General features: G+C 66.0%; 48 protein-coding genes (2 of these 48 cut by a window edge). 22 read left to right on the plus strand and 26 right to left on the minus strand.

Features of this window, described 5'->3' with window-relative positions:
* The 4 genes from DB459_RS26215 to DB459_RS26230 form a co-directional block, all read left to right on the plus strand.
* Nucleotides 1-743, plus strand: partial view of an SDR family oxidoreductase gene (locus tag DB459_RS26215; RefSeq protein WP_253710013.1) — the 3' portion only. Its footprint begins 37 nt before the window's first position; 743 of the gene's 780 nt are visible here — the last part of the coding sequence; the start codon falls outside the window, past its left edge; it ends in the stop codon at nucleotides 741-743.
* A gap of 32 nt (nucleotides 744-775) precedes the next feature.
* A complete protein-coding gene (locus tag DB459_RS26220; RefSeq protein ID WP_253710017.1) occupies nucleotides 776-1,744 on the plus strand; it encodes a zinc-binding dehydrogenase in 969 nt (322 codons plus the stop codon).
* Between the two features lie 119 nt (nucleotides 1,745-1,863).
* Nucleotides 1,864-3,240 (plus strand): cation-efflux pump, encoded by a 1,377-nt coding sequence (locus tag DB459_RS26225; RefSeq protein ID WP_253710023.1) that lies wholly within the window; start codon nucleotides 1,864-1,866, stop codon nucleotides 3,238-3,240.
* Nucleotides 3,241-3,479: 239 nt separating this feature from the next.
* Nucleotides 3,480-5,801 (plus strand): PAS domain-containing sensor histidine kinase, encoded by a 2,322-nt coding sequence (locus DB459_RS26230; RefSeq protein WP_253710027.1) that lies wholly within the window; start codon nucleotides 3,480-3,482, stop codon nucleotides 5,799-5,801.
* A gap of 259 nt (nucleotides 5,802-6,060) precedes the next feature.
* Here DB459_RS26230 and DB459_RS26235 read toward each other — a convergent pair whose 3' ends face one another.
* The 11 genes from DB459_RS26235 to DB459_RS26285 all read right to left on the minus strand — a co-directional run bounded on the left by DB459_RS26235 (nucleotide 6,061) and on the right by DB459_RS26285 (nucleotide 22,130).
* Entirely contained in the window at nucleotides 6,061-9,036 is a 2,976-nt protein-coding gene (locus DB459_RS26235) for a bifunctional [glutamine synthetase] adenylyltransferase/[glutamine synthetase]-adenylyl-L-tyrosine phosphorylase (RefSeq protein WP_253710035.1), read from the minus strand.
* Between the two features lie 98 nt (nucleotides 9,037-9,134).
* Nucleotides 9,135-10,616, minus strand: coding sequence for a HAMP domain-containing sensor histidine kinase (locus DB459_RS26240; protein ID WP_253710041.1), 1,482 nt, complete (start codon nucleotides 10,614-10,616; stop codon nucleotides 9,135-9,137).
* Complete coding sequence (locus DB459_RS26245) at nucleotides 10,600-11,280, minus strand: response regulator transcription factor (RefSeq protein ID WP_253710046.1); 681 nt, start codon at nucleotides 11,278-11,280, stop codon at nucleotides 10,600-10,602. The genes DB459_RS26240 and DB459_RS26245 overlap by 17 nt, the downstream gene beginning before the upstream one ends.
* Nucleotides 11,281-11,662: 382 nt before the next feature.
* The gene (locus tag DB459_RS26250) at nucleotides 11,663-13,237 is read right to left on the minus strand and encodes a Do family serine endopeptidase (protein ID WP_253710094.1); all 1,575 of its coding nucleotides are present in this window, start codon (nucleotides 13,235-13,237) and stop codon (nucleotides 11,663-11,665) included.
* 140 nt (nucleotides 13,238-13,377) lie between these two features.
* A complete protein-coding gene (locus DB459_RS26255) occupies nucleotides 13,378-13,911 on the minus strand; it encodes a cytochrome c-type biogenesis protein (RefSeq protein WP_253710096.1) in 534 nt (177 codons plus the stop codon).
* A gap of 2 nt (nucleotides 13,912-13,913) precedes the next feature.
* The gene (locus DB459_RS26260; protein WP_253710099.1) at nucleotides 13,914-15,899 is read right to left on the minus strand and encodes a heme lyase CcmF/NrfE family subunit; all 1,986 of its coding nucleotides are present in this window, start codon (nucleotides 15,897-15,899) and stop codon (nucleotides 13,914-13,916) included.
* A complete protein-coding gene (ccmE, locus tag DB459_RS26265) occupies nucleotides 15,896-16,426 on the minus strand; it encodes a cytochrome c maturation protein CcmE (protein ID WP_253710101.1) in 531 nt (176 codons plus the stop codon). The genes DB459_RS26260 and ccmE overlap by 4 nt, the downstream gene beginning before the upstream one ends.
* 101 nt (nucleotides 16,427-16,527) lie before the next feature.
* Entirely contained in the window at nucleotides 16,528-17,637 is a 1,110-nt protein-coding gene (gene ccmI, locus DB459_RS26270; protein ID WP_253710105.1) for a c-type cytochrome biogenesis protein CcmI, read from the minus strand.
* A 186-nt stretch (nucleotides 17,638-17,823) separates the two neighbouring features.
* Nucleotides 17,824-19,215, minus strand: a complete 1,392-nt coding sequence (locus DB459_RS26275) for a hypothetical protein (protein ID WP_253710108.1) — start codon at nucleotides 19,213-19,215, stop codon at nucleotides 17,824-17,826.
* 401 nt (nucleotides 19,216-19,616) lie between these two features.
* Nucleotides 19,617-21,035, minus strand: a complete 1,419-nt coding sequence (locus tag DB459_RS26280; RefSeq protein ID WP_253710110.1) for a sensor histidine kinase — start codon at nucleotides 21,033-21,035, stop codon at nucleotides 19,617-19,619.
* Nucleotides 21,036-21,458: 423 nt separating this feature from the next.
* A complete protein-coding gene (locus tag DB459_RS26285; protein WP_253710113.1) occupies nucleotides 21,459-22,130 on the minus strand; it encodes a response regulator transcription factor in 672 nt (223 codons plus the stop codon).
* 241 nt (nucleotides 22,131-22,371) lie between these two features.
* Between DB459_RS26285 and DB459_RS26290 the strand changes: the two genes are divergently transcribed.
* The gene (locus tag DB459_RS26290; RefSeq protein WP_253710115.1) at nucleotides 22,372-23,097 is read left to right on the plus strand and encodes a trypsin-like serine protease; all 726 of its coding nucleotides are present in this window, start codon (nucleotides 22,372-22,374) and stop codon (nucleotides 23,095-23,097) included.
* A gap of 18 nt (nucleotides 23,098-23,115) precedes the next feature.
* Here the strand turns inward: DB459_RS26290 and DB459_RS26295 are convergent, their stop codons facing one another.
* The 3 genes from DB459_RS26295 to DB459_RS26305 form a co-directional block, all read right to left on the minus strand.
* The gene (locus DB459_RS26295) at nucleotides 23,116-23,319 is read right to left on the minus strand and encodes a hypothetical protein (RefSeq protein WP_253710117.1); all 204 of its coding nucleotides are present in this window, start codon (nucleotides 23,317-23,319) and stop codon (nucleotides 23,116-23,118) included.
* 127 nt (nucleotides 23,320-23,446) lie between these two features.
* Nucleotides 23,447-25,009, minus strand: coding sequence for an MFS transporter (locus DB459_RS26300; RefSeq protein WP_253710119.1), 1,563 nt, complete (start codon nucleotides 25,007-25,009; stop codon nucleotides 23,447-23,449).
* Nucleotides 25,010-25,168: 159 nt separating this feature from the next.
* Entirely contained in the window at nucleotides 25,169-25,681 is a 513-nt protein-coding gene (locus tag DB459_RS26305) for a YcgN family cysteine cluster protein (RefSeq protein WP_253710121.1), read from the minus strand.
* 343 nt (nucleotides 25,682-26,024) lie between these two features.
* Between DB459_RS26305 and DB459_RS26310 the strand changes: the two genes are divergently transcribed.
* The 3 genes from DB459_RS26310 to DB459_RS26320 are packed head-to-tail and all read left to right on the plus strand — an operon-like array spanning nucleotide 26,025 to nucleotide 29,432.
* Nucleotides 26,025-28,277, plus strand: coding sequence for a PBP1A family penicillin-binding protein (locus DB459_RS26310; protein ID WP_371927014.1), 2,253 nt, complete (start codon nucleotides 26,025-26,027; stop codon nucleotides 28,275-28,277).
* Between the two features lie 13 nt (nucleotides 28,278-28,290).
* Entirely contained in the window at nucleotides 28,291-28,869 is a 579-nt protein-coding gene (locus DB459_RS26315; RefSeq protein ID WP_253710128.1) for a DUF1214 domain-containing protein, read from the plus strand.
* Nucleotides 28,866-29,432: a DUF1254 domain-containing protein gene (locus DB459_RS26320; protein ID WP_253710130.1), complete on the plus strand. Its 567-nt coding sequence runs from the start codon at nucleotides 28,866-28,868 to the stop codon at nucleotides 29,430-29,432. The genes DB459_RS26315 and DB459_RS26320 overlap by 4 nt, the downstream gene beginning before the upstream one ends.
* 163 nt (nucleotides 29,433-29,595) lie before the next feature.
* Here DB459_RS26320 and DB459_RS27445 read toward each other — a convergent pair whose 3' ends face one another.
* Genes DB459_RS27445 through DB459_RS26330 form a run of 3 tightly spaced genes read right to left on the minus strand, consistent with a single transcriptional unit; the run spans nucleotide 29,596 to nucleotide 30,997 of the window.
* Nucleotides 29,596-29,937, minus strand: a complete 342-nt coding sequence (locus DB459_RS27445) for an amidase family protein (RefSeq protein ID WP_256519236.1) — start codon at nucleotides 29,935-29,937, stop codon at nucleotides 29,596-29,598.
* Nucleotides 29,938-29,994: 57 nt separating this feature from the next.
* On the minus strand, nucleotides 29,995-30,759 hold the full coding sequence (locus tag DB459_RS26325; RefSeq protein ID WP_253710133.1) for a hypothetical protein: 765 nt from the start codon (nucleotides 30,757-30,759) through the stop codon (nucleotides 29,995-29,997).
* Between the two features lie 25 nt (nucleotides 30,760-30,784).
* Entirely contained in the window at nucleotides 30,785-30,997 is a 213-nt protein-coding gene (locus tag DB459_RS26330; RefSeq protein WP_253710136.1) for a hypothetical protein, read from the minus strand.
* Nucleotides 30,998-31,199: 202 nt separating this feature from the next.
* Between DB459_RS26330 and DB459_RS26335 the strand changes: the two genes are divergently transcribed.
* The gene (locus DB459_RS26335; protein WP_253710138.1) at nucleotides 31,200-32,141 is read left to right on the plus strand and encodes a DUF2336 domain-containing protein; all 942 of its coding nucleotides are present in this window, start codon (nucleotides 31,200-31,202) and stop codon (nucleotides 32,139-32,141) included.
* A gap of 195 nt (nucleotides 32,142-32,336) precedes the next feature.
* Here DB459_RS26335 and DB459_RS26340 read toward each other — a convergent pair whose 3' ends face one another.
* The 4 genes from DB459_RS26340 to DB459_RS26355 form a co-directional block, all read right to left on the minus strand.
* The gene (locus DB459_RS26340) at nucleotides 32,337-33,419 is read right to left on the minus strand and encodes an IS630 family transposase (protein WP_253706553.1); all 1,083 of its coding nucleotides are present in this window, start codon (nucleotides 33,417-33,419) and stop codon (nucleotides 32,337-32,339) included.
* 330 nt (nucleotides 33,420-33,749) lie between these two features.
* Nucleotides 33,750-34,091 (minus strand): DUF1491 family protein, encoded by a 342-nt coding sequence (locus DB459_RS26345; RefSeq protein ID WP_253710142.1) that lies wholly within the window; start codon nucleotides 34,089-34,091, stop codon nucleotides 33,750-33,752.
* A 407-nt stretch (nucleotides 34,092-34,498) separates the two neighbouring features.
* On the minus strand, nucleotides 34,499-35,143 hold the full coding sequence (locus tag DB459_RS26350) for a peptidoglycan-binding domain-containing protein (protein ID WP_253710145.1): 645 nt from the start codon (nucleotides 35,141-35,143) through the stop codon (nucleotides 34,499-34,501).
* Nucleotides 35,136-36,959: an ATP-binding protein gene (locus DB459_RS26355; RefSeq protein ID WP_253710149.1), complete on the minus strand. Its 1,824-nt coding sequence runs from the start codon at nucleotides 36,957-36,959 to the stop codon at nucleotides 35,136-35,138. The genes DB459_RS26350 and DB459_RS26355 overlap by 8 nt, the downstream gene beginning before the upstream one ends.
* Before the next feature lie 406 nt (nucleotides 36,960-37,365).
* Here DB459_RS26355 and DB459_RS26360 point away from each other — a divergent pair, with 406 nt between their 5' ends.
* Entirely contained in the window at nucleotides 37,366-37,758 is a 393-nt protein-coding gene (locus DB459_RS26360; RefSeq protein WP_253710152.1) for a DUF5330 domain-containing protein, read from the plus strand.
* A 430-nt stretch (nucleotides 37,759-38,188) separates the two neighbouring features.
* Complete coding sequence (locus DB459_RS26365; protein WP_253710155.1) at nucleotides 38,189-38,614, plus strand: SufE family protein; 426 nt, start codon at nucleotides 38,189-38,191, stop codon at nucleotides 38,612-38,614.
* A gap of 25 nt (nucleotides 38,615-38,639) precedes the next feature.
* On the opposite strand, the gene DB459_RS26370 is transcribed toward DB459_RS26365, so the two are convergent.
* Nucleotides 38,640-39,053 carry a MucR family transcriptional regulator gene (locus DB459_RS26370; protein WP_253710158.1) on the minus strand — a complete coding sequence of 138 codons (414 nt, stop codon included), beginning with the start codon at nucleotides 39,051-39,053 and terminating at the stop codon, nucleotides 38,640-38,642.
* A gap of 205 nt (nucleotides 39,054-39,258) precedes the next feature.
* On the minus strand, nucleotides 39,259-40,038 hold the full coding sequence (locus DB459_RS26375) for a DUF308 domain-containing protein (protein WP_253710161.1): 780 nt from the start codon (nucleotides 40,036-40,038) through the stop codon (nucleotides 39,259-39,261).
* A gap of 373 nt (nucleotides 40,039-40,411) precedes the next feature.
* On the opposite strand from DB459_RS26375, the gene DB459_RS26380 reads away from it, so the two are divergent.
* Complete coding sequence (locus DB459_RS26380) at nucleotides 40,412-42,061, plus strand: glycosyltransferase family 39 protein (protein ID WP_253710163.1); 1,650 nt, start codon at nucleotides 40,412-40,414, stop codon at nucleotides 42,059-42,061.
* A 125-nt stretch (nucleotides 42,062-42,186) separates the two neighbouring features.
* Nucleotides 42,187-42,966 carry a class II aldolase/adducin family protein gene (locus DB459_RS26385; protein ID WP_253710166.1) on the plus strand — a complete coding sequence of 260 codons (780 nt, stop codon included), beginning with the start codon at nucleotides 42,187-42,189 and terminating at the stop codon, nucleotides 42,964-42,966.
* 366 nt (nucleotides 42,967-43,332) lie between these two features.
* On the opposite strand, the gene DB459_RS26390 is transcribed toward DB459_RS26385, so the two are convergent.
* Entirely contained in the window at nucleotides 43,333-44,757 is a 1,425-nt protein-coding gene (locus DB459_RS26390; protein WP_253710168.1) for a M20/M25/M40 family metallo-hydrolase, read from the minus strand.
* A gap of 96 nt (nucleotides 44,758-44,853) precedes the next feature.
* Nucleotides 44,854-46,419, minus strand: coding sequence for a helicase HerA-like C-terminal domain-containing protein (locus tag DB459_RS26395; RefSeq protein ID WP_253710171.1), 1,566 nt, complete (start codon nucleotides 46,417-46,419; stop codon nucleotides 44,854-44,856).
* A gap of 353 nt (nucleotides 46,420-46,772) precedes the next feature.
* Here DB459_RS26395 and DB459_RS26400 point away from each other — a divergent pair, with 353 nt between their 5' ends.
* The 9 genes from DB459_RS26400 to DB459_RS26440 all read left to right on the plus strand — a co-directional run bounded on the left by DB459_RS26400 (nucleotide 46,773) and on the right by DB459_RS26440 (nucleotide 57,188).
* Entirely contained in the window at nucleotides 46,773-47,141 is a 369-nt protein-coding gene (locus tag DB459_RS26400) for a DUF2267 domain-containing protein (protein WP_253710174.1), read from the plus strand.
* 109 nt (nucleotides 47,142-47,250) lie between these two features.
* Nucleotides 47,251-47,658, plus strand: a complete 408-nt coding sequence (locus DB459_RS26405; protein WP_253710176.1) for a DUF4332 domain-containing protein — start codon at nucleotides 47,251-47,253, stop codon at nucleotides 47,656-47,658.
* Nucleotides 47,659-48,112: 454 nt separating this feature from the next.
* Nucleotides 48,113-48,973 carry a dihydropteroate synthase gene (folP, locus tag DB459_RS26410; RefSeq protein WP_253710179.1) on the plus strand — a complete coding sequence of 287 codons (861 nt, stop codon included), beginning with the start codon at nucleotides 48,113-48,115 and terminating at the stop codon, nucleotides 48,971-48,973.
* Entirely contained in the window at nucleotides 48,970-49,353 is a 384-nt protein-coding gene (gene folB, locus DB459_RS26415) for a dihydroneopterin aldolase (protein WP_253710183.1), read from the plus strand. Before folP ends, folB begins: the two co-directional genes overlap by 4 nt.
* 4 nt (nucleotides 49,354-49,357) lie before the next feature.
* Entirely contained in the window at nucleotides 49,358-49,849 is a 492-nt protein-coding gene (gene folK, locus DB459_RS26420) for a 2-amino-4-hydroxy-6-hydroxymethyldihydropteridine diphosphokinase (RefSeq protein WP_253710186.1), read from the plus strand.
* A gap of 92 nt (nucleotides 49,850-49,941) precedes the next feature.
* Nucleotides 49,942-51,804, plus strand: coding sequence for a methylmalonyl-CoA mutase subunit beta (locus tag DB459_RS26425; RefSeq protein ID WP_253710188.1), 1,863 nt, complete (start codon nucleotides 49,942-49,944; stop codon nucleotides 51,802-51,804).
* Between the two features lie 2 nt (nucleotides 51,805-51,806).
* Nucleotides 51,807-53,960 (plus strand): methylmalonyl-CoA mutase, encoded by a 2,154-nt coding sequence (scpA, locus tag DB459_RS26430; RefSeq protein WP_253710192.1) that lies wholly within the window; start codon nucleotides 51,807-51,809, stop codon nucleotides 53,958-53,960.
* Nucleotides 53,961-54,032: 72 nt separating this feature from the next.
* Nucleotides 54,033-54,812 (plus strand): DUF3298 domain-containing protein, encoded by a 780-nt coding sequence (locus tag DB459_RS26435; RefSeq protein ID WP_371926824.1) that lies wholly within the window; start codon nucleotides 54,033-54,035, stop codon nucleotides 54,810-54,812.
* A 405-nt stretch (nucleotides 54,813-55,217) separates the two neighbouring features.
* On the plus strand, nucleotides 55,218-57,188 hold the full coding sequence (locus DB459_RS26440) for a tetratricopeptide repeat protein (protein WP_253710195.1): 1,971 nt from the start codon (nucleotides 55,218-55,220) through the stop codon (nucleotides 57,186-57,188).
* Between the two features lie 155 nt (nucleotides 57,189-57,343).
* Here the strand turns inward: DB459_RS26440 and DB459_RS26445 are convergent, their stop codons facing one another.
* On the minus strand, nucleotides 57,344-57,671 hold the 3' end of the coding sequence (locus DB459_RS26445; protein ID WP_253710199.1) for a glycosyl transferase family protein. The gene runs 1,145 nt beyond the window's last position; the window shows 328 of its 1,473 coding nt (coding positions 1,146-1,473); its start codon lies beyond the right edge, outside the window; it ends in the stop codon at nucleotides 57,344-57,346.

The following is a 57,671-nucleotide window of genomic DNA, read 5'->3' on the forward strand; positions in this document are numbered from 1 at the left end:
CCGGCGCCTCCAAGGGAATCGGTGCCGCCGCCGCCGAGGCGTTCGCCGAGGAAGGCAGTCACCTGCACCTCGCGGCGCGCAACGCCGAAGCGCTGGAACTGCTGGCGCGGCGGCTGCGGGATGCGCATGAGGTCGAGGTCACGGTGCATGCCGTCGATCTTCGCCGGCCCGACGATCTCGCCGCCCTGGCGGAATCCGCCGGCAAGGTCGATATCCTGGTCAACAATGCCGGAGACATTCCAGGCGGCTCGCTCGAGACGGTCGACGAGGCGACCTGGCGTCACGCCTGGGATCTCAAGGTGTTCGGCTATATCAACCTGACGCGCCTCATCTATGCCCGGATGAAGCGGCGCGGCCACGGCGTCATCATCAACGACATCGGCTCGGCGGGCGAGCGCTTCGACGCCAATTACATCGTCGGCAGTGCCGGCAATGCCGCGCTGATGGCCTTCACCCGTGCCCTCGGCGGCAGCAGCCTGAACGACAACATTCGCGTCGTCGGCATCAATCCCGGCCCGGTTGCCACCGACCGGGTGCTGGCGCTGTCCAGGCGGCAGGCCCTGGCCCGCTTCGGCGACGAAAACCGCTATCGCGAAATCCTCGCCGGCCTTCCACTGGGCCGGCCGGCCAAGCCGCGCGAGATCGCCGACATGATGGCCTTTCTCGCCTCCGAGCGCTCCGGCTATACCAGCGGCGTCATCATCACCATCGATGGCGGTCTCTGCGCCGGCGGCGGACGATAATCGAACCGCAATCAAACGATCGAGGAAATGCCATGAAGGCCTTCGTCTTTGGCGCCGGCGGCGCCGTCATCGCCGAGGTGCCGCAGCCGGCTCCGACCGGGGTCCAGGTGCAGGTGCGGGTGAGAGCCTGCGGCCTGAACCGTGCCGATATCGGCATGTCCAAAGGCCATGCCCATGGTGCGGCCGGCGGCGTCGGCGCCGTACTCGGCATGGAATGGGCGGGTGAGGTCGCGGCGCTCGGCCCCGAGGCGCGCGGCGTCGGCATCGGCGACCGCGTCATGGGATCGGGCCAGGCGGCCTTTGCCGAATACACCCTGGCCGATCACGGCCGCCTGTTCAAAATTCCCGACGGCATGGACTTCGAGGAGGCGGCGAGCCTGCCGCTGGCCCTCACCACCATGCACAACGCGATCGTGACCAATGGCGCCTTGCAGAGCGGGCAATCGGTGCTGATCCAGGGCGCGAGCGCCGGTGTCGGGCTGATGGCCCAGCAGATCGCCAAGGCCAAGGGCGCCTCGCTCGTGATCGGCTCCTCGACCGATCCCGGCCGCCGCGGCCGGTTGACCGAGTTCGGCGCCGACCTCACCATCGATTCCAGCGACCCCGGCTGGGTCGACAAGGTGCTGGAGGCGACCGCAGGGCGCGGCGTCGATCTCGTCATCGACCAGATCTCGGGCAAGGTCGCGAGCCAGAACCTGCGCGCCACCCGCGTGCTCGGCCGCATCATCAATGTCGGCCGCCTCGGCGGAGCCCATGCGGATTTCGATTTCGACACCCATGCGGCGCGGCGCATCCATTACATCGGCGTGACTTTCCGCAGCCGCTCGATCGAGGAAATCCGGGACATCTTCACTGCGGTTCGCGCCGATCTCTGGCCCGCCGTGGAAGCGCGCCGGCTGCGGCTGCCGATCGATCGCGTTTTCGCCTTCGACGAGATCGCCGACGCCTTCGCCCGGATGGAAGCCAACCGGCATTTCGGCAAGATCGTGATCCGGTTCTGACGGCTTTTCTGAAACAATTTTAATCGCAACTAAGTCGCAACAAGGATAAGCGCCGGGCGGCCGACTGCGGTCCGATTTGCGGGTTTGACCGGCGCCGGCAGCCTGATAAACCCCGCGCCATGGAAGTCGCCAGCCCGTCAAAGACCAGAGTCGCCGCCATCTCCGTCGTCGCCAGCGCCAGCATGGCGGCGGCGAAATTCATCGTCGGCATTGCCATCGGCAGTCTCGCGCTGATTTCGGAAGCGGTTCACAGCTCGATCGACCTCGTCGCCACCATCATCACCTGGGCGGTGGTGCGTGTCTCGGACAAGCCGGCCGACGCGGAACACCATTACGGCCACGGCAAGCTGGAGAGCCTGTCGGCGCTCGGCGTTATCGCCATGCTCTATGTGCTGGCCGGCGGCATCGTCGTCGAGGCGTTCGGCCGGCTGCGCGAAGGTGTCGCGCCGGCCAGCGTATCGGCACTCCCCTTCGCCGTCCTGCTGCTCGACATTGCGGTCAACCTGTGGCGCGCCCGGGCGCTGCACAAGGCGGCGCGGGAGACCCAGAGCCAGGCGCTCGAGGCCGATGCGCTGCATTTCGCTTCCGACGTGCTCGGCTCGGTCGCAGTGATAATCGGCCTCGCCCTGTTCGCCTTCGGCTTCCCCTGGGGCGATGCGGCGGCGGCGATCGCCATCGCCGTCATGATCGCGCTGCTCGGCCTGCGGCTGGCACGATCGACCCTCGAGACGCTGCTCGACCGAGCCCCGGACGGCGTTCCGGAAGCCGCCGACGCCGCCATTCGCGCCGTCTCCGGCGTGCTCGACATCGAGCGGCTGCGCGTTCGCATGGTCGGTCCGACCTATTTCATCGACGCCATCGTCAAGGTGCCGCGCACCTATTCGATCGACCGGATCGAGACCATCAAGCAGAACGCCCATGCGGCTGTCAGCAAGGCGCTCGGCAGCGCTGATCTGATCTTCACTGCCGTTCCGGTCGCCCGCGACAACGAGAGCGTGCGCGAGCGCATCATGGTGATCGCACGCAATCGCGGCCTCGCCATTCATCACGTCACCGTCCACGATCTCGGCGAACGCCTCACCGTCAGCATCGACCTCGAAGTTGATGGCGCGATGGCGCTCGACGCGGCCCACGCCATCACCCAGCAGCTCGAACAGGCAATCCGCGACGATTTCGGTCCCGATGTGGAAGTCGATACCCATATCGAGCCGCTCGAGCCCGAACTGCCCCACGGCGTCGACGCAGCGGAGAGCCAGATTGCGCGGATCACCGCCGCCCTCGCCCGCCTCGCGGCGGACAATGGAGCCGTTCACGACGTCCACAATGTCCGCGTCCGCGACACCGCGGACGGACAGATCGTCAATTTTCATTGCCGGACGTCGCCGTCGATGAGCGTCAGCGACGCGCACAATCACGTCGACGAGGTCGAACGCAATCTGCGGCGCGAATTCCCCGAAGTGAAGCGCGTCATCAGTCACGCTGAACCGGCGCTTTGATAGCCATGGTTGCGCGAACGCGGCGCTTCGCGACCCGTTGAAGCCGCAGCACCGGCGTTCTTGTTTCGGACTCACGAGCGGGCTGTTCCATCCCCTTCGATTCTCCGAGAGCAAGTTTTTTCGACTTAACGAATCGTTGACTCTCGACAGAGTCGTAAAACTGGATTCAAATGCCCTCGATTCGAAGCGCGGCTGGCGTCGGTGTTCGCTTCGATCTTCGTCAAATCCGGGGGACTGGCATGGGGCACGCACACGCGACGAGCGCGTGCGTCCAATCCGATTCGATCAAGGGATTGGCGCAGTCGATCGCAAAGCCGGCCTATCACCGCCTGCTGATCGCCGAACCGGCGCTGCGGCGCGCGGTTCCGACCCTGATCATCGCCTTCCTCGTCACCATCTGCATCGGCGCCGTGGTTCAGGTCGTCGACCAGTCGAGGCAGAAGCGCAGCGCCATCAAGCATGATCTCGCCGCCCTCGCCGAGCTGTTGGCCGAGCGGCTCGACCGCCAGGCCGTCGCCCGCACCGATCGCGCCGCGCTCGATCAGCCCGCCGAACGCCTGAACAGCCTGTTGCCCGAACTGGTCCCGGCCTGGGGCATCGCCAGCGGCCGCCGCGTCATCGTCATCGGCGAGAACCGCCGCCTGCTTGCCGACCTGCCGATCAACGTCAGTGTCGAGGACGTCGCCGGCATCCTTCAGACCATGGCGGCGATCAAGCCGGCCGCGGCCGACGGCGACGCCGCGCCGATCACCGAACTGACGCTGTTCGGCGGCGCCAGCGCGCTCGCCGCCCGGCACCCGGTCCACAGCCTGGGCGGCGAGGTGCTGGTGCTGCAGGAGCAGAACGAGGCGCCGTGGCGCTCGGACGCGGCGCTCAGCATCACGCTGTCGGCGACCACCGGCTTCGTCGTCCTGATCCTCGGCTTCGCCTTCCACTGGCAGTCGACCCGCGCCCGCGAGGGCGACATCATCAACGACGCAGTCCGCAGCCGCATCGACACCGCCCTCAACCGCGGCCGCTGCGGCCTGTGGGACTGGGATCTCTCCCGCGGCCGGATCTTCTGGTCGCAGTCGATGTTCACCCTGCTCGGCCTCGACAGCCGCAGCGATCTGCTCGCCTTCGGCGAGGTCAACGCCCTGGTCAATGCCGACGACATCGACCTGTTCGCCACCGCCAAGGCGCTGGTCGCCGGCGAGACCGATCATATCGACCACGCCTTCCGCATGCGCCATGCCGACGGCCACTGGATCTGGCTGCGGGTGCGCTGCGAGGTCGCCAGCGGCGCCGACGGCGACCTCCATTTGATAGGCATCGCCGTCGACATCACCGAGCAGAAGAGCCTCGCCGAACGGACCATCGAGGCCGACCTGCGGCTGCGCAACGCCATCGAGACCATTCCGGAATCCTTCGTGCTGTGGGACGCCGACAACCGCCTGGTGCTGTGCAACAGCTACTTCCAGCGCCTGCACCAGCTGCCGGATTCGGCGGTGGTGCCGGGCACGCCGGTCGAGACGGTGAGCGAGGTCGGCCGCATGCCGCAGGTGCGCAGCCGGCTGCGCGACACCGACGGGCTGGCGCCGGGCGCCCGCACCTTCGAGGCCCAGCTCGACGATGGCCGCTGGTTCAACATCTCCGAGCGCCGCACCAAGGACGGCGGCACGGTCTCGATCGGCACCGACATCTCCCAGATCAAGCAGCACGAACAGAAGCTGGTGGAGAACGACCTGCGGCTGCGCGCCACCGTCGACGACCTCAAGCGCACCCAGTCGGCGCTGGAGCGCCAGGCCAGCGAGCTCGCCGAGCTCGCCCGCAACTATGCCGACGAAAAGACCCGGGCCGAGGAAGCGAGCCAGAGCAAGTCCAAGTTCCTCGCCAATATGAGCCACGAGCTGCGCACGCCGCTCAACGCCATCATCGGCTTCTCCGAGATCATGGGGTCCGGCATGTTCGGCACGCTGGGCTCGGACAAGTACCAGGAATACTGCCGCGACATCCTCACCAGCGGCCGCTACCTGCTCGACGTCATCAACGACATCCTCGACATGTCCAAGATCGAGGCCGGCCGCATGACCCTCGACCTCGAGCCGGTCGACCTCGGCCAGACCTTGACGGAATCGCTGCGGGTGGTGTCGGGCCGCGCCCAGGCCAAGCAGCTCGCCCTCACCTCAGAGATCGAAGGCGACATCACCGTCAGCGCCGACCGCCGCGCCATGAAGCAGATCGCCATCAACCTGTTGTCCAACGCGGTCAAGTTCACCCCCGACGGCGGCCGCGTCCATGTCCGCGGCCGCGCGCTCGATGACCGCGTCGTCCTGATGATCGCCGACACCGGCATCGGCATTCCGAGCCAGTCGCTGGCCCGCCTCGGCCGGCCGTTCGAGCAGGTCGAGAGCCAGCTCACCAGGATCTATCCGGGCTCCGGCCTCGGCCTTGCCATCGCCAAGTCGCTGGCCCGCCTGCACGGCGGCTCGATGCGGCTGAGGTCGTGCATCGACCGCGGCACCGTCGTCTATGTCTCGATCCCGCGCCACGCCGGAACACCGCTCCGGTCGGCCGCGTAAGCGAGGCTGGCAAAATCAAAAAGCAGGTGCGGCTTAAGTCTTGCAATTGCCTGCAGGGGCTTGCCGCAAAGGACGTAGGCAATTGCGAGACGCCGCACTAGTGTCCCGTCTCCGAATTACCGCTTCGTTTGCCTCACCCTCGCACGGTCATTCGGAGACATCGGGACACTAGCAAAATCAAAAAGCTAGTGTGGCATATGTCTCGCAATTGCCTACAGGGGCTTGCCGCAAAGGGCACAGGCAATTGCGAGACGCCACACTAGCGCCGCTCGGTCGCAATCCCCAGCACGTCGTTGAAGATGCCGCGGACATCCGCGGCGATCTCCACCACCTGCGCCTCCAGCGCCGAGAAGTCCGGCGCGTCGCCGGCGCGCGCCAGCATCCGCAGCAGCCCCTCGCCGGCGCTGGCCGGCGTGAATTTGGTGCTGACGCACAGCCGCAGCACCTGGATCAGATCGTGATAGAGCAGCGCCGCCGAGCGCAGCACGTCGGCGTCGGCCGGCCGCAGCAGTCCGAGCCGCGCGGCGTGATCGAGCACCTGCAGCGTCGAGACGCTGAGGATGTCGGGGTGTTCGGCGGCATGAACGAGCTGGAGGTACTGGGCGATGAACTCGATGTCGACCAGCCCGCCGGCGTAGTATTTCAGATCCCAGACGTCGCTCTCGCCCTTCTCCTCGGCGATGGCGTGACGCATCTCGACGACGTCGCGCGCGGTGATGCCTTGGTCGCGCGGGCGTGTCAGCACCTTGCGGATCACCGCCTCGACCTGCTGCTGCAGCGCCGGCGACGACGAGATGACGCGGGCGCGGGTCAGCGCCATGTGCTCCCAGGTCCAGGCCTCCTCGTCCTGGTAGACGGCGAAGGCATCGATGCGCGAGGCCACCGGCCCGGCGCGGCCGGAGGGCCGCAGCCGCATGTCGACTTCGTAGAGCACGCCGTAATTGGTGCGGGTGGTGAAGGCGCTGATCAGCCGCTGGGTCAGCCGCGCGAAATATTGCGCGCCTTGCAGCGAGCGCTCGCCGTCGGAATCGGGCGCGGCCTCGTCGAAGTCGTAGATCAGGATCAGGTCGAGGTCGGACGCCGCCGTCATCTCGCGGCTGCCGAGCTTGCCCATCGCCAGAATCGCCGTCTCCTGGTGCTTGATCCGGCCATACTGGGTGGCGAACTGCTCGCCGACGAGGCGATGAACCGTGCGGACGATGCCTTCCGCCACATCGGCGAAGGCGATGCTGGCCTGCTGCGCCGAGACGGTGCCGGAAAGGATGCGGGTGCCGATCAGGAACAGGCTCTCTTGGCCGTACAGGCGCAGGCGGTCGAGAAACTCCTCGTAGGAGCCGGCATCCGCCAGCGTCGCGGCGAGGCGCTCGGACACCTCGCGGCGGTCGGGCATGCCGCCGAAGAAGCGCGGATCGATCAGCCCGTCCATGATCTGCGGCTGGCGGGCCAGCATGTCGCCGAGCCGCGGCGCGACGCCGAGGATCATGGCGACGAGCCCGACCAGTTCGCTGTTCTGGCCGAGCAGCGTGATCAGGCGGCCGCCGCGCTGCAATGCCTGGAGAAAGCGATCGAAGGCGGCGACCGCGGCATCGGGATCCTCGGCCTGCGACAGCCCCTGGATCAGCCCCGGCAGAAACTCCCTGAAGGCGGCGAGCGTCGTCTCCACCCGCAGCGCGCGATAGCTGCCGGCGAGCCAGACGCGGGTGCATTCGGCGACCATGCGCGGCTGCTTGAAGCCGAGCTTGAGGAGATGGCCGAGCAGATGCATGTCATCGGGGCCGGCGGCGAAATCGATCGCCGGCTGCGCCGCGGCGGCGGCCGGCTCGCTCTCGAACAGCCGGCTGTAGTGCTCCTGGACGCGGCCGAGATGGCCGACGAGGTCGGCGGAAAAGGCGTCGCGGCTCTCATAGCCGAAGAAGCGGGCGAAGCGCTCCACCGCCTCGGGCTCCTCGGGCAGGCTGTGGGTCTGCTCGTCCGCGATCATCTGCAGCCGGTGTTCGACCTGGCGCAGGAACAGATAGGCGCTCTCCAGCTCGGCATGGGCGCCCTTGCCGATCCAGCCGGTCGCGGCCAGGATCTGCAGCGCCTCGAGGGTGGGCCGCACCCGCAATTCCGGATGGCGGCCGCCGGCGATCAGCTGCTGGGTCTGGGCGAAGAACTCGATCTCGCGGATGCCGCCGCGGCCGACCTTGACGTTGTGGCCTTCGACCGCAACCTCGCCGTGGCCCTTGAAGGCCTGCATCCGGCGCTTCATGTCGTGGACGTCGGTCAGCGCCGCGAAATCGAGATGCTTGCGCCAGACGAACGGCGCGATATCGCCGATCACCCGCTCGCCGGCGGCGGGGTCGCCGGCGCAGGGCCGCGCCTTGATCATCGCCGCGCGCTCCCAGGTGCGTCCCTCGCGCTCGTAGTAGTTGAGCGCGGCGTCGGTCGAGATCGCCACCGCCGTGGAGGCCGGATCGGGACGCAGCCGCAGGTCGACGCGGAAGACGTAGCCGTCGGCGGTGCGCTGGGTCAGCATGCGCGCCATGGCCTGGGTCAGGCGCACGAAGAACGGCTGCGGCTCGACGTCGGGATCGAGGTTGGTCGCCTCGGGATCGAAGAAGACGATGAGGTCGATGTCGCTGGAATAGTTCAGTTCGCCGGCCCCCATCTTGCCCATGGCGAGCACGACGAGACCGCTGTCCTGTTCCGGCCGCTCGGCGTCGCGCGGCCTGATCCTTCCGCGCGCCGCCTCCTGGGCGAACAGGAAGCGCAGCGCGCTTTGCACGGCGGTGATCGCGACCTCGGTCAGCGCCTTGGTGACCCGCATCACCGGCCACACCCCGCCGATGTCGCCGAGCGCGATCAGCAGCGCCGCCTCGGACTTCATCCGGCGCAGCGCCACCATCACCTCGGCCTCGCTGCCGGCGGCGGCGCAGGCGGCAACCGTGTCGCCGATCAGGCGCTCGAGGCGGCGATCGGGATCGGCGGTCAGCACGCGGCGGGCGCGGAGCGGATCTGCCCGCAACAGGTCGAACAGATAGGGCGAAGCTTCGGCGATGGCCTCGAGGATCGTCCGGGCGAGCGGCGAGCGTGCCAGCACATCCTCGATCGCCGCGGCCTCCACCGGAGCGATCTCCGTCAGCCACTCGGACAGCCGTCGCCGCGCCGCCTCGGCGTCACCGAGATACGGCGCGCCGACGAAACGCGCAGCCAGGGAGGAATCATCCGCGGCGCCCATCGCGGGACCAGTCATGGCCGAGTTGTCTTCCAGCCTGCCTGCAAATGCAAGCGTCGCCGTGACGCAGCGGCAGCCGTCACGCCGCTGTCACGCGTGATCTCCGATGACCTCCGTCACGCCGGACTGACCGCGGTTCCATCCTGCGGCCGCGGCTGAATTTCGCGTGGCGCCGCGACCGGCGCGGCCACTTCGCCGCGCCGGTGCGCCGGCAGCAGCAGCATCGCCTTCAGGCCCGGCCCGGCATCACCGAGACGCAACTCGCCGCCATGGAGGGTTGCGACCGCCGCGGCGAGGCTGAGCCCAAGGCCCGAGCCCGGCTGGGTGCGGCTCGCCTCGAGGCGCACGAAGCGCTCGACCGCGCGCTGGCGGTCGGCGGCCGGAATGCCCGGACCATGATCGGTGACGCCGATCACCACCTCCTCGCCGTCACGCCGCGCCTCGATCAGGATGTCCGGCGCCGCCGCGCCGGCGCCGGTCTCGGCGCGGTGGAGCGGCTGTCCGTATTTGATGGCATTCTCGACCAGATTGGCGAGCGCCTGGCTGATCAGTTCGCGATTGCCGCGCAGCACCGCGGGCTCGGTCTCGACCGCGAGGGTGAGGCCCTTGTCCTCGGCCAGCGGCTCGTAAAGCTCCTGGATGCCCTGGGCGACGTCGGCGGCGTCGAAATCGGCCATGTCGTCGCGCGCCTGTCCCGATTCGGCCCGCGCGATCATCAAGAGCGCATTGAAGGTGCGGATCAGGCCGTCGGATTCCTCGATGGTGCGCTCCAGCGCGGCACGGTAATCGGCCTCGCTCCGCCCGCCTGCCAGCGCCTCCTCGGCGCGGTTGCGCAACCGCGTCAGCGGCGTCTTGAGGTCGTGGGCGATGTTGTCGGACACTTCCTTGAGACCGGCCATCAGCGCCTCGATGCGCTCGAGCATGGCATTGAGGTTCTCGGCGAGACGATCGATCTCGTCGCCGCTGCGCCCGACCTGCAGCCTTTCGCTGAGATCGCCGGCCATGATGCGCTGGGTCGTTCCGGTCATGGCGTCGATGCGCCGCAGCACCCGCCGCGCCGCGAAGATGCCGCCGAGCAGGCCGAGCACCACGACGATCAGCAGCGACCATTGCGCGGCGGAAGCGACGATGCCGAACACCCGCCGCCGCTCCTCGAGATCGCGGCCGATCAGCACGCGGAAACCGCCGACCTGGCCGACGCGGACCAGCGCGCGGTGCTCGACCTTGTCCTGCTCGTCGAGGCGTCGATAGAAGGTCTCGGCCCAGCCGTCCTGGCCCATGACGCCGGGCGCGAGCGAACCGACATTGCCGGCGACCGCCTGGCCGGTCGAGGTGGTGAGCAGATAGAGATTGGCGCCGGGCCGCAGCGCCCGGCTCTCGATGGCGTAGACGAGGCCGCGCAGGCCGCCGCGCGCCAGTTCGTCGTTGAGCTCGATGAATTCGGAATTGATGGTCTGGGTGATCTGCTCGGTGACCATGCGCCGGGTGTTCCAGGCGAAATAGCCGAGCAGGAAGGCGGCGAACAGCGCGAACAGGAACAGATAGAACAGCGTCAGCCGGAACGCCGTCGTTCGGATCAGTTTACCGAAGGCCGTCACGGATCATGTACCCAGCACCGCGAATGGTGTGCAGCAGCGGCCGCTCGAAGCCCTTGTCGATCTTGGAGCGCAGCCGCGAGATGTGCACGTCGATGACGTTGGTCTGCGGATCGAAATGGTAATCCCAGACGTTCTCCAGCAGCATGGTGCGCGTCACCACCTGGCCGGCGTGCTTCATGAGGTATTCGAGCAGGCGGAATTCCCGCGGCTGCAGCGTCAGTTCGTCCTGGCCGCGGCTGACGCGATGGGACAGCCGGTCGAGTTCGAGATCGCCGACGCGGTAGACCGTCTCCTCGGCGGGGCCGCTGTTGCGCCGGGACAGCACCTCGACCCGCGCCAGCAGTTCGGAAAAGGAATAGGGCTTCGGCAGGTAATCGTCGCCGCCGGCGCGCAGGCCCTTGACGCGGTCGTCGACCTGGCCGAGCGCCGAGAGGATCAGCGCCGGCGTCCGGTTGCCCTTGCCGCGCAGGCTGCCGATGACGGACAGGCCGTCACGCTTGGGCAGCATGCGATCGACGATCAGCACGTCGTAATCGCCAGTCTCGGCCATGACGAGCCCCTCCTCGCCGTCGGCAGCATGATCGGCGACGTGTCCCGCCTCGCGAAATGCCTTGACGAGGTAGTCCGCCGATTCACGATCGTCTTCGATGATCAGGAGCCGCATCTGTGTGCCGGGCGTATGCGCATTCGATGATGGTTGATTGTCGGATGATGAAGGGGCGGAGGTCCGGATGGCGGCCCGGACAACGTCGGACGTCGGGACCGGGTCTGACGAAGTCACGATGTTAGGCTCCGGTCACCATGGCGCGCAGTTCGCGCCCATGCAAGCGCCCGTTGAGCGCCCGATGGGGCGCCCTCTTGAAAAGGGGACGGGCGGCGAAGTGGGGGAACGCTTCGCCGCCCGCGGGTCCTTCCGACAGAGGGGGGCTGTATCCACCGGAAGGTGATGGTGGGGACGGGCCGATGGCCCGTCCCCCGGAAAGGACCGTCGGCGGGGGCGACATTGCCGGCGATTCTTCCCTAACTCGATACTGACGCGTTTGCGGTCAGCTCCGGTCGAGCGGCAGCGCCACGAAACGCGAACCGTCACCCGAGCGCACCCGCATCAGCACACTGTTCTTGTTCTCCTTGCGCGCGTCGGCCAGTGCCTCGCGCACCGCGTTGGGGCTCTGCACCGCCTTGCCGGCGACTTCGAGAATGACGTCGCCTTCCTTGAGGCCCCGCTCCGCCGCGGGACCGCGCGGATCGACGCTGGTGACGACGACACCGTCCTTGCCGGCGCCGGCGACCGAGTTGGCGGGCGCGAGGTTGAGGCCGAGCTTCGGCAACTCGGTGCCCTTGCTCGCGCCGCTGTCGCTGTCGTCATCCGGCTTGGCCTTGGCCTCGATGGTGTTCGGCAGTTCGCCGAGGGTCAGGGTCACCGTCTTCTCCTGCCCCTTGTGCAGCAGCGACAGCTTGACGCTGTTGCCCGGGGCAAGGCCGCCGATGGTGCGGGCGAGTTCGCGCGCATCCTTGATCGATTTGCCGTCGACCCCGGTGATGACGTCGCCGGATTCGATGCCGGCCTTGGCCGCGGGCCCGCTGGCCTGCGGCTCGGCGACCAGCGCGCCTTCGGCCTTCTTCAGGCCGAGGCTGTCGGCGATCTCCGGCGTCACCGGCTGGATCTGGACGCCGATCCAGCCGCGACTGACCGAGCCCTTCTCCTTGAGCTGCTTGACCACCGACTGCACGGTGGCGGCCGGGATCGAGAAGGCGATGCCGACGCTGCCGCCCGACGGCGAATAGATCGCGGTGTTGACGCCGAGCACCTCGCCCGCGGTATTGAAGGCCGGGCCGCCGGAATTGCCCTTGTTCACGGGCGCGTCGATCTGGATGAAATCGTCATAGGGGCCGTTGCCGATGTCGCGGCCGCGCGCCGAGACGATGCCGGCGGTCACGGTGCCGCCGAGGCCAAACGGATTGCCGACCGCGAGCACCCAGTCGCCGATCCGCGGCTGGCTCTCCGACAACTTGGCAAAGGGGAAGTCGGTGCGGCCGTCGATCTTGATCAGCGCGAGGTCGGTGCGCTGGTCCTTGCCGATCACCTTGGCGGTGTAGGTCTTGCCGTCGTCGGTCGTGACCTCGACCTTGTCGGCGCCGTCGACCACGTGATTGTTGGTCACCGCGAAGCCGTCGGCGGAAATGAAGAAGCCCGAGCCCTGGCCGGTGACGGCGCCGCGGCCGTGCGGACCACGCAGGTTGGGAATTCCGTCGGGACCGCCGAAGCGCCGGAAGAATCGCTCCATCGGCGAGCCGGGCGGGAACGGATTGTCGTCACCGTCATTCGACGACAGCTTTTCGTTGATCTTGACCTTGACCGAGATCACCGACGGTTTCACCTGCTCGACGATGTCGGCGAAGCCCACCGGTTGCTGGACGTTGCGCACCGCCGTATTGACCTGGGCATGCGCCGCGGAACCGAGGATCGAATTGTTTGGCGACGCCGCATCGAGACCGTAGCCGGCGATGCCGAGCCCCGCGACCACCGACGCCATCAAGGCGAGCCGGCGAGCCGCAAGCAGGGGCCGCCGCGCCGACGGCACGGTCTTCGGGGAGGACAGGTCGGGCGAACGTTCGGTCATGCAAATCTCCAGCCTTCTCGAGGGCGCTGCGCCCTGCTGCATGACTGAAGATGGGGCTGCCGCCCTTACAGCGCCCTGTCGGCGGCATTAATCTTTCGTAATGGAGCGGTTGCGCCGAAGCCCTGTCCGGCCGTGGCGGCTCAGCCCTTCTGCGGCGGCTGTTCCGCCATCAATTCGCGCAGCTTGGCTTCTTCCTCGGGGGTCAGCCGGCTCGCGGCGACCGCAGCGGAATCGGCCTCTGGCGGGGCGCGGCGACGGCCGTGGCGCCACAGGAACACCCCGCCCGCCAGCAGCACCAGCGGCGGCAGCAACCACAGCAACAGGGTGTGGCTGTCGAAGCGCGGCTTGAGCAGCACGAATTCGCCATAGCGCGCCACCAGGAAATCGATCACCTTGGCGTCAGTGTCACCGGCGGCGATGCGCTCCCGCACCAGAAGGCGAAGATCGCGCGCCAGCGACGCATCGGAATCGTCGATCGACTGGTTCTGGCAGACCATGCAGCGCAATTCGCGCGACAGGGCTCGCGCCCGCGCTTCCTTGGCGGGGTCGGCCATCACCTCGTCGGGCTGGACCGCCCGCGCCGCGAACGGCGCGCCCAGCGCAACGACCAGCAGCACCGCGGCAAGGCCGCGGCGCAGACGGAACAGCGGGCGAAACAAGGCAGTGCGCCGCATCGTCATTCCGCCGGTTGCAGGGCGCGCGCCGCCTTGGCCGGCTTGGGCGCCCCCACCCGCAGGCGGCGGTCGGAGAGCGACAGGCCGCCGCCGATCGCCATCACCACCGCGCCGAGCCAGATCAGCAGAACGAGCGGCTTGTGATAGATGCGCACGGCGATGCCGCCGTCGGCGGTGGCCTCGCCCAGCGAAATGTAGAGCTGGCTGAAGCCTCGCGACATCAACGCCGCTTCCGTCGTCGCCGAGCCACGCGCGGCAAAACTGCGCTTGGACGGCGTCATCACGCCGATCGCGCGGCCCGCGCCCGTCGCCACCGTGAAGCGGCCGATCATCTCGCGGAAATTGGGTCCCTGGCGCTCGCCAAGATCGACCAGTTGCAGGTTGTAGCCGCTGATCGAGGCGACATCGCCCGGCTTCATGGTCGCGATGTACTCGCTGCTCCAGGTGGTCTCGCAGACAATGCCGATCAGGGTGAGACCGAGGCCGGCATGGGCGATCATGGTGCCCCAGGCCGAACGCGGCAGTCCGCCGGCGCGGCGCAGCGAGATGGAAAATGGCGCGCGGAACAGAGCGATGCGCTCGGCGAAGTCGGTGAGCGCGCCGAGGATGACGAAGACACCTAGTCCGATCGCCAGCGGCGCGAACACGGCGCCGCCGCGGCTGACGGCGAGTACGATCGCGGCCGTGAACAGGGCGATGCCGCCGGCCACCATCAGTCGCTGCGCCGCGCCGAGCAGATCGCCGCGCTTCCAGGCGAGCAGCGGCCCGAACGGCACCGCCGCCAGGAGCGGCAGGAACAGCGGCCCGAACGTGAGATTGAAGAACGGCGCTCCGACCGAGATCTTCTCGCCGGTCAGGACCTCGAGAATCAGCGGATAGAGCGTGCCGACGAATACGGTGGCGCAGGCGGTGGTCAGGAACAGATTGTTGAGGACCAGGGCCCCTTCCCGCGAGATCGGCGCAAACAGGCCGCCCTGCTTCAGGGCCGGCGCCCGCCAGGCATAGAGCGCGAGGCTGCCGCCGATGAAGAAACACAGGATCAGCAGGATGAAGACGCCGCGGCGCGGATCATTGGCGAAGGCATGCACCGAGGTCAGCACGCCCGAACGCACCAGGAAGGTGCCGAGCAGCGACAGCGAGAAGGTCAGGATCGCGAGCAGGATGGTCCAGACCTTGAGCGCTTCGCGCTTTTCCATCACCAGCGACGAGTGCAGCAGTGCGGTGCCGGCGAGCCAGGGCATCAGCGAGGCGTTCTCGACCGGATCCCAGAACCACCAGCCACCCCAGCCGAGTTCGTAATAGGCCCAGTACGATCCCATGGCGATGCCGAGGGTGAGGAATATCCAGGCCATCAGCGTCCAGGGCCGCACCCAGCGGGCCCAGGCGGCGTCGATCCGGCCGTCGATCAGCGCCGCGATGGCGAAGGCGAACGACACCGAAAAGCCGACATAGCCGAGATAGAGCAGCGGCGGATGGACGGCGAGGCCGATGTCCTGCAGCACCGGATTGAGGTCGCGGCCCTCGATCGGCGGATTGGCGAGACGCAGGAACGGATTCGATGTGATCAGGATGAAAAGATAGAACGCGGTCGCCACCCAGGCCTGCGCCGCCAGCACCAGCGCCTTCAGCGAGGCCGGCAGGTTGGTGCCGAAGCCCGCGACCAGGCCGCCGAACAGCGCCAGGATCAGCACCCACAGCAGCATCGAGCCCTCGTGGTTGCCCCAGACGCCGGTCACCTTGTAGAGCAGCGGCTTCATCGAGTGGGAATTCTCGTAGACGTTCGCCACCGAGAAATCCGAGGTGACGTGCAGCGTCACCAGCGCGGCGAAGGCCAAGCCGGCGAACAGCATCTGCGCCAGCGCTGTCGACGACGCGAGTTGCATCAGTGCCGGATCGCGCCAGCGGGCGCCGATGACGGGAATGCTCGCCTGGATCAGCGCCAGACCGAGCGCCAACACCAATGCATAATGGCCTGCCTCGGCGATCATTTCGCGGTGGCCTCCGCGGTCGGTCCGGCGCCCTTCGCGCCGCTGGTCGCCGATGCATTCGCGGCATCGCCCTCCGTCACGCCCTTCCTGGCGTAATCATTCATCCAGTGACCGTCCTTCTTGAGGGCATCGGCCACCTCCTTGGGCATGTAGTTCTCGTCATGCTTGGCGAGGACGGTGTCGGCGCGGAACACGCCGCCGGCATCGATCGCGCCCTCGGCGACGACGCCCTGGCCCTCGCGGAACAGGTCGGGAAGAATGCCCTTGTAGGCCACCGGCAGATCGGCCTTGCCGTCGGAGACCTCGAACTTCACCGCGAGGTTGTCGCCGCGCACCAGCGAGCCCGGCTGCACCAGGCCGCCGAGACGGAAACGCTTGCCGGGCGGAATGTGTTTTTCGGCGGCCATCGACGGGGTCGAGAAGAACACGATGGAATCCCGCAGCGCGTTGAGCACCAGCGCCGCTGCCACCGCGAGCACCGCGATCGCGCCGCCGATCATGGTCAAACGCCGCTGCTTCCGGGTCATCCGCCCACTCCTTCGCCTTGCGTCCTGCGCCTGCCGCCCTGGCGCCGATCGGATCGGAGCGAAGGCTCAGGCCTGTCGTTTTGCCGCGTCGTCGTCACGCGCTACCCATCGAGGCCGAGATCCTTCAAGCCGTCGTTGAGCTTCTGCAACCGCGCGGCGTCGCGGCCGAGCGCCTGACGCGCATCGGCCCGCGCCGCCTTCGCCTTGTCGGTCTCGCCGAGCACCATATAGGCACGAACCAGCCGCAGCCATCCCTCGGGGTCGTCGCCATTGTCCTTCAGGCGCGCGGCGAGACGATCGACCATGCCGCGAATCATGGTGTCGCGGTCGCCGGCCGGCATGTTCTTGGCGGCGGCGACGTCCGCCGCACTCGGCCCGGGCGCAGCATTTCCGCCGACACGGGCCAGCGCCGCCTGGACCAGCGGCCGCCACGGCGCGCTCGGCGGCGCGCCCGCCAGCAGCGCCTGCCAAGTCGCCGCGGCCTCGGCCGTGCGGCCGTCCTGCTCGGCGGCAAGGCCGAGAAAATAGCGCGCCTTGACGTCGCCGCCGTCGAGCGCGGCGGCGCGTTCGAATGCCGCCTTGGCATCGGCGGTGACGACGCCGCCGGCGGCGGCCACCATCGCCTCGCCGAGATCGGAATGCCGATCCGCCGTCTCGCCGCCGGAGGTGATCAGATTGCGGAACGCGCGCACCGCATCGTCATAGCGTCCCTGCCGCATCAGCACCGGGGCAAGCACCTGCCAGCCGCGGGCATCGCCCGGATTCTTTTCCAGGTGAGCCTGAACCTGCGCCACCAGGGCGTCGAGCGAGGCCGTCGTTGTCGCCTGCTGGCGCGTCCGCTCGGCGAGCGGCAGGTCCGGCAATTGCGGCGAGCCGAGGCTGAGATAGGTCGCGATGGTCAGAGACGGCAGCCCGATCAGCGCCACCAGCGCGACCGCACGCCGCAGGTTGCGCGACGTGGCCGCCGACGAAGCTCCGCTCTCGGCGGCGCTCGCCGCCAACAGCCGCCGCCCGATCTCGGCGCGCGCCGCCTCGGCCTCCGCCGCGCCGATCAGCCCCGCGGCCTGATCGCGCGCCACTTCGGCCAGCTGGTCCCGATAGACCACCGACTCGCTGCCGCCACCGACCTTGGCCGGCCTTCGCCCAAGCGGCCAGAGCACGGCGAAGACCGCGGCGACCGTCATCAAGGCAAGGATAAACCACAGTGACATGAAAGACTTACGCCGGGATTCGGCCCGGATCCGAAGGCACGACAGCCGCACACAATGGCCGGGTTACACCACGGCTGGTACCCCCCGCGCAATTGCGATTTGGCGCGGTCCCCTTCAGGTCTTTACCGGAGGTGGCGAGCACAATTGGGGCGCCTTGAAGGTTCCCGGCGACTGGCAGGCGGGCAACTAACCGGCGCGGGAGGCCTTGCGCTCGCCGGAGAGCGCCACATCGGCGGCCTTGCGCATCAGGGCGGCATAGTCGTGGCCGAACAGCACGTCGCAGAAACGGATGGCGGCATCGACCTGCATCTGGCGGAACGGCCGCGTCTTGGGGTCGCTGGCGCGTAGCGATTCGACCAGGGCCTGGGTCGCGGCCTCGGTGTATTGCTGCAGATCCGAGAAGGTTCGCAGCGTCACCTCGTTGATCGCCAGCTCGCTGGCGTAGGTACGGCAGACCGCGACGAAATCGATCAGCGCCGCAGTCTCCTCGATCTCGGTCGGATCGAGGCGAGAGGCCGCGGTGATGTCCTTGTCCGGACGCTGGCGCAACAGCCGCCGCACCCGTCCCGGCACGCCCTCGAGTTCGGCACGCAGGATGTTGGAGATCTCGGCGCGGATCGCGGAGAGCCGCTTGCCCCAGGCGGACTCGTTGCGGATGTCGAGTTCGGTGCGCAGGCCGCGCAGCCCGTCATGGATGATCTTGAGCCGGTGCGACAGGCTCTCGAGCCGCCCCTGCTTCATGTCGGTGCGCAGTTCCGACACCAGCTCCGACAGATCGTGGATGACCATGGCGACGGCAACGCCGTAATTGGTGGCGGCGACGCGGATCTCGTCGTCGGAACCGGCGACGGCGACCGCAAGGCGGATCACCTGCCACGGCGACGCCAGCTTCTGGATCAGGAGCGACAGCGAAAACGGCAGCGCCTCGGCCGTCTGCAGCGACGGCACGTTCATCGCCGCCTGCACCGCGGCAAGCTGGGACTCGGCGAGGTTGCGCACGTTGCCGGCAATGCGCGCCGAGAAACTCTCGAGCGGTTCGCGATTCTTGAGCACCACCGCGGTGGCCGCCAGGTCTTCGACCACGGCCGGCCCGCCGACCCGGCTCAACGCCCGCTGGTCGGCGCCACGCCCCGTCGAGGCGACCTGCTCGATCGCATTCGCCGCCGCGAGCTGGACCTTGCGCGTCGCCTGCTCCACCGTCGCGGCGGGGCCGCTGCGCAAGGCGGCATCGAGCTCGGCGACTTCGCCGACGATGGCCTCGCCCTTGAGCCAGTTCCAGATCTGGTTCAGCGACACGCGCCGGATCTGGCCCGGCCGCAACGCCGCCTTGGTGTCGACCAGGAAGGGCTCGAGCGGGCGAAATACCAGGCGCGCGGGGTCTTCGGAGCGTTGCCGCTCATTGCTGTCGGTGGCGCGCACGACCAGGCGCAGCTGCTCCAGCACCAGGCTCGCCACCGCCACGTCCTGGCCGCGCTCGACCGCACGCTCGAACTCGCGCATCAGCAGCGCCTGCGACTTCGGCGGAAGCTGTGCGAGAAAGTCCCTGAGGCGCTCGAGTGACTGCGCAGCTAGTGCCATAGTTCGAGGAATCCGGTCGTGCGTGCCGGGAACGCCCATGGGGTCCCGATCGGTTGATAGCAGCAGCGACGTTAAGGACGTGTTGAGGAAGAGCCCGGGCGGTGCGAATTGTGCCCCGCCCCCGGCGGCACCGGCGACCGCCTCTCCGGCCCGAGCCGCTCTCTGCCCAAACAGAGAAAGCCTTTCAGGCGAAGCCGATACCGGCTGACATTGAGAAAATACTTGGAGGTAAAAACCTCTAGTGCGATGGATCTGACGCTCGTATCAGCGTTGCAGCGAATTCTCCGTACGCGCGTCAGATCCAAAACCACACTAGAATCATAGCCATGCTAGTGTCCCTTTGGTTCTAACGTTCGTACGAGCGCTCGCTGCAAAGTGATACGAACGTTAGAACCGGGATACTAGGCCACCGCCGGCAGCACGAGCTCGGAACGCAGGCCGCCGGTCGGCGCGGCGCCCAGGGTCAGGCTGCCTTGGTAGAGCGCGGCGAGATCGACGACGATGGCAAGACCAAGGCCCGAGCCGGGCTTGGATTCGTCGAGCCGCTGGCCGCGGCGCGCGACCTGGGCCCGCTCGGCCGGCGACAGGCCGGGGCCGTCATCGTCCACCAGGATATGCAGCGTCGACGTCGGTTCCGATCCGGTTGGCGGCAGCAGCACGACCTCAACCGACACCTGGCTGCGGGCCCATTTGCAGGCATTGTCGACCAGATTACCGACCATCTCCTCGAGATCCTGGCGCTCGCCGCGGAATTTCGCCCCGTCCGGACAGGTCGCCTCGACGCTGATGTCGCGGTCGCGATGGATCTTCGCCATCGTCCGGCGCAACCCCTCGATCACCGGGGCGACATCGGTCACGGTACCGACCACCGTGACGCGGGCAGCGATGCGGGCGCGTTCGAGATGATGGGCCACCATGTTGCGCATCAGCTGCGTCTGCTCGAGGACCTTGGCGGCGAACGGATCGCCGCGATGGGCATTGGCTTCGTTGACGATCACCGACAGCGGCGTCTTGATGGCGTGAGCGAGATTGCCGACGTGGGTGCGGGCGCGCTCGACAATCTCCCGATTGGCGTCGATCAGGGCGTTGGTCTCGCGCGCCAGAGGCGCGATCTCCACCGGAAACTCGCCTTCCAGGCGCTCGGCCCGTCCGGATCGAATCGCCGCCAGGGCCTCCGAAATGCGCTTGAGCGGCGCGAGGCCGAAGCGGACCTGGAAGATCGTGGTGACGACGAGGACCAGCGTCAGCGCCGCAAAGGTGCCGCCAAGGTAATAGTCGAACGTGCGGGTCTCGTCGAAGATCTCGCTGGCGTCCCCTGCGACCCGCACCAGGAAGCGCCCGTCGCTGCCGAAATCAACCTGTCGCACGACCATGCGCAGGCGCTGGTCCTCCGGGCCGGTGACGTAGCCGATGCGAACGCCGGCCGCGGTCAGCCGTGAATCGGCCTCGTTGAGGGCCGGCAATTCCTTGTCCCACAGCGACCGCGAAGAGCGTACATCGGGTTTTTCGGAATCGAGCCGTCCGATCTGCCAGTACCAGCCCGACAGCGGGATTTCGAACAGCGGCTCGCCGAGCGACTGGAACTGGTGTTCGGCGTTTTCATCCGGCGTCGCGGCCTCGGCGATCAGTGTCCGCAGGTAGAGATTGAGCCGGCGGTCGAACGAGCGCTCCACCGCCTGGCGATAGACCGAGGACAGCACGAAACCGGTGATGACGAGGATGATGACGACCCACGCCGTTGCCGACAGGAACAGGCGGGTGGCGAGCGAACTCGTGCGGCGGCGTCGACCTTCGTACCGGCGCTGCGGCGAATCCTTCATACGAGCGTCAAATCCAGGAGCGTACGGGACCGGTGCCCGCTTTCCGAAGTTCGTCCATCGATACCGCATCTCCTCCAACGAACTTCGGAAAGCAAATTCTAGTGTCCTGTCTCCGAATTACCGCTCCATTTGCCTCATGCTCGCACGGTAATTCGGAGACATAGGGACACTAGCAAAATCAAAAAGCTAGTGCGGCTTATGTCTCGCAATTGCCTACAGGGGCTGGCCGCGAAGGGCATAGGCAATTGCGAGACGCCACACTAGTGTCCTGTTTCCATCGTTCGTATCCCATTGCAGCAGGCGCTCATACGAACGTTGGAAACAAGGGGACACTAGCAAAATCAAAAAGCTAGTGTGGCTTATGTCTCGCAATTGCCTACAGGGGCTTGCCGCAAAGGGCATAGGCAATTGCGAGACGCCACACTAGCGCGCATCGACCGGCGGCGTCAGCAGATAGCCCAGTCCGCGCACGGTCTGAATGATGTCGACGTCGAGCTTCTTGCGGATCCGGCCGACGAAAACCTCGATGGTGTTCGAGTCGCGATCGAAATCCTGGTCGTAGAGGTGCTCGACGAGTTCGGTGCGCGATACCACACGGCCGGCGTGGTGCATCAGGTAGGCCAGCAGCCGGTATTCGTGCGAGGTCATCTTCACCGGGTTGCCGTCCACCGTGACCCGCCCGGTCCGGGTGTCGAGTCGCACCGGACCGCACGTCAATTCGCTCTGGGCATGGCCGGTCGAGCGACGCAGCAGCGCGCGAATGCGCGCCAGCACCTCTTCGAGATGAAACGGCTTCGGGACGTAATCGTCGGCGCCGGCGTCGAAGCCCTGGACCTTGTCGCTCCAGCGATCCCGCGCGGTGAGGATCAGCACCGGCATGGTGCGACCGTTGCGGCGCCAGGCCTCCAGAACCGAGATGCCGTCCATCTTGGGCAGGCCGATGTCGAGCACGACCGCGTCATAGGGCTCGGTGTCCCCGAGGAAATGGCCCTCCTCGCCGTCGAAGGCGCGATCGACCACATACCCCGCCTCGGTCAGCGCGGTGGTGAGCTGACGATTGAGATCGGGATCATCCTCGACGACAAGTAGGCGCACGATCGTCTCCGCAATGGCTTCCCGGCGAATTTGCCGTGTTTAGCATGACCTTGGGCGCAGTGAATGCCCGATGAACGGCGGTCGTGCCGAATCTTACAATTTGGTTATGCTCGGGCTCGGAGTGCAACGGCGGCAGTCGCGACGCCTGCAGGACCGCACCGCGGCGGGATTGACAAGCGCGCCGGCGGCAGGCTCTGTCGCCGCCATGACGGCAAGCCAGCGACTGCACCGATGCGCCACGATGATGGCTGCGTGCCTCGCCGCGACGCCCGCCGGCGCCATGGTCGGCGGCGCGCGCGAAGTCAGCGCGCCGCATGTCGTCACCATCGTCGGCTCGCGCGGAAATTTCTGCAGCGGGACCCTGATCGCTCCAGATCTCGTCCTGTCCGCCGCCCACTGCACCGCGCCTCGCGCCACCTACAAGATCGTCGACGGCGACCCGAAACATCCGCGCCTGCTCGACGTCCGCCGCCTGGCCGCCCACCCGGACTTCAACGCCGCCGCCATTCTCGCCCATCGCGCCACGGCCGATGTCGCCCTGCTCCAACTCGCCGAGCCGCCGCACGGACGCACGCCGGCGCCGACCGGCGTTCCCAGCCGGCCGCTCGCTGCAGGCAACCGTTTCGATGTCACCGGCATCGGCGTCACCGTGCGTGGCGACGGCCGCAGCGCCGGCAAGACGCTCACGGCGGCTCTCGCCGCCACCGGCCAGCCGGGCACGCTGCAGATCCGCCTCGTCGATCCATCGTCGAACGGCGGCGCGGGGCTCGGCGCCTGTACCGGCGATTCCGGCGCCCCGGTCAGCGAAGACCAGGGCGGCCGGCCGGTGGTCGTCGGCGTCGTGAGCTGGTCGACCGGCCCGCAGCTCGGCGCCGGCTGCGGCGGCCTGACCGGCGTGACGCCGCTGACGCTCTACCGCGACTGGATGGTGCAGACTGCCCGCAGCTGGGGCAGCGAATTGCGCTGAGCGTCCCGCTGAGACGGTTCACGCCTTGCGCTTGGGCATCGCAGCCGCCTTGGTCTTGAACGCCTTCGACAGGGTCTCCAGGATCTCGCGGTTGGCGACGAACATGAAGGGGCCCTGCTCGGTCTCGAAGGCAATGCCGACCAGCGTCGGATCGAGCGTGTTGTCGACGAGCTGATAGCCCTTGAGCGGCAGCGCCAGCCGGTCCTTCGGATTGTCCTGCATGTCAGGCCTTTCGTTGAAAATCGTGCTGCGGGCTTAGACAAGAACACCGCCGCCGCCAAGCCCCCGGCCTGAAAAGCCCCGACATCATTGCTGGCCGGGAAGGCCTCGCCGGCGGCGCGCGCCCGCTCTACTCCCCGAGATCCATTTCCACCGGATCGACGGCGCTCGCTGGGGCTCCGGCGAGCGGACGCTCTTCCATCCGGGCGATCGACAGGGCGCCGGTGCCGAGCAGAACGGCCGCGGCGATGAAGACGTAGCGGAAGGCGCCGATCATGCCGGCCGCCGAGGTCGCGGTCAGGTCGGGCTGATCCAGCGACGGCGCTCCGGAGCGGCCGAGCGCCGCCAGCAGGATCGCCGTGAACAGGGCGACCGAGATCGCCGCCATCAGCGAGCGGAAAAAATTGAGCGCACCGGTCACGGTGCCGACCTGGTGGCGAGCCACGGCCGACTGCACTGCGACCACGGTGACCGGAAAGGTCGTGCCGAGACCGAGCGCCATGATCGAGACCAGCACCTGCAGCGCCCAGAGCGGCAGCGGCGTCAGCAAGGCGAGCGCCAGCGCGGTCGCAGCGCCGAGGCCAAGCCCCGCCAGGGCCACCCACTTGTAGTGCGTCATGTGCATCATCACCCGCCCGGCGAGGGTGGCGCCCGGGACCGAGAGCACGACGATCGGGATCAGCGCCGCGCCGGCTTCGCTGGCCGACATGTGATAGGCGGAGACGTAATAGATCGGCATGTGCACCGTCAGGCCGACCAGGGTGCCGATGGCGCAGGCCGCGGCGGTGATGGCGAACGGCACCACCGGCCCGGTCAGCAGCGACAATGGCAGGAAGGGCTCCCTCGTCCGGCGCGCGTGCCAGACGAACAGGCCGGCCAGCAGCATCACCACTGCGCCAAGCGCAAGCAGCGTCGGCGACAGCCATGCATAGCGGTTGCCGCCCCAGGTCAGCATCAGGAGAAAGACGATCGCCGCGGCCATCAGCAGCAGGCCGCCGGCGGCATCCAGCGCCCGCGGCCGGTGATGGATCGGCAGCTTCTTCATCTTCGGCATCAGCATGCCGAAGGCGATCATCACCAGCGGCACGTTGATCCAGAAGATCAGGCTCCAGTGCAGGTGTTCGGCGATCACCCCGCCCAGCACCGGTCCGCCGATGCCGGCCGAAACCCAGACCATGCTGAAATAGGCCTGGTACTGCGCGCGCTGCCGCGGGGTGATGATGTCGGCGAGCATCGTTTGCACCAGCGGCAGGATACCACCGCCGCCGAGCCCCTGCAGGAAGCGGGCGAGGATGAGGACGAGCAGTGTCGGCGCAAGCGCGCACAGGATCGAGCCGAGCAGGAACAGGCCGAGGGCCACGGTCATCATGGCGCGACGGCCGTAGATGTCGCTGAGCGACCCGAACACCGGCGCCACCGACGTCGACGACAGCAGATAGGCGGTGATCACCCAGGACAGATTGGCGCCGTCCATGAACTGCCGGCCCATGATCGGCAGCGCGGTGGCCACGATGGTCTGGTCCAGCGCCGTCAGGAACATCGTCACCATCAGGCTGAGCACGATGGTGCGGACCTCGGACGGTGACAGCGCGTGCAAGGGCTCCGGCGCGGTCGTCGCGGCCGCGGTGTGAGCCGGCGCGGCCAATTCATCGCCGTCCGGGCGTGGCCGGCGGATGCGGGCGGAACTCGTCATGGCACTCCGGTGGGGGCAGCGGCGGCGCCGCGGCCGCTTCTTTACCAGCGCCGGCGCGGCGCCATAAGACACACCAACGCATGGCACCATGGCCCGGCGGCATCGCCCCACACCGGAATGTGATCGCAGGGAGTTGCGACGGCGAGATTGGCGCAGCTGTTACCGCGGCCGCGTCCGGCCGCGCGCGCCCTTGGGCAGCAGCGCCGGCCAACGCACGATGTGATCCTCGAGATCGGCATCGTCGACATCGTCTTCGCTGAACTCGACCCGGCCCCGCACCGACACCCCGGCTTCATGCACGGTGTTGGGATCGCCGGAGATCAGCGGATGCCACCAATAAAGATCGCGCCCTTCCGCCACGAGCCGATAGGCACAGCTCGGCGGCAGCCAGTTCAACGTGCGGACGTTCTCCGGTGTCAGGCGGACGCAATCCGGCACCCGCTCCGATCGATTCGCGTAGTCCTTGCAGGCGCAGAGCCCGGCATCGAGCAGCCGGCAACCGACATGGGTGAAATAGATCCGGCCGGTATCCTCGTCTTCGAGCTTTTCCAGGCAGCAGCGACCGCAGCCGTCGCAAAGGCTCTCCCATTCGGAATCCGTCATCTCTTCCAGAGTCTTGTTTTTCCAGAAGAATTTATCGAGGACCGGAGCCGGCCCGCCATTGTCCGCCATGTTCGCGCGCTGTCGTGGGAGGAGAGCCTCGCCTTTTAGGCCATCTCGCCGGCAAAAGAAACGCCGCGCTTACCACTCCGCCTCCAAGCGGGTAAGCGCATGTCAAATCCCCCCTCGGCGGACTCGCGACCTGCGGAAATCCCTTTTGCGGCCATTGGTTTGTCGCGGGGGCTCGGGTAGAAGGGCAAAATCGCTGGGCACGGGAACCCGCAACCGCCTTCAGGGTGCCTTATCGAAATACGAACGTTAGAAACGGGACACTCGCCAGCCGCCGTGCCAGCCGGCGGCTCGCGGCTCGAAACTGGTCAAGGATCCGGTGCGCAACACCTCGCCGAAAGACTGGATGACGCGGATCCGGCACTTCCTGCTGGATATCGACGCTCGCATCGACTCCGGTCTGTTCTCCTCCGGCGCCTGGGTACGCGAACTCTTCGAGCGCTACTCGACCTTCATGGACGGCTTCTATGTCGGCCGCTGGAAACGCTGGGTCATCGTCGAACCGCTGTCGGAAGCGGCGACGATCGGACTGGGCGGCCTCGTCCTGTTGCTGGCGCTGGCCGTACCGGCGTTCCGCGAAACCGCCGATGACGACTGGCTGAAGAAATCGGACCTCGCGGTGACCTTCCTCGACCGTTACGGCAACGTGATCGGCAACCGCGGCATCAAGCACAACGATTCGATTCCGCTCGAGGAGTTTCCCGATCATCTGATCAAGGCCACCCTCGCCACCGAGGACCGGCGCTTCTACGATCATTTCGGCATCGACGTCGCCGGCACCCTCCGCGCCCTCGTCACCAATGCCCAGGCCGGCGGCGTGCGCCAGGGCGGCTCGTCGATCACCCAGCAGCTCGCCAAGAACCTGTTCCTGTCGAACGAGCGCACCATCGAGCGCAAGGTCAACGAGGCCTTTCTCGCGATCTGGCTCGAGACCCGCCTGACCAAGAACGAGATTCTCAAGCTCTACCTGGACCGCGCCTACATGGGCGGCGGCACCTTCGGCGTCGACGGCGCGGCGCATTTCTATTTCAACAAGTCGGCGCGCGACGTCAATCTGGCCGAGGCGGCCATGCTCGCCGGCCTGTTCAAGGCGCCGACCAAATATGCGCCGCACATCAACCTGCCCGCGGCCCGCGCCCGCGCCAATGTCGTGCTCGACAACCTCGTCGAGGCCGGCTTCATGACCGAGGGCCAGGTGTTCGGCGCCCGGCGCAATCCCGCCACCGCCGTCGACCGGCGCGACGAGAACTCGCCCAACTACTATCTCGACTGGGCGTTCGACGAGATGCGCAAGCTCGTCAACACCTTCCCGAAGTCCTATACCGAGCGTGTGTTCGTGGTGCGCACCGCCATCGATATGAATGTGCAGCGCGCGGCCGAGAGCACGGTGGAGAATCAGCTCCGTCAGTTCGGCCGCGACTACCACGCCACCCAGGCCGCGGTGGTGATCGCCGACCTCGACGGCGGCGTCCGCGCCATGGTCGGCGGACGCGACTATGGCGCCAGCCAGTTCAACCGCGCGGTCGACGCCATGCGCCAGCCCGGTTCCTCGTTCAAGCCCTACGTCTACACCACGGCGCTGCTCAACGGCTTCAAGCCGACCTCGATCGTGGTCGACGGCCCGGTCTGCATCGGCAACTGGTGTCCGCAGAATTTCGGCCACTCGTATTCCGGTTCGGTGACATTGACCCAGGCCATCACGCGCTCGATCAACGTCATCCCGGTCAAGCTATCGATCGCCATGGGCGGCAAGCAAGGCCCCAAGGCCGGCCGCGCCAAGATCGTGGAGACCGCGCGCAAGTTCGGCATCACCGCGCCGCTGCCGGACACCCCGTCGCTGCCGATCGGCTCCGACGAGGTCAGTGTGGTCGAGCACGCGGTCGCCTATGCGACCTTCCCCAACAAGGGCAAGGCGGTGGGGCCGCATGCCGTGCTGGAAGTGCGCACCGGCGCCGGCGACCTCGTCTGGCGCTGGGACCGCGACGGCAAGAAACCGACCCAGGCCATCCCGCCGTCGATCGCCGCCGACATGGCCGGCATGATGAGCCACGTGGTCGAGGAAGGCACCGCGCGGCGCGCTCAGCTCGACGGCATACCCGCGGCCGGCAAGACCGGCACCACCAATGCGTTCCGCGATGCCTGGTTCGTCGGCTATACTGGCAACTTCACCGGCGCGGTCTGGTTCGGCAACGACGATTATTCGCCGACCAACCGAATGACCGGCGGTTCGCTGCCGGCGCAGACCTGGCACGACATCATGACGGTGGCGCATCAGGGCGTCGAAATCCGCGACCTTCCCGGAGTTGGTCCGGGCAAGAAGCTGCCGGCCGAGGCCGCGGCGAGCCAGGCCGGCAAGACGCCTGAGATCCCGGCGGGACCGCCGCCGGTGCTGACCCGGCGCGGCGCCGATATCCTGGTGCGGATCGAGAAGCTGATGGAAGATGCCGCGCGCGCTTCGCCCCAGAGTTCGGCGGGCGAGTCGGCCAGGCCCGCGGGTGGCAAGCCGGCCTCGTCGAGCGCGCTCCCCTTCCCAGACAGTTATGCTGCGGCGACGCCGCCGTCGGCCGGCTCTCCCGCCGCGACCGCGCGCAAGAAGTAATGACGGGTGCTCTTTGCGGCTGATCCTGATGACATTGCTGGCCCTGGCGCTCGCCACAGCTGTGGGCCTCGGCGCGACCTGGCTGACCTCGACCCGCGGCGTCGATCTCGCCACCCTCAAGATCGGCGCCTGGGCGGCGCGTCCGCGCGTCGGTAGCAGCGACATCGATCCCTATGCCCGCGCCACGATCGCCCGCAGCGGCGAATTGCCGGTCGGTACCGGCGACGGCATCAGCTTCATCGCCCGGACCGATGACGACAATCGCCCGCTCGATGGCCGTTGCGACGTGGTGGTGAGCGGCGTCACCCCGGCTGCCCGGTTCTGGACGCTGACCCTTTACGACACCAAGGGCCATCTCATTGCCAACAGCCTCGGCCGCTACGGCTTCACCAGCCAGGAGATCGTGCGCGGCTCCGACGGCAGTTTCGAGGTGCGTATCGCCTCGCGCGCCCGCACCGGCAACTGGCTGCCGACCGGCGGGCTCGACCGCTACCAGCTCGTGCTGCGGCTGTTCGACACCCCGGTCGGGGTTGCGACGAGAACCCAGCGCGATGCCCCGATGCCGGCCATCGCCACCCAGGGCTGCCCATGATCCGCCTGCTCTTCACCATCGTCGGCGGCATCCTGCTTGGCGGCCTCGTCCATCTCGTCAGCGTTCTGGCGCTGCCGCGGATCGCCAGCCTCGACGCCTATTCGCGCCTTGCGCCGCTCACCGCGGTCAACGCGGTGACGCCGCTCGCTCCCGCCGAACCGCGCAACGCGCTGCTGCCCTTCATGGATCCGGCCTTCGCCATGGCGGTGTGCCGCTACGATCTCTCGAAGGGACCGATCAAGCTCGCGGTCCCGGTCAGCCAGTCCTACACCTCGGTGTCGTTCTATACCCGCAACGACGTTTCCTATTACGCCATCAACGACCGCTCGGCGGGCCGCAAGGTTATCGAGCTCGATCTGATGACCGAGGCGCAGCATGCCGAGGTTCCGGAGGACGACGAAGTCACCGCCGCCGACCGCCTGATCATCGATTCGCCCACGACCACGGGGCTGATCCTTCTCAAGGCGCTGGCCGCCGAGCCCGGTCTGATGCCGCAGGCGCAGGCCTCGCTGGCTGCCGCAACCTGCAAGGTGCAGGCGACGCCGGTCGCGTCGGCGCGCTGACGCGCGCGGGGTTCGTCCGAGTGATCGGATGGACGCCGAGCACCGTGTCGTCATCGCCGACCGCGCCCCCGGATTCTGGAGAGCCGCCGGTGAGGTCTGACCGAACCCCCGCGAGCAGCGCTGCTGGGTGCACAAGACTGTGCTCGCCAAACCGCCGATTGAGCTACCAGACAGGATCAATCGGCGTTGTGACCGCGCCGAGACGTTCTATGACCTCCGCCGCTGCGAGGCATTGGTCCTCTCGGAAGACCCGTCCAGTCAAGAGAACCCCAATGGGAAGTCCAGTTTCGACGTCTTGCGCAGCCGGCACGCAGGCGCAAGGAAGCCCCAGTAGATTGGCAGGCAGCACTGGTCGGATCATTTCCAATGTGTGCCGCGTCGCATCGACGGACGAAACATCATAGTCGTGTGTAAAGGGGAGATCAGTCCAGGTGGGCGACAGGATCAGCGGGTAGTCGGCCATAAACAGCGACCAGGCTCGAGCCAGCCGATCACGCGCTACCATCAATAGCGCGAAATCATTTACGCATTCGACCTGTGTACGAACGTTAGAACCGGGACTCTAGCCCTTGACGGTGAGGACCTGTCCAACCACCGGGGTCGCATGCAGCCTGATGCTGGCTTCAGCGGATAATTCGCTGATCAGGCGATCGACCTCCGCCGCCATCGCATCGGGCGCGTGGACCACCAGGCGCTCGAGCGCCCAGCGATACGACGCGATGCGCTGCTGCAGGCAGACCTCGACCCATTGCACGATGACGGCATTCTCCTTCATGCGCGCCAGGGCATCGGCCCGCTCACGTGGCGACAGGTCGGGGATGAACTGCATGCTGGCGCGGCGCTTCTGGTCGAGGTCGGCGACGCGCCTGACTACGGCGAAATACGGATTGAGCCGTCCGAGGTCGTCGCGAACATCCTCGATCATCCGGGCATAACGCGAGGCCTGCGAGAGGTGCGGCTCGTCGATCAGCCGGCGGCCATAGGCCGTGCGATCGAAGAACGGCGGCACGCGCCACGGCGCCGGAATGGGCTTGTAATCGCCGAATACGCCCTTCCAGTCGGGCCGCGAGCGCGGCGGCTCGATGAAGACATAGGCGCGATCGCGCAGTTCGCGTTCGCTGTCGGTGAGCTGGAAGTCGGACGGCGGCAGGCCGATGCTGGCGTTGGCTTCCGCCCCCACCCAGGCGTGCATGTCCGGGCTCAGCGCCGAGTCGCGGGCGCGTCCGAAATCGCCGCTGGCGCAACCGCCGAGCAGTCCCGCAGCGACACCCAGTGCAATGAGTTGAATCAGGGGCGCAGCCGCTCGCGGCCGCCTGCTCGGGTCCACGCCTGTCGACATCTTCCGGCGAGGGTCAGGAACGGACGCGCCTGCGACGACGGCGGGTTGCCGCTGTCGCCGCACCTTCGCCGGGGTCGCGACCGCCGGTGCTTTCGTCGGCATGGCGCTCGATCCTGATCACCGGAAGAATGACAACCGTTGCCATGCCTTCACGTGGGGCTTCATCCAGCCATGAACCCCGGCGGCGCGCAGCCGCATTCGCCGGGAAATCGATGATGGTGCCCATGTCGCTTGATCTCCTCGCCGCGCTCTCAGCTTCGCGACGCAGTGCCCATAAGAGCGGCCTATGGTTAACGAGGACTTAACCGGGCACGAGGACAGTCCGGCAAGTATCTGATCTGCAACCGTTAAGGATTTATTTTCCTTAACGACCTATTAACGTCATGCGGCTAATTTTAGCGTTCGCCACCTTTGGTTTGCGCGCTCGCATGACGTCTTTTCCAACCTTTCCGGGCTTCGACGGCCTTCTTGATCTGTCCCGTCGCGAAGGCGTTGATATTCGCCCGACGCTGCTGCGCGTCCTGACGGACCTCTATGTCCAGGCGCCTGCGCACACGCCGGACGAAGAGCGCCAGTTCGTGGCGCTGACCTCGCGGCTGATCGACGAGGTCGACGATGCGACCCGCGCCGCGGTGCGAGCGCGGCTGTCGATCTATCCGCTCACGCCGCCGAGCATCGCCGAGAAGCTGCGGCTGCGGCCACCGGCGCCCGAGACTGCCGCGCCGCGCCAGGCCGCCTCGCCCGCGCCGCCGCCCCGACCCGGCTTGAGCATGCAGCCCGACGAGGCGTCAGAGCTCAACCGCATGTTCGTTCTCGCCGATGCGGCCGAACGCGCCCAGATCCTGCGCAGCCTAGAGACCGCGCCGCTGAAGGAGGCGACGCGGGTCGATCCGCGCCGCGCCGCCCGCGCCATTGCCGCGCTCGACAAGATGGCGCTGGAAGCCGACCTGATCGGCTTCACCGAGGAGCTCGCCCATGCGCTGATCCTGCCGGTCCGGATGGCCGAGCAGATCGTCCACGATCAGGGTGGAGAGCCCCTCGCCTGCGCCTGCCGCGCCGTCGGCATGCCGACCGCGGTGTTCGAACACGTGTTGCTGTTTCTCGATCCCGAACTCGGCGCCTCGGTCACACGCGTCTACCGGCTGTCGCGGCTCTACGACATCCTGACCGAGCGCGTGGCGCTGATCATGCTGGCGGCATGGCGCGGCACCAATGCCGCGGCGCTGCGGCCGGCACGGCATCAACCGATGCTCTACGACGACGAGCGCCAGCGTGCCCGGGCTGCGCCCCATGCCAATCCGGACAAGGCGCCGTCGCAGACACCAGGCGTGACGCCCGACGCCGCCGGCCGTAAACGTCCGCCCGGCTGAGCTAGTGTCCTGTCTCCGAATTACCGCTCCATTTGCCTCATGCTCGCACGGTCATTCGGAGACATAAGGACACTAGCAAAATCGAAGTGCTAGTGTCCCGTTTCCAACGTTCGTATTCCTTTGCAGCAGGCGCTTCTACGAACGTTGAAAACCAAGGGACACTAGTGTCCTGACTCTCAATTGCCTTGCAATAACTCACGCTGCCTCGATTTTGTCGAGGGCGGCGCGGGCGCGGTTGATTTTTTCGAGGATGGCCGCGCCCTCGGCCCTCCACGTGTAGGGCTTCGGGGCGGCATTGCGATCGGAGAGATAGGCTTCGATGTCGCGGACGAGTTCGCCGATGGAAGCGAAGCTGCCCGAGCGTATCACGTCGGCGGTTAAATCAGCGAAGAAGCGTTCGACGAGGTTCATCCAGGACGAAGATGTCGGCGTGAAGTGCGACTTGAAGCGCGGGTGACGGGCGAGCCAAGCCTTGACCTTTGGATGCTTATGCGTGGCATAGTTGTCCTGGATCAGATGGATGTCGAGTTCCTCGGGCGTTTCGCGATTGATCTGTTTCAGGAACCTGAGCCATTCGATGTGAGTGTGACGCGCCTCGGTGCGCGCGATCAACTTGCCTTTCATCGCATCGAGGGCAGCAAACAACGTAATCGTGCCATGCCGGGTGTAATCGTGAGTCATTGTCCGGGGACGCTTCGGGGCAAGCGGCAAGCCAAGTTGAGTGCGTTCCAGAGCCTGGCATTGGCTCTTCTCGTCGCAGCATAACACCAGCGCCTTCGCTGGCGGATCGAGGTAGAGCCCGATCACGTCCCAGAACTTTTTCTCAAACTCCGGATCATTCGAGAGCTTGAACGTCTTTACAATGTGGGGCTTCAAGTCATTCTTTGACCAGATCCGCTGCACAGTACTGTGCGATACTCCGGCATGGCGGCCCATGCTGCGCACGCTCCAACGCTTGCGGTTCTTCGGCGGACGCGTGGCATCGGTGATGACACGCTCGATTTTCTTCTCTGTAATCGAGGGCTTGCGTCCGCGTCCGCCCTTGTCGTCGAGGCCGTCGAGCCCGTGTGCCTCGAACCGGCTGGACCATGTCGACACCGTTGGCATCGATGTATCCATCTGCTCGGCGACGAGCTCGATTTTCACCCCCTCCAGACGCAGCAGAATAATTTTTGCTCGAAAACGATCGCGATGCGCACTGGTCGGAGCATTGGCCCTCCGTTGGAGTTCAGCCCGTGTCTCCGCATCGGCGGTAAGTACCTTGACGGGACGCGCCATCCTCTCAGCTCCTGCTTGCCCGAAGCAACCAAGATTATTTAAACTGATTTGCGAGACGGAACACTAGCATCATTATGATTCTAGTGTGGTTTTTGATCTGACGCTCGTTCGAAGAACTCGCTGCAATACTGAAACGAGCGTCAGATCCACCACACTAGTGTGGCTTATGTCTCGCAATTGCCGACGAGAGACTGGCCGCAAAGGCGGTAGGCAATTGCGAGACGCCACACTGGAGACGCCCCAGCGCATGATCCGGAAAAGCGGGCACTAAACATGCTCCGTCAAAAAAGGTTTGAGCGCGACAGCTCATCAATTTGAAGTGCTGGCGCCCTAACGCTCGACCACGAGGTCGAGAAAATGCCGCCCCTCCTTGTCCTCGACTTCGACGATCCAGACGTCGGGATCGAAGCCGATCTCCTTGCGCAGGCGCTCTTCGATCGCGGGCTCGGGCGTGGTCCGGGATTGCGAGAAGAAGCGCTCGATCGGCCGGCTGTCGTCGTACTCGGTCTGCGGCGCCGGCGAGAACAGGATGGCATTGCCATCCATCAGCGCCAGTTTGACGAAGATCGCGCCGGCCTCCTCGGCGCCGCGCCGTCGGACGGCGGCAAAGACGCCGTTGACCTGGCAACGACGCAGATAGGCCCCGACCCAGAGACTCGATTTCAATCGCATCTAGTGTCCCGGTTCTAACGTTCGTATTCCCTTGCAGCGCGCACTCATACGAACGTTAGAACCAAAGGGACACTAGCATCGTTATGATTCTAGTGCGGTTTTGGATCTGACGCTCGTACGACGAATTCGCTGCAAAGCTGATACGAGCGTCAGATCCACCGCACTAGTATCCCGGTTCCAACGTTCGTATTCCCTTGCAGCGCACACGCATACGAACGTTAGAACCAAAGGGACACCAACATCGTTATGATTCTAGTGCGGTTTTGGATCTGACGCTCGGACGACGAGTTCGCTCCGAAGCTCGTGTCCGGACGATGCCGCAATTGATCCACGAGCTTAAACGGTTCGCTGAGCGGATGTCACGCTCGGAACCCGGGCACGGCGTTACCGCAATGCCGTCGGTCCGCTCACTCGATGCTGCGGCCAGTGACGACGCCGAGTTCACGCACGAGCCGGTCCGAGATCTGGCCGGTGACCGGCAGTTTGCGTTCGCGCTCGAAGCGCTGGATCGCCACCGTCGTATCGGCGCCGACGATACCGGTCGGCTTGAGCTGGCCGTAACCGAACTCGGTCAGCGCCCGCTGCACGACCATGGTCCGCCGGTTCGAGACGATCAGATCGCCAACCGGATCGTTGTGCGCCGGCGCCGCCGCGCTCGATCGCGGCGCGGGAGCGGCGCGAACAGGCTCTGCCGGACGGACAGGCTCGGCGGCCTTGGGATCGGCCTCGACCGGCCGCGGTCGCGGCAGCGGATTGGCGGCGGGAGCGACCGCCTGCGGCACGGCCGGGACGACGAATTTCACTGCTGGCACGTCCGCCGGAAACGGCGTGTTGAACATCGGCGCGGGGTGATGGCCCCGCTGCATGAACAGCGCGTTGCCGATGATCGCGATGATGCCGGCCGCAGCGACGATACCCGCCACGGTGTCCTTCGGACTGTGCAGCAGGACGCGCAGCACCAGATTGCGCTCGACGTCCACGTCGGCGGCCGTCGCCTTGCTCCTGCGGCGGCGCGGGGCGTCTTCGTCGTCGATCACAATCGCTTTAGGCACTTCGCTTGACCTGCAAGGTTTGCGGCTCCTGGCGCGCGGGCGGCGTCAGAGGCATGACATTGGTGGGCCGATCCTGGACCGGCGGGGTGGCGACCAGCGGCAGCGCGACGGTCACAGTCGTGCCTTCATCGAGCTTGCTGGCGAATGTCATCTCGCCGCCGTGGAGCGACACGAGACTCTTGACGATGGACAGCCCGAGGCCGGTGCCCTCGTGACGGCGCTGGAAGGTCTTGCCGGCCTGGAAGAACGGATCGCCGATGCGCTTGAGATCATCGCCGGAGACTCCGACGCCGGTGTCGGCGACCGTCACCACCAGCCGCGTGCCATCAACCCTGGACGAGACGGTGACCACGCCGCCTCGCTCGGTGAACTTGATGGCGTTTGAAACCAGGTTGAGCATGATCTGCTTGAAGGCCCGAGCATCGCCGACGATCTCCGGCAGGTCATCGGGAATTCGGGTGCGCAGGTCAAGGCCGCTCTCGCGTGCCTTGAGCGCAAGCAGGTTGCAGCAGCCGAGGATCGCTTCGCGCGCCGTGAACGGCTGCAGCGAGATCTCGAAATTGCCGGCCTCCATCTTCGACATGTCGAGGATGCCGTTGACGACCTCGAGCAGGTGCTGCCCCGACTCGTTGATCAGGCCGGCATATTCCTTCCGCCGCGTCGCCGGCAGCAGCAGTTCGTCTTCGCGGGAGATCATGTCGGAGAAGCCGATGATCGCGTTGAGCGGCGTGCGCAGCTCGTGGCTCATGGTGGCGAGGAATCGCGTCTTGGCGGCGTCGGCGCGCTCGGCCTCCTGACGCGCGGCGAGCAGCGCCTCCTCGTGACTCTTGCGCTCGGTGATGTCGCGCATCACCGCCACGATCTCGACGTCGTCGCCGCCCGGTCCCTCCGTCGTCTCGCCGGGCGCGCGGATGAGGGGACGGCAACGCATCTCCACCCAGATGAAATCGGATCCCCGCGGCAGCTCGCGGCGAAGGCGGAATTCAACGCTCTGCGGCTCGCTTCCCCGCGCCGCCTCGGAGAGCGCCCTGAGATAGGCCGGGCGGTCGGCGACATGGACACGATCGAACAGGCCATGACCGACGAGGCGCGCCAGAGGCAGCCCGATCATCGCTTCCGCCGCCGGCGAAATGAACTGCACGGCGCCGTTGCGCCGATGACGGGAGATCACGTCCATCATGTTCAGCGCCAGGAGACGGAATCGCTCCTCCTCGGCCTTCAGGAGGCGGCTGCCGGTTCTTGCCAGCGAAAAGGCGCTGAAGGCCAGCGTCGCGCCGAACAGCGTGGCGGAGACGATGCCGATCGCAACGAAAGCCTGAGCGTTCTGCGGCTGGACGTTGGAGGCCGGCAGCAGATCGAAAACGCCGAGCCCGATCAGCGCGGCGGCGCAGGCCAGCGCCAGCGCCACGGCGATGCCCACCACCCGCCGCGACGCCGACAGCGCGGCTTCCAGCGGCATCACCACCAGCCAGACCGCGGCGAAGGAGGCGATACCGCCGCTGTTGATCGCGACCGCCATGATCATGGCCGCGAGCGCTAGCGACGACAGCACATGGGCGCTTTCGTAGCGGCCGGTCCGCGACAGAAAATAGGTGATGAGGATCGGCGCGGTCAGCCAGGCATAGATCGCGACTTCGATCTCGGCCGGCGTTCCGCGAAAGGCCAGGTAGACCGGCAGCGACGCAAGCGCCAGCAGGCTGCCGAGCAGACGCGGCGCGATGAACGCGCGATGGCGTGCGCTGGTCATCGGGTCGCGGCGCGCCGACGGATGGAGCTGCGCGTCCAGATAGTCTTTCAGTCTGCTCAGAAGTGTCACTTTGTACTCGCGCTGCGGCGTCATAACCCCAAAACGACGCGCCGGAACGCCCCCGCTTTTGTCGGAGGATCGTGTCAGAGCGAGTTTAAGCGAACGCTAAGAGGAAGGATTGCGGCACGGCAGAGCGAGCGATAACGGCAAACTCGCCGGTCAAATGCCGCCTATTCGGCCGCCATGGTGAATATGAAGTTTCCGGCGGCGGGATCTTATGGTTTCGAAATGGTGGACGACAGCGCCGCGGGCCGACGCCGTGAAAAAAGACCAACGGCGCAAGCAAAAATTTACGGAAGATTCCAATCGATCGAATTTTAGATATCGATCAAACCGGGAATTCATCCGCCGCTGTTAGCCTGCCAAGAGATTGCGAGTTCAATCGCAACGGATGACTGACAGGACGGGTAGCAAGATGTTTTTCCTTCTTCGCATGGCATTCTGGCTCGGGCTCGTGCTCGTGCTGCTGCCGACCGACAAGACCACATCGGATGCGGACAAGGCGCCTCAGGTGGCGGCGTCCGACGCGATTTCCGCCGCGACGGCGGCCGTATCGGACATGAGCCAGTTCTGCAGCCGGCAGCCCACGGCCTGCGCCGTCGGCGGCCAGGCTGCCACCGTGATCGGCCATCGCGCGCAGGCGGGCGCCAAGAAGCTCTATAACATCATCACCGAGAAGCGACCGCCCGATCACACCGGCTCGATCGGCACCATCGAGACGAGCCGTGCCGGCAGCGACACCCTGAGCCCGGTCGATCTCGACATTCCGTGGCGCGGGCCGGCCGGGCCGGGTTCCCGGAACGGCTGACCAGGCGATCTCGCTAGTGCGATGGATCTGACGCTCGTTTCAGCATCGCAGCAAATTCGTCGTACGAGCGTCAGATCCAAAACCGCACTAGAATCATATTGATGCTAGTGTCCCTTGGTTTCCAACGTTCGTAGAAGCGCCTGCTGCAATGGGATACGAACGTTGGAAACGGGACACTAGTGTCCTGTCTCCGAATTACCGCTTCATTTGCCTCACCCTCGCACGGTAATTCGGAGACATCGGGATGCTTATGTCTCGCAATTGCCTACGAGAGGGTTGCCGCGAAGGCGGTAGGCAATTGCGAGACGCCACACTAGAGCCTTTCGCGAGAGAACGCTCTAACGCCCCGCGGCGGGCTCGGGCGCCCGTTCGGCCTCGCTTTCGTGGACCTCCGTCCTTATATGGTGGTCGGAATCGGACGCGGGACACGATGACCATCGACGAGATCAGGGACAATTTCGCGCTGCTGGAGGACTGGGACGATCGCTATCGCTATGTGATCGAGCTCGGACGAACCCTGGAGCCGATGAGCGAGGCGGAGCACTCGGCCGCCAACAAGGTCAACGGCTGCGCCAGCCAGGTCTGGCTGTCGCGCAACGTCACCACGGACGGTTCCGGAGCGCCGCTCCTGCATTACGTCGGCGACAGTGACGCTCACATCGTCCGCGGGCTGATCGCGATCCTTCTCGCGCTCTATTCGGACAAGCCGGCCCGGCAGATTATCGATACCGACGCGCTCGCGGTATTTGCGGAACTCGGCCTCGGCGAGCACCTCACCCCGCAACGTTCCAACGGCTTCCGCGCCATGGTCGAACGTATCCGGCGTGACGCCAGGGCGCTCCTCGCCGACGCCTGAGGTCCGGTCCGGCGCAGGGCGAACCTCAACGACGGCGGCGCCGTTGCTGACCGAGCCCCATCTTCTTGGCGAGCTGCGAGCGCGCTACGGCGTAGCTCGGGGCCACCATCGGATAATCCGGCGGCAGCCCCCATTTCTCCCGGTATTGCTCCGGAGTCATGTTGTACTGCGTCCGCAGATGGCGCTTCAGAGACTTGAACTTCTTGCCGTCTTCCAGACAGACCAGATAGTCGGAAGTCATCGACTTCTTCACCGGCACAGCCGGTTTGGTCGGCTCCGGCGCGGTCTCCGCCTGGCCGCCCGACAACCGCACCAGGGCGCCGTGAATCTGGCTGATCAGCGCCGGCAACTCCGATGCAGGCGTGGTGTTGTTGCTGACATACGCCGACACGATGTTCGCGGTCAGGTCGATGAAGGTCTTGGGGGCCGCGTCGCTCATTGCCTGTCTCTTTCGTCCAGCTTCGTCCAGCCCGTCTATCACTCGCACGGAGGACCTGAAGCTCGGGCTGCAATGGATCCGAACGTCAGCACCAGGACATCAGCAATCGTCAGCCCCATGCCGATCCGAGCACCGGCCCGCAGCGGCGGATTATGGCGACATCGCCCCTGAAAACAAGGACGGGGCCGCGAGGGCCCCGGCCCGATCAACCGCGCTGCTCGAGGTGGACGCGCAGATCGTCGATCGAGGCGAAGCGGATCATGCCTTCGGGCAGTTGCGCCTCGATCGAGCCGTCGGAATAGAGCGTGTAGGCCATGCCGTCGACGACGCCGGATTTGAGAATGGTCACCGGGGGCGCCTCGGCCGGGCGCCGAATCGGCGGCGGCGGCTTGGGCTCCTCCTGGCCGGCCGCCCGGGACGGCCGCGGCGGCTCGGAGCGCGAGCGGTCCGCCGACGGCCATGCGTCGTCGAAGGTGACCCGGGTTTCAACCACTGCAGATGTTCCCGCGTCGTCCCCATTCGTTTCGGCGCCTTCGTCGCCGGCCTGATTACGGTCGCGCTTCGATGACATGAAAAGCAGGTTGCGACGGCGCTTGGGCGGCTCCGACGCGGCAGCCGGCTCGGGCTCGGGAGCGGACGCCACCGGGAGCTCCGGTTCGGCAGTCGCACGGCCTCGGCCGGGCACCTCATTGAGCCAGGGTGGCGGTGGCGCGGCACCGGTGGTCCGGGCGGCGGCGGTCGACGCAAATGCCTCCGACGGCCCCGCCTGGTGCGGCGCAGCGCCTGCAGACAGCGCAGCCGCCACGGCACGCAGCTCGCGGACGACGAGGCCGAGCGCGATCAGGATCAGGCCGCTACCGATGCCGACCACCCCCGACAGGATCAGGGTATTGCCGAAGGAGAATTCCTTGACCGGAAAACCAAAACCGATCGCGAGTAGTCCGGCGACGAAAACGACCGCCCCGGTCAATACCAGCCCCAGCATCACTCACTCCACTCGCCATCGCCCCCGCGACGGCCTCCTGCCACGATACCGTCATACTGGCGGGATCGCCATCCGACAAATACGCGTCGATATGTTCCGCGCCAGCCCGTAATCGAAACGATTCACACTGTTTAACGGCGTTACCGGGGCGACGGGCCGGCCCGCGTCCGGATGGGTCGCCAGTGCCAGATTCACCCCACGGGCCAAAAACTGAACATCCGTTAATCTGACCCCAGTTAAATTATTGCAATCGAAAGGGAAATTGCGCCACAATTGGCAATTATCCGAGGAGTGATCCGCGCTATATTGCCGGGGAACAAGAGGAAGCAGCACCGCAGCCGCGGTGCCGGGGATTGCTGGGTCCGACGGCCACATGTCATCGATAACGACCTCCGCCATTGAGACGCCGCAGCGGCGTTCGATCGAACTGCTTTGTGACGACCTCGCCTGGATCGTTCTCGGCGGCGTGGTGATCGTCGCCGGCCTGACGTTTCAGGATTACGGCCTCGGCTGGGACGACTACACCCACGCGGAATACGCCGATCTCCTGCTCAAGATGTACGGGTCGGGTTTCAAGGACGTCAGCGCGCTCTCCTTCGCCAATCTCTACATGTATGGCGGCGGCTTCGACATGGCGGCGGCGCTGCTCCACAAGATCGTTCCGTTCGAACTGTTCGAGACCCGGCGTCTGCTCGGCGCCCTCGTCGGCATCATCGGTCTCGCCGTCACCTGGCGGCTGGGGCGACGCGTCGGCGGTCCAATCGCCGGGCTCGCGGCCCTGCTGCTGCTGACCCTCTGCCCGATCTATTACGGGCACATGTTCATGAACCCGAAGGATGCACCCTTCGCGGTCGCCATGATCGTCCTGATGCTCGGGCTGGTGCGCCTGGCGCAGGAATATCCCCGGCCGACACCGCACACCGTCCTGATCATCGGCGTCGGCGCCGGTCTGTCGGTGGGCTCGCGGATTCTCGGCGGCCTCGCGCTGGTCTATGCGCTGGTCGGGTTCGTGCCGCTGATCTACGCGGACTTTCGCAGCCAGGGTGTACGCGAAGCCACTCATCGCTTCACCCATGTCTGCATCGTGCTGCTGCCAGGGCTCGTGCTCGGCTACGTGGTCATGGGGCTGATCTGGCCCTGGTCGGTGATCGACTTCGCCAATCCGTTCCACGCCCTGACCTACTTCTCTCATTTCTTCGAGAAGCCCTGGAAGGAGATGTTCGGCGGCGCGCTGGTCTCGGTACCGGACATGCCGTGGTCCTATCTGCCGACCCTGTTCGCGCTGCAGCTTCCTGAAGTGCTGATTGGACTGGCGGCCGCGGGCGTCGGCGGCACCGTCATGGCGCTGGCGCGGCGCGGCGTCGCGCCGCAGCGCCGAACCATTCTCCTGATGCTGACGCTCGCGGCGACGCTGCCGCTCGCGATCGCCATGGTCAAGCGGCCGGCGCTCTACAACGGCATCCGCCATTTCGTCTTCGTGGTGCCGCCGATGGCCGTGCTCGGCGGCGTCGCCTTCGCCTGGATCGTGGAGCGGATCGGCGAATACCGCCGTGGCGCCCAGGCGGCGGCGGTCGCGGTCTTCATCGGCGGGCTGGCACTGCCGCTGGCCGAAATGGTACGGCTGCATCCCTACCAGTACACGCATTTCAACCACATCGCCGGCACGGTGCGCGCCGCCGAGACCCGCTACATGCTCGACTACTGGGGGCTTGCCTTCAAGCAGGCTTCGGACGAGTTGCAGGAAGTGCTCGAGGAGCGCGACGAGGAAGCGCCGAAAGGTCGCAAGTGGAAAGTCGCGGTCTGCGGACCGCAGCGACCAGCCCAGGTGGCGCTCGGCCAGGACTTCACCATCGGCTGGGACAGCAAAGGCGCCGATTTCGCCATGACCCTCGGCGAGTTCTATTGCAAGGGGCTCACCGCGCCCGTGCTGGTGGAGATCAAGCGCGACGACGTGGTCTTCGCCCGCGTCTACGACATCCGCGGCCGCAACATCTCCGATCTGCTGGCAATCCCCGCGCCCTGAGCCACTCCTTCCGTGCGTTCGCCTGACCGCGAAAGAAAGGTCTTTCGCCCATGATCTCTATTGTGGCGGCCCCTCGGCGAAGCTAGCTTTTTCCAACCGACGATAATTCAGGGAGGAAAAAGACCATGTCACCGGCAGACGCACGCCTCAAACCGGTTCCAACCGCCATGACCGAGGCCGAGTGGAGGCAGCGGGTCAATCTCGCCGCCGCCTACCGTCTGGTCGCGCTGTTCGGCTGGGACGATCTCGTCGACACCCACATCTCGGCGCGCGTGCCGGGCCCCGAACACCACTTCCTCATCAATCCGTACGGACTGCTGTTCGAGGAGATCACTGCGTCCAGCCTCGTCAAGGTCGACCTCGACGGCAACCAGCTCACCGAAAGCGAATACAGCATCAATCCCGCCGGCTTCACCATCCATTCGGCGATTCACGAGGTCCGCGATGACGCCGGCTGCGTCCTTCACCTGCACACGCCCGACGGCACCGCTGTGGCAAGCGCGATGGAAGGGCTCTTGCCGCTCAACCAGACGGCCCAGCTCGTCACCGGCGATCTCGCTTATCACGACTACGAAGGCATCGCGCTCGACCACGACGAGCGACCGCGGATCCAGCGCGATCTCGGCACCAAGAACCACCTGCTGCTGCGCAACCACGGCACGCTGACCGTCGGCCGCTCGGTGGCTTCCGCCTTCGAGCGCATGTATCACCTGGAACGGGCCTGCACCATGCAGGTCCGCACGCGCATGCTCGGACCGACCGCCTATCCGGTCGAGGACGCGGTCGTCGCCAAGAACGAGAAGCTGGTCTCCGACCTCGACGCCATGGAGCGCCGCTCCACCCGGCTCGTCTGGCCGCCCTTGCTGCGCAAGCTCGACCGCGTCGACCCGAGCTACAAGACCTGAGCGATTGCGCAACGCCAAAAGCGTGCTATCTAATCGGCATCACCCTCTACACGATCCGGAATCAGAACGCCGCCCAATCCCGGGCGGCGTTTCAATTTGAGTGCCTGGCGAGGCCACAGAAGCAGCCACTCTTCATCGGCATGACCGCGCTTGTTGCGGGCATGCGCTCCTTAAGCGTTTCAGCGAGCAAAGACGTGGATGGCACAGCGATCCGGATCTCGCGGATCGCATTGTTTTTCAATGCCAGAAGTCGGAAACATCCGACTTCTGGGCGACAAGCCCGGCCAAGATGAAATAACGGAAGCCGCGCAGCTCGATCGTGAACCTGGTCGCGTTCGGCGAGCAGAAGTCACAACAGGCTTCCCTTTACCCCCGCGGCGCCGCCGTGAAGGCCGCCAGGATCCGCGCCCAGGAGCGGATACCCTTGTGGAAGCTGCGCAGGTCGTATTTCTCGTTCGGCGAGTGGATGTTGTCGTCGTCGAGACCGAAACCGATCAGCAGGGAGTCGAGCCCGAGCGTGCGCTTGAAATCGGCGACGATCGGGATCGAGGCGCCGGAGCCGATCAGCACCGCGTCCCTGCCCCACTCCTCGGTCAGCGCCCGCCGCGCGGCGGCGAGCGGCTTCATGCCCCAGTCGAGTGCGATCGCCGGCGCACCGGCGTGATCGGTGAACGCCGCCTTGCAGTCCGCCGGCAGGCGCGAGGTGACGAACTGACGGAACGCGGCGCGGATCTTTTCCGGATCCTGCCCCTCGACGAGACGGAAGGAGACCTTGGCCGAGGCCTCGGCGGCAATCACGGTCTTGGAGCCCTCGCCGGTATAGCCGCCGACGATGCCATTGATGTCACAGGTCGGCCGCGACGAAATCTGCTCGATCAGCAGACGGTCCTTCTCGCCGGCCGGCACCGACAGGCCGATCGGCTTGAGGAAGGTCTCCGCCGACAGATTGAGCTTCTGCCATTGGGCGAGGATGTCCGGCGGCAGATCCTTCACCCCGTCGTAGAAGCCGGGAATGGTGATGCGGCCGTTGTCGTCGTGCAGCGCGCCGAGGATTTTGGTCAGCACCCGGATCGGGTTCTGGGCGCCGCCGCCGAACACGCCGGAATGCAGATCGCGATTGGCCGCCTTGATCCGCACTTCGTCATAGACGAGGCCGCGCAGCGAGGTGGTGATCGCCGGCGTCTCGGGATCCCACATACCGGTGTCGCAGACCACGATGAAGTCGGCGGCGAGCTCCGCCTTGTGCTTTTTGAGGAACGGTCCGAAATTCTTCGACCCGATCTCTTCCTCGCCCTCGATCAGGAAGGTGACGTTGATCGGCAGCTTGCCGGTGACCGACTTCCAGGCGCGGCAGGCCTCGACGAAGGTCATGAGCTGCCCCTTGTCGTCCTCGGCGCCGCGCGCCACGATGATCATGCGGCCATCGGCGTGATCGGTCACCACCGGCTCAAAGGGCGGCCGTTTCCACAGGTCGAGCGGATCGACCGGTTGAACATCGTAATGCCCATAGAACAGCACATGCGGCGCGCCGGGCTCCGGCGCCTCGAGCCGGGCGATGATGGCCGGCAGGCCATCGGTGGGGCGAACCTCGGCCTTGAAGCCGAGCGAGCCGATGTCCCTGGCGAGATGCTCGGCGGCGAGGCGGCAATCCGCCGCGAAGGCGGGATCGGCGGAAATCGATTTGATGCGCAACAGCGCGAACAACCGCTCCAGACTATTGTCGAAATCGGCATCGACATGGTCGAGGACCGCGGAGAGCTGGCTGGCGGCTGCGGGCGAAACGTCGGGCATGCGAATCCATCCTTTTGGCTCCGCAATCCGCTGCGGAGCGTAGCGATGGGCATGCTACGCTGATCGGGCCGGTTCGGCTATCGCTCTCCGGGGATGTCAGCGGCGCAGCAGACTGCCCAGCGCGCCGCGGACAATGGCCCGCCCGACCGAACCGCCGACCGACCCGCCGAGCGATTTGCCGAGATCCGCGGCGACCCCGCCCGCCACCTGGTTGGTGACGGTGCGCGTGACGTCTCGGGCGATGCGCTGACCGGCGCTCAGGCGACCACGCGGCACATTGGTGCCGAAGATCGTGCCGACGATGGAACCGATCTGGGCGAGAACGCCGCCGCCATTGCCGCCGTCAGGGGCCGCCGCAGTGGCATTGACCCGCTTCTGCAGCACCTCGTAGGCGGATTCCCGGTCGATCGCGGTATCGTATTTGCCCTTCACCGGACTGCCCGCGACGATCGTCTTGCGCTCGTCCGGCGTGACCGGCCCGATCCTGCCCGAGGGCGGCCGCACCAGGATGCGCTCGACGATCGCCGGCGTGCCGTTGCCCTCGAGGAACGAGACCAGCGCCTCACCCTTGCCGAGTTCGGTGATGACCTTGGCCGTGTCCAGCTTGGGATTGGGCCGAAAGGTCTCGGCCGCGGCGGCCACTGCCTTCTGGTCACGCGGGGTGAAGGCGCGCAGCGCATGCTGCACCCGGTTTCCGAGCTGGGCCAGCACGCGATCGGGCACATCGATCGGATTCTGCGTCACGAAATAGACGCCGACGCCCTTGGAGCGGATCAGGCGCACCACCTGCTCGATCTTGTCCATCAGCGCCTTGGGCGCGTCGTTGAACAGCAGGTGCGCCTCGTCGAAGAAGAACACCAGCTTCGGCTTCGGCGGATCGCCGACTTCGGGCAGTTGCTCGAACAGTTCCGACAGCATCCACAACAGAAACGTCGCATAGAGGCGCGGGCTCTGCATCAGCTTGTCCGCGACCAGGATGTTGACCATGCCGCGACCATCGCGGTCGGTTCGCATCAGGTCGTTGAGGTCGAGCGCCGGCTCGCCGAAGAACTTCTCGCCGCCCTGGTTCTCCAGGACGAGAAGCTGACGCTGAATGGTGCCGACGGTCTGTTTCGACACGTTGCCGTATTGTGTCGTGAGTTCGTCGGCATGCTCGGCCACGAAGGCGAGGATCGAGCGCAGATCCTTCATGTCGAGCAGCAGCAGTCCCTGCTCGTCGGCGACGCGGAAGGCGATGTTGAGCACGCCTTCCTGCACGTCGTTGAGATCCATCATGCGCGACAGCAGCAGTGGCCCCATTTCGGAAACGGTCGCCCGCACCGGATGGCCCAGCTCGCCGAAAACGTCCCAAAATATAGTCGAGAACTGGTCCGGCTGGAACTTGCTGAGGCCGACATCCTGGGCACGCTTCACCAGGAAATCCTTCGCCTCGCCCGGTTCGGCGATGCCGGACAGATCACCTTTGACATCGGCGGCGAAAACCGGGACGCCGGCGCGGGCAAAGCCCTCCGCCATCACCTGCAAGGTCACCGTCTTGCCGGTGCCGGTCGCGCCGGTGACGAGGCCGTGACGATTGGCGAGCGACAGGGTCAGGACTGCCGATTGCTCGCCCTTACCGATGAAGATCGTGCTGTCGGTATCCGTTGCCGCTGCTTTGACCATCGTGCGTCTCCTTCGAACCGCTTTCCGTCTAACACAAAATCGCCGCGCGAAGACCAGCACCCTCGTTTCCGAAGTTCGTGAGGCAGTTGCTGCACTGGTTTTGCGAACTTCGGAAAGCGGGCACCGAGGTGCAAGGATTTCACTGCGCGGCAGGACAATAATGTTGGCTTGACATTGCCGCCTCGACCGCCCCGAGTTCACCAAAGTGGCCGTCGGACTTGCATCGATGCAACACTCGCCCCCTCATCGACACGAATCAATGCCGGGCCGCAGCGCAGTGCTTGAATTTTCCAGCGCAATGCTCAAGATGAATTTCAATCAAGGCGCCGGCTGAACCGGCGGAGGTGGGGCGAATGGACGAGTTGATCGAGCAGCTAGCTGCAAAAATTGGCGTTGACAAATCGGTTGCAGAGAAGGCCGTGGGTACGATCCTCGATTTTCTGCGAACCGAGGGACCCTCCGGCACAGTGCAGGTTCTGATCGACAGCATTCCTGGCGCTGCAGCAGTGGTGGAAGCCAATTCCGGCGGCGGTGGCGGATTGGGCGGACTGCTCGGCGGCGGGCTGATGGCGCTCGGCGGCAAGCTCATGGGACTCGGCCTCGGCATGGGCGAAATCCAGGGCCTTGCGCGGGAGCTTTTCAAGTTTGGCCGGGACAAGATCGGCTCGGACAAGATCGACGAGATCATTGCCGGCACACCGGGCCTGAGCCAGTTCGCCTGAGCCAGTTCACCTGAGCGCATTCATGTGAGCGCGTTCATGTCAGCCAGTCACCCGGGCGGGTTCGCCCGATCCTGTTCGCGTCGTTTTGCGTTTCTTCAGTATCGTTAGCATGACATATCCGATTGCCTTGATCGACGGGCTCACGGCCCAGGCTGCTGCCAAACTGAAATCGGTTGGAATTCGCACGACGGCCGGCCTGCTCGAGGCGGCCCGCACCCTGAAGGGGCGCAGGGCGCTGGCGGCCAAGACCGGCCTGAGCGAACAACAGTTGCTGGAATGGGCCAACATCGCCGACTGCATGCGCATCAAGGGCATGGGCAAGGCCAAGGCCGAACTGCTGCGGGCGGCGGGTGTGACCACCGTGCGGGAATTGCTTCACCGCAATCCCGAGCGGCTTGCCCAGGCAATGAAAGAGGCGAACGACAAGCGCAAGCTGGTCGGCGTTCTGCCCTCCGGCGCCTCGGTCAAACGACTGATCGAGAACGCCCGCAAACTGCCCCTCAAGATTTCCTACTGACGACTTTTGGTGATCCCGTCACGCTGAAGAGTGCCTGGTCACCGCGCGGTTCGCGCCGCGCAAGGGCCGCGGCTGCAACAGCTCGGCCGCCGGTCCCGATCCGGGCTGCCCGCTCGCGCCATGTCTGCTCGACCCTAGACTGGCCGGCCCCCGAGTGTCCCGTCTCCGAACTACCGCTTCGTTTGCCTCACCCTCGCACGGTCATTCGGAGACATCGGGACACTAGCAAAATCAAAAAGCTAGTGTCCCGTTTCCAACGTTCGTATCCCATTGCAGCAGGCGCTCATACGAGCGTTGGAAACAAGGGGACACTAGCATTATGATTCTAGTGTGGTTTTGGATCCGACGCTCGTTTGAAGAACTCGCTCCGATGCTGAAACGAGCGTCAGATCCACCACACTAGCCTGGCCGTTGGCTGCTTGACTTGAGGCGGCTGACCGCGCAAAGCCACCGCATGAGCGCACTCTCCCGTCAGACACCGGCCCGCCCCGGATCGGGGCCGGGTTTCGACCTGCAGCTTCTGCTCCAGCGGCGCACGGCGGCGGTGATGGGCATCCTCAATGTCACGCCGGACTCCTTTTCCGACGGCGGCCGCTTCGCGGCACCGGAAGCGGCTGTCGCCCAGGCGCGACGGATGATCGCCCAAGGCGCCGACCTGATCGATATCGGCGCGGAATCGACCAGGCCCTATATCGGGGCCGAGCCGGTGGACCGCGACGAGGAACTGCGGCGCCTTGAACCTGTCCTGCCTGCGGTGGTGGAACTGGGGGCGGCGGTGTCGATCGACACCATGAAGGCCTCGGTTGCCGACTGGGCCTTCGCCAATGGCGCCGCCATGGGCAACGACGTCTGGGGCTTGCAGGGAGATCCGGACATGGCCGCGGTGGTCGCGGCCCATGGCGTCCCGGTGGTGGTGATGCACAATCGCGAGAGCGTCGATCCGGCGATCGACGTCGTCGCCGACATGCTCGCGTTCTTCGAACGCAGCCTTGCGATTGCCAGCCGCGCCGGCATCCCCGCCGCGAAGATCATCCTCGATCCGGGCATCGGCTTCGGCAAGACGCAGGACCAGAGCATGATCGCGCTGGCGAAGCTCGATGCGCTGCATGCGCTCGGCTGCCCCATTCTGGTCGGCGCGTCGCGCAAACGCTTCATCGCCAGCGTGGTCCCGTCCGAACCGCAGCAGCGCCTCGGCGGCTCGCTGGCGGCGCATCTGATCGCAGTCCGCCATGGCGCCAAGATCATCCGCGCCCATGACGTCGCCGAAACCATGCAGGCGATCCGCGTCACCGCGGCCATCGAGGACCGGCAATGACCGACACCATCTTCATCCACGGCCTCCTGATCCACGCCCGCCACGGTGTGATGGAGCACGAGGCGGAGGTCGGCCAGCGCTTCGTCATCGATCTCGAATTGTCCACCGACCTCGGCGAATCCTCCCGCACCGATCGCCTCGCCGACACGGTGTCCTATGCCGACGTGGTCAAGGCCGCGAGCGCGGCGTTCGCCGGCAAGAATTACCGCCTGCTCGAACGCGCGGCCGGCGCGGTGGCGGAGGCCATCCTTGCATCCTTTCCGCGCATCAGTGCGGTCAAGGTAACGGTGCACAAGCCGCACGCCCCCATTGCCGCACTTTTCCACGATGTCGGCGTCGTCATCACCCGCAGCCGCGCGGCGGCGAAAGGGGCGGAATAGTGCCGTGGCGAACGTCCTGATCGCGCTGGGCGGCAATGTCGGCGACGTCCGCGCCACGTTCGCGCAGGCCATTCCGGCGATCGGCGACGCCGCGCAGGCGGAGCTCCTGGCGCGCTCGTCGGACTACGAGACGCCACCCTGGGGCAGGGGCGACCAGCCTGCCTACGTCAATGCCTGCATCGCCATCGCAACAAAGCTTCCACCCCGCGAGCTGCTGAGCGCATTGCAGGCGGTCGAGGCGCGGTTCGGCCGCAACCGCGCCGCCGAGACCCGCTGGGGCCCGCGCACCCTCGATCTCGACATCCTCGCCTATGACGACGTCCGGATCGATCTGCCCGGCCTGACCATTCCGCATCCCCGGCTGTTCGAACGCGCCTTTGTCCTGGTGCCGCTCGCCGAGATCGCGCCCGACCGCCCGATCGATGGCCGGACGCCGCGCGAAGCTCTCGCCGGGGTTTCAACCGTGGACATCCGCCGGCTGCCCGCGCACGGCTGAGGCGCCAAAGGGATCATTGGCAGCCCTTTCCGGGCATGGCATTTTCTGGATCATTAGAACCAGCCGACAAATCCGGGAGCCGAAACGCCGCGATGCCTTCCGACCCGCAAGACCTGTCACTCGCCGCCGAATTTCCCGCCGCCACCCGCGACGACTGGACGCGGCTCGTCGAGGGGGTGCTCAAGGGCGCCCCGCTCGAGCGCCTGACCAGCCGAACCGCCGACGGGCTGCGGATCGAGCCGATCTATCCGCGGGCGAAAGATGCTTCCGTCGTTCCTGGTCGCGGGACGGCGCAGCCCTGGCAGGTCACTCAGCGGATCGATCACACCGACGCCGCGACGGCGAACCGGCAGGCCATCTGCGACCTCGAAAACGGCGCCTCGGGGCTCGAGCTGGTGTTCGCCGCCAGCGCCTCGGCCCATGGCTTCGGCCTTCCCGCCACCGCCGCGGCACTCGAACAGGTGCTCGCCGGCATTCATCTCGATGCCGGGATCGGCATCGCCCTGTCGCTGCCGCCTGGCGGCGCCGAGCTGCCGCACGCGCTCGCCGCCCTGCTCGACCGCCGGGGTCTGACGGCCGGTGCCACCGATGTCCGCTTCGGCCTCGACCCGATCGGTGATGCCGCCCGCGCCGGCGGCGCCGCGGCGTCATGGGTGGAGAGCGCCGCCGGTTTCGCGGCGACGGCGCGCGAGATCGCCGCGCTCGGCTTCACGGCGCCCTGCGCCCTCGCCGACGGCTGCGTTGTCCACAATGCGGGCGGCTCGGAAGCGCAGGAACTCGCCTTTGTCCTGGCGAGCGGGGTTGCCTATCTGCGTGCCCTGACCGATGCGGGACTGACGATCGAGGCGGCGAGGCGCATGATCCATGCGCGCCTGAGCGCCGACGCCGATCAGTTCTTCACCCTGGCGAAATTCCGCGCCTTGCGCCTGCTCTGGGGCCACGTCGAGCGCAACTGCGGGTTGATTTGCGAGCAACTATTCGTGTCTTGCGATACTGCCTGGCGCATGCTGACCCGGCGCGATCCATACGTGAATCTGTTGCGCAGCACGATCGCCGTCTTCGCCGCCGGCCTCGGCGGCGCGAACAGCATCACGGTGCTGCCGCATACCCTGGTGCTCGGCCTGCCCGATCCCTTTGCGCGGCGCATCGCCCGCAATACCCAGCTGATCCTCCTGGAAGAATCCAATCTCGACAAGGTTACCGATCCGGCGGCAGGCTCCGGCGGTATCGAGGATCTCACCGCCCAGCTCGCCGGCGCGGCGTGGTCGCTGTTCCAGGACATCGAGCGCGCCGGCGGCGCCTTTGCCGCACTGCAATGCGGACTCCTGCAGGGCAAGATCGCCGAGGTCAGGACCGTCCGCGCCAAGGCGATCGCGCGGCGCAAGGAGGTGCTGACCGGCGCCAGTGAATTTCCAAACCTCAAGGAAGCGCCGGTCGAAGTCCTCGCCCCGTCACCGCCGCCGCCGCCATTGCCGACGCCGGCCGTCGCCTTCGCCGCGCTCGTGCCGATGCGCCTCGCCGAGCCCTTCGAGCAGCTGCGCGACCGCTCCGATGCGGTGCTCGCCGCAACCGGAGCACGGCCGGAGATCTTCCTGGCCAATCTCGGAACCCATGCGGATTTCACCGCCCGCGCCACCTTCGCCAAGAGCTTCTTCGAAGCCGGCGGCATCGAAGCGCTGGGCAGCGAAGGCGGCGATCCTGCGACGATCGGCCCGGCGTTCCGCGACAGCGGCGCCGCCCTCGTCTGCCTGTGTTCCTCGGACAAGGTCTATGCCGGCCAGGCGGTCGCCGCGGCCGAGGCGCTGCGCAAGGCCGGTGCGGTGCATATCTATCTGGCAGGCCGGCCCGGCGAGCTGGAAGCCGCGCTGCGCGCCGCCGGCGTCAGCGCCTTCATCTTTGCCGGCGACGACGCGGTCGCGACGCTGACCGCCGCCTACGAGAAACTGGGGTTGTGACCATGCGGATACCGGATTTCCAGTCCATTGCCTTCGCGCCGCCGACCCTGGCGGCCGAGGCCGCCGCCGTCGCATGGCAGACCCCGGAAGGCATTCCGGTGAAGCCGGTTTATGGTCCGGCCGATCTTGCCGGCATCGACTTCCTCGACACATGGCCGGGCATTCCGCCCTATCTGCGCGGCCCCTATCCGACCATGTACGTCAATCAGCCGTGGACCGTGCGCCAATATGCCGGCTTCTCCACGGCGGAGGATTCGAACGCTTTCTACCGCCGCAACCTCGCCGCCGGCCAGAAGGGCCTGTCGGTCGCCTTCGACCTCGCCACCCACCGCGGCTACGATTCCGATCATCCGCGCGTCTCCGGCGACGTCGGCATGGCCGGCGTGGCGATCGACTCGATCTACGACATGCGCACGCTGTTCGCAGGGATTCCGCTCGACCAGATGAGCGTGTCCATGACCATGAACGGCGCGGTGCTGCCGATCCTGGCGCTGTTCGTGGTGGCCGCCGAGGAACAGGGCGTACCGCCGGAGAAGCTGTCGGGCACCATCCAGAACGACATTCTCAAAGAATTCATGGTGCGCAACACCTACATCTATCCGCCTGCACACTCGATGCGGATCATCTCGGACATTTTCGCCTTCACCTCGCAGAAGATGCCGAAATTCAACTCGATCTCGATCTCCGGCTATCACATGCAGGAGGCTGGCGCGACGCAGGATCTCGAGCTCGCCTATACGCTCGCCGACGGCGCCGAATATGTCCGCGCCGGCGTCAACGCCGGCCTCGACATCGACCGTTTCGCGCCGCGTCTGTCCTTCTTCTGGGCGATCGGCATGAATTTTTTCATGGAAGTTGCCAAGATGCGGGCCGCCCGCCTGCTCTGGGCCAAGCTCATCAAGCCCTTCAACCCGAAGGACGCGCGCTCGCTGTCGCTGCGCACCCATTGCCAGACCTCGGGATGGTCGCTGACGGCGCAGGACGTCTTCAACAACGTCATGCGAACCACCGTCGAGGCCATGGCGGCGACCCAGGGCCACACCCAGTCCCTGCACACCAACGCGCTCGATGAGGCACTGGCCCTGCCGACCGACTTCTCCGCTCGAATCGCCCGCAACACCCAACTGTTCCTGCAGCAGGAAAGCGGCACGACCCGGATTGTAGATCCGTGGGGCGGCTCCTTCTATGTCGAACGACTGACGCGGGATCTTGCCGCCAAGGCCTGGTCACACATCCAGGAAGTCGAGGCGCTCGGCGGCATGGCAAAGGCGATCGAAGCCGGAATTCCCAAGCTGCGCATCGAGGAGGCCTCGGCAAAGACCCAGGCGCGGATCGATGCCGGCCGCCAGTCGGTGATCGGCGTCAACAAATATCGCCCCGACAATGAAGCCAGCATCGATGTGCTCAAGGTCGATAATTCGACGGTGCGCCGCCTGCAGATCGACAAGCTGACACGGCTGCGAAAGGAGCGTGACGGCGCCAAGGTCGCCGAGACGCTTGCCGCGTTGACCCGCTGCGCCGCCGAGGGCAAGGGCAACCTGCTCGCCTGCGCCATCGATGCCGCCCGCGCCAAGGCCACCGTCGGCGAAATCTCCGATGCCATGGAAAAGGTCTTCGGGCGCCATCGCGCCGAGATCAAGTCGATCACCGGGGTGTACAAACGCGAGTCTGCCGCCATGTCGAACAAGGTCGAAAAGCTGCAGCGACTGATCGAGGCATTCGAGGATGCCGAAGGACGCCGCCCGCGCATCCTGGTCGCCAAGATCGGACAGGACGGCCATGACCGCGGCCAGAAAGTGATCGCCTCCGCCTTCGCCGATGTCGGCTTCGACGTCGATATCGGGCCGCTGTTCGCGACCGCAGAGGAAGCCGCGCGCCAGGCGGTGGAGAACGATGTTCACATGCTCGGGGTCTCCTCGCTCGCCGCGGCCCACCTCACCGCAGTGCCGGAGCTCAAGGCCGCACTCAAGAAGCTCGGTCGCGACGACATCATGATCGTGGTCGGCGGCGTCATCCCGCCGCAGGATTACGATGCGCTCTATAAAGCAGGCGCCGAGGCAATCTTCCCGCCCGGCACGGTGATCGCCGACGCCGCCGAGGAGCTGATCCTCAAGCTCAACGTCCGGCTCGGGCACACGCCCGCAGCGGCCGAATAAACGAGTGGTCATTTGCCGGAACGACGTACCTTCCCCGGCGCGCCGCTCGCTTGACGATTGGATTTTGAACTGATGATTGCCAAGAGAACCATGGCGGCGCTGTTCGCCATTGCCGTTGTGACGACGCCGGCAGGCGCCGAGCCGACGGCAAAACCGGATATCACTCTCAAGACCAAAGCGGCCGAGATCAGCGTCAGCGTGGATGCGGCCATCAAGGCGGATCCCGCTCTCGCCGCCAACTGTCTGGCCGAGGGCAAGCGCTGGGCAGACAAACACCGCGGCGAGGCCGAAGAAGCGCACCGTGATGATCCGAAAATCTTCCCAAAGGACGGCTACGGCTACGAGCGCAACTACGTCACCGCCTCCGTGGTTGGGGACCGCTATGTCAGCCTGCTGCGCAAGGATTACGAATACTCTGGCGGCGCCCACCCCAACAGCTATACCGACACCATCCTGTGGGACCGCAGCGTGAAGAAGCGGATCAGCATCCGCCCCTTCTTCGCCGAGACCGCCGACAATGGTCCGACCATGAACGCCATGGTCAAAGCGATCGTCGCGGCGCTCAAGGAAGAGAAGAAGAAGCGCGATATCGAGGACAGCCCCGAGATGGACTGGTACAAGGGGATCGAGCCGAGTCTGCTCAAGCTTGGCCCGGTCAGTCTTGCGCCTTCGACCGAAGCCGGCAAAAGCTCGGGCCTGACCTTCAACTATTCGCCCTATGCGGTCGGCTCCTATGCCGAAGGCGCATATCGCGCCTTCGTGCCTTGGCAGACGCTCAAGCCCTATCTGTCGGCGGAAGGCGCAGCCATTTTCCGCGGCGAACGGCCGGCCAGCGACAAGGACGCGGACTGAGCCGAGACGACCGAACCGACACCCGCCTTCCGATCGCCTGTCGTTCAGCATCGAGAGTCAGACCACCTGAGAACGTCGTCTATCTCGAAATCGGCAACCGACAATCCGGGGTAGAGCCGAATACCCTCGCAACGACCTGAGGGCGGAACCCGGCAGCGACGGCCGATGTGTCCTCGCGCAGGATGGCCGGCCATGCTGACGCAGAACCGGCTTGCGGCATCAACATCGCTCAACTGCACCTTGTGCTCGGGGTGGAACATCGCCGGTGGTTACGTCTCGTTAACCATGAATTGACGTTTTCCGGTTAACGATGGTTAATGAACAACAATAGACGACAGAGGCGAAATGTGCGCCATTATCGACTTATGTCCCTCGAGCCGCCGTTGGCGCGGAATGGCTTGCGCGATGTCTGTCGTCGTCGCGACGCTTTTCTCGGCTCCGGTCATCGCGCAGGATGACAGCCTCTCCGGCCCTGCATGGGATTTTGCCGATCAGGCTTACAAGGCCTATGCCTCAAAAGAATATCAGCGGGCCGTCACTGCGGCGCGCGAGGCAGTGGCTCTGCGTCCTGATCTCCTCCGATTGCGCATACTTCTGATCAATTCGCTGGCTGCGGCCGGCGACTCGACGGGCGCTATCGCTGCGGCAGATGAAGCGATTGCTGCGGGCCTCGTCAATGATGAGCTCAGAAGCATTCGCGATCGGTTGAATGCTCAGATCGTTCCAGGAACTGCGGCGACGGCACCCGCTGATGCGGCCTATCAGGCCGCCGATGCCGGCTACAAGGAATTTGCCAAACGGGACTTTGCGGCCGCTATCGTTAGCGCTCGCCGAGCGGTCGCTCTCGACCCTGGTAAGGCGGCCTATTGGCTCTTGCTCATGAACGCTCTCGCTGCGGCAAATCGCGTCGCGGAGGCGGAAATCGTCGCGAACAAGGCGCTCGACCGCGCGCCGGATGACGTGAACCTGCGCCTTCAGCGCGGCTATCTCCGTCAACGCCTGGGCCGTTTCGGGCCAGCAATGGACGACCTGTCCTGGGCTTTGAAACAAAGCGGTTTGACGGCAAGCCAGAAGAGAAGCGCCAGATTAGCCTTGGCAGATGCGGCTCTTGCGGCAAAGAACCCGAAGCGCGCGCTGGACGCATTATCCCCCCTTGCAGGGGAGCGCAGCTATGATGTGGCGGCGCGTCGGGGCTTCGCGCTGCAGGCTCTCGACCGGCAGGCCGAGGCGCTGGACGCGTTCAGATCGGCGCTATTCAAGACGAGAATACCGTCAGAACGCGTCGCAATGGTTCGCGGTGAGATCTCGGCCCTTGTCGCCTTGGGACGGAAGGACGAAGCAAAAGAACGATTTGTCGCGGCTCGATCGTCGAACGACCTGAGCGGCCTAAAGAATCTCGACATGGCCTATCTCGCAAGCCAGGTCGGGGACGACGAAGTCGCTGCCGACTATTTCAGCCGGGCGGATCGGGATGGGCAGTTGAATGGCCAGGCGCTGCTAGACGCCGCGTATGTCGCAAAGCGTCGATTCGATAATAAAACAGCCGAAAGTCTCTTTAAGAGGGCCATCGACGCTCAGTCGAACGGCGAACTTGCTCTGACACCGCAGAGATTGCTGGAGGTGCGCCGCGACGTCACAAATGTCGAACGCACGTGGGGCGCTTATGCATCCCTGCTCTACAGTCCGATCGGTTTTCCGGCGTCGGGTTTGCCGGGGCCGGCACCCGGCGGCAAGACGCTGCAAGCAGGTGCTGAAATCTATTGGCGCCCGCCGGACATCGGGTATCGCAACGGCGCGACATTCGAACTGTTCGCGCGCGCCTTCGAAACGCTATATAGTAAGCCTGTCGGTGCCGTCGGCGAAGATACCATCCAGGGTAGCGCGGGTGCGCGCTGGAAGCCGTTCTCCGAGCAAAACCTTGTTTTTGAAGTGAGCCGCCTGGTTCCGATCGGCAAAGTCTCACGGTGGGATTGGCTGTTGCGCGCGGCCTATTCCAAGGCCGAAGGCGGTGATTTGCGCCTCGATACGACCCATTGGATGTATTGGCAGGTCTACGGAGAACTCGACCGCTTCACCGCAGTTCAGCAGACGCTGGCTAATGCGGAACTACGGGCCGGTCATTCGTTTCGCCTCCCCGGTTTTGACGACAAGATCGTTTTCACCCCCTTTGCGGTGGTCGGAGCAGCCTACGATTCGCTGCTACCAAGACCCGACGCTTTCGGAGCGGGCGCCGGCGCCAATCTAAGATTCTGGTTTCGTCAGGATCAATATTCAGGACCCGCATCCTATCTGGATCTGACGGCACAATATCGCTTCAAGCTGGCTGGCGACGACCGTGCCGCGGGATGGTTCGCCGGAGTGTCGGTTTCCTACTGAAGCAAGGCCTGCCCACATCCCAAAGGCGCCTATCGCGTCGACACTGAGCGCGGCTGGCCGCTTGCGGACCATCGTATCCCCGGCGGCACCATAGCGCGGAAGCTCATCGCGCCGACCGGTCGGCTCCTGCTTGAGAGAGGCGGGCTTGATCTCGCTCATGACGATGCCAGGAACCCTTCGCCGACCTCTATCGGATAACTGTGATCCGTCTTGTCCCACACGATAGGTTTTCCGGTCATCTTGTGCCGCGAGAAAACGGCAATCGCCCGCATGGTAGCGTAGAAATTCAGGAAATTGGAGACAATCGTGCGCGGCCCGGCCATCAAGCCATCCGTCACTCCATAGATTCGTGCGGTAAAGAATGTTCTCTGAACAATCCGGTTGAGCAGCAGAAAAAAATTGAGGCCGAGCATCAGCCGAAAGCCGGCCGTATTGAGCAGCGCATATTCCAGCATCTGATCGCGCGGGAAACAACGAAATAGA

Source organism: Bradyrhizobium sp. WD16, from assembly GCF_024181725.1.
In the GTDB taxonomy this organism is placed as follows: domain Bacteria; phylum Pseudomonadota; class Alphaproteobacteria; order Rhizobiales; family Xanthobacteraceae; genus Bradyrhizobium_A.

What these genes read in the sequence shown, in the direction of transcription:
- DB459_RS26260 (WP_253710099.1), bottom strand. Translation starts at nt 15,899, where the DNA reads ATGATCGCCGAGGCAGGCCATTATGCATTGGTGTTGGCGCTCGGTCTG.
- DB459_RS26385 (WP_253710166.1), top strand. Translation starts at nt 42,187, where the DNA reads ATGTCACCGGCAGACGCACGCCTCAAACCGGTTCCAACCGCCATGACC.
- DB459_RS26380 (WP_253710163.1), top strand. Translation starts at nt 40,412, where the DNA reads ATGTCATCGATAACGACCTCCGCCATTGAGACGCCGCAGCGGCGTTCG.
- DB459_RS26440 (WP_253710195.1), top strand. Translation starts at nt 55,218, where the DNA reads ATGTCTGTCGTCGTCGCGACGCTTTTCTCGGCTCCGGTCATCGCGCAG.
- DB459_RS26300 (WP_253710119.1), bottom strand. Translation starts at nt 25,009, where the DNA reads ATGACGAGTTCCGCCCGCATCCGCCGGCCACGCCCGGACGGCGATGAA.
- ccmE (WP_253710101.1), bottom strand. Translation starts at nt 16,426, where the DNA reads ATGACCCGGAAGCAGCGGCGTTTGACCATGATCGGCGGCGCGATCGCG.
- DB459_RS26365 (WP_253710155.1), top strand. Translation starts at nt 38,189, where the DNA reads ATGACCATCGACGAGATCAGGGACAATTTCGCGCTGCTGGAGGACTGG.
- DB459_RS26235 (WP_253710035.1), bottom strand. Translation starts at nt 9,036, where the DNA reads ATGACTGGTCCCGCGATGGGCGCCGCGGATGATTCCTCCCTGGCTGCG.
- DB459_RS26230 (WP_253710027.1), top strand. Translation starts at nt 3,480, where the DNA reads ATGGGGCACGCACACGCGACGAGCGCGTGCGTCCAATCCGATTCGATC.
- folB (WP_253710183.1), top strand. Translation starts at nt 48,970, where the DNA reads ATGACCGACACCATCTTCATCCACGGCCTCCTGATCCACGCCCGCCAC.
- DB459_RS26280 (WP_253710110.1), bottom strand. Translation starts at nt 21,035, where the DNA reads ATGAAGGATTCGCCGCAGCGCCGGTACGAAGGTCGACGCCGCCGCACG.
- DB459_RS26255 (WP_253710096.1), bottom strand. Translation starts at nt 13,911, where the DNA reads ATGCGGCGCACTGCCTTGTTTCGCCCGCTGTTCCGTCTGCGCCGCGGC.
- DB459_RS26335 (WP_253710138.1), top strand. Translation starts at nt 31,200, where the DNA reads ATGACGTCTTTTCCAACCTTTCCGGGCTTCGACGGCCTTCTTGATCTG.
- ccmI (WP_253710105.1), bottom strand. Translation starts at nt 17,637, where the DNA reads ATGTCACTGTGGTTTATCCTTGCCTTGATGACGGTCGCCGCGGTCTTC.
- DB459_RS26370 (WP_253710158.1), bottom strand. Translation starts at nt 39,053, where the DNA reads ATGAGCGACGCGGCCCCCAAGACCTTCATCGACCTGACCGCGAACATC.
- DB459_RS26330 (WP_253710136.1), bottom strand. Translation starts at nt 30,997, where the DNA reads ATGGGCACCATCATCGATTTCCCGGCGAATGCGGCTGCGCGCCGCCGG.
- folP (WP_253710179.1), top strand. Translation starts at nt 48,113, where the DNA reads ATGAGCGCACTCTCCCGTCAGACACCGGCCCGCCCCGGATCGGGGCCG.
- DB459_RS26405 (WP_253710176.1), top strand. Translation starts at nt 47,251, where the DNA reads ATGACATATCCGATTGCCTTGATCGACGGGCTCACGGCCCAGGCTGCT.
- DB459_RS26340 (WP_253706553.1), bottom strand. Translation starts at nt 33,419, where the DNA reads ATGGCGCGTCCCGTCAAGGTACTTACCGCCGATGCGGAGACACGGGCT.
- DB459_RS26400 (WP_253710174.1), top strand. Translation starts at nt 46,773, where the DNA reads ATGGACGAGTTGATCGAGCAGCTAGCTGCAAAAATTGGCGTTGACAAA.
- DB459_RS26245 (WP_253710046.1), bottom strand. Translation starts at nt 11,280, where the DNA reads ATGCGGCTCCTGATCATCGAAGACGATCGTGAATCGGCGGACTACCTC.
- scpA (WP_253710192.1), top strand. Translation starts at nt 51,807, where the DNA reads ATGCGGATACCGGATTTCCAGTCCATTGCCTTCGCGCCGCCGACCCTG.
- DB459_RS26225 (WP_253710023.1), top strand. Translation starts at nt 1,864, where the DNA reads ATGGAAGTCGCCAGCCCGTCAAAGACCAGAGTCGCCGCCATCTCCGTC.
- DB459_RS26425 (WP_253710188.1), top strand. Translation starts at nt 49,942, where the DNA reads ATGCCTTCCGACCCGCAAGACCTGTCACTCGCCGCCGAATTTCCCGCC.
- DB459_RS26345 (WP_253710142.1), bottom strand. Translation starts at nt 34,091, where the DNA reads ATGCGATTGAAATCGAGTCTCTGGGTCGGGGCCTATCTGCGTCGTTGC.
- DB459_RS26320 (WP_253710130.1), top strand. Translation starts at nt 28,866, where the DNA reads ATGATCCGCCTGCTCTTCACCATCGTCGGCGGCATCCTGCTTGGCGGC.
- DB459_RS26360 (WP_253710152.1), top strand. Translation starts at nt 37,366, where the DNA reads ATGTTTTTCCTTCTTCGCATGGCATTCTGGCTCGGGCTCGTGCTCGTG.
- DB459_RS26395 (WP_253710171.1), bottom strand. Translation starts at nt 46,419, where the DNA reads ATGGTCAAAGCAGCGGCAACGGATACCGACAGCACGATCTTCATCGGT.
- DB459_RS26305 (WP_253710121.1), bottom strand. Translation starts at nt 25,681, where the DNA reads ATGGCGGACAATGGCGGGCCGGCTCCGGTCCTCGATAAATTCTTCTGG.
- DB459_RS26295 (WP_253710117.1), bottom strand. Translation starts at nt 23,319, where the DNA reads ATGCAGGACAATCCGAAGGACCGGCTGGCGCTGCCGCTCAAGGGCTAT.
- DB459_RS26310 (WP_371927014.1), top strand. Translation starts at nt 26,025, where the DNA reads ATGACGCGGATCCGGCACTTCCTGCTGGATATCGACGCTCGCATCGAC.
- DB459_RS26435 (WP_371926824.1), top strand. Translation starts at nt 54,033, where the DNA reads ATGATTGCCAAGAGAACCATGGCGGCGCTGTTCGCCATTGCCGTTGTG.
- DB459_RS26375 (WP_253710161.1), bottom strand. Translation starts at nt 40,038, where the DNA reads ATGCTGGGGCTGGTATTGACCGGGGCGGTCGTTTTCGTCGCCGGACTA.
- DB459_RS27445 (WP_256519236.1), bottom strand. Translation starts at nt 29,937, where the DNA reads ATGGTAGCGCGTGATCGGCTGGCTCGAGCCTGGTCGCTGTTTATGGCC.
- DB459_RS26220 (WP_253710017.1), top strand. Translation starts at nt 776, where the DNA reads ATGAAGGCCTTCGTCTTTGGCGCCGGCGGCGCCGTCATCGCCGAGGTG.
- DB459_RS26275 (WP_253710108.1), bottom strand. Translation starts at nt 19,215, where the DNA reads ATGGCACTAGCTGCGCAGTCACTCGAGCGCCTCAGGGACTTTCTCGCA.
- DB459_RS26290 (WP_253710115.1), top strand. Translation starts at nt 22,372, where the DNA reads ATGATGGCTGCGTGCCTCGCCGCGACGCCCGCCGGCGCCATGGTCGGC.
- DB459_RS26250 (WP_253710094.1), bottom strand. Translation starts at nt 13,237, where the DNA reads ATGACCGAACGTTCGCCCGACCTGTCCTCCCCGAAGACCGTGCCGTCG.
- DB459_RS26390 (WP_253710168.1), bottom strand. Translation starts at nt 44,757, where the DNA reads ATGCCCGACGTTTCGCCCGCAGCCGCCAGCCAGCTCTCCGCGGTCCTC.